Origin of the sequence: uncultured Tenacibaculum sp. (assembly GCF_947494125.1) — a bacterium.
Classification (GTDB): Bacteria; Bacteroidota; Bacteroidia; order Flavobacteriales; family Flavobacteriaceae; genus Polaribacter.
The window spans coordinates 1-57,671 of record NZ_CANLTU010000015.1 but is presented as its reverse complement, the minus strand read 5'-3'; the positions used below and the strand labels follow the sequence as shown (position 1 = coordinate 57,671).

61 protein-coding genes (1 of these 61 running past the window's edge) are annotated in these 57,671 nt (G+C 30.4%); 28 read left to right on the top strand and 33 right to left on the bottom strand.

The features are described 5' to 3' along the window. Window positions 1-894, top strand: the 3' end of a protein-coding gene (locus Q0881_RS16330; RefSeq protein WP_299162621.1) for a helix-turn-helix domain-containing protein. 1,533 nt of this gene lie to the left of the window's left edge; only the last 894 of its 2,427 coding nucleotides appear in the window; its start codon lies off the left edge, out of view; it ends in the stop codon at window positions 892-894. A gap of 89 nt (window positions 895-983) precedes the next feature. Continuing rightward, window positions 984-3,485: a trypsin-like peptidase domain-containing protein gene (locus Q0881_RS16325; protein WP_299162619.1), complete on the top strand. Its 2,502-nt coding sequence runs from the start codon at window positions 984-986 to the stop codon at window positions 3,483-3,485. Between the two features lie 70 nt (window positions 3,486-3,555). Here Q0881_RS16325 and sufD read toward each other — a convergent pair whose 3' ends face one another. The 8 genes from sufD to Q0881_RS16285 all read right to left on the bottom strand — a co-directional run bounded on the left by sufD (window position 3,556) and on the right by Q0881_RS16285 (window position 12,045). After that, entirely contained in the window at window positions 3,556-4,869 is a 1,314-nt protein-coding gene (gene sufD, locus Q0881_RS16320; protein WP_299162617.1) for a Fe-S cluster assembly protein SufD, read from the bottom strand. A 4-nt stretch (window positions 4,870-4,873) separates the two neighbouring features. Further along, a complete protein-coding gene (sufC, locus tag Q0881_RS16315; protein WP_299162615.1) occupies window positions 4,874-5,626 on the bottom strand; it encodes a Fe-S cluster assembly ATPase SufC in 753 nt (250 codons plus the stop codon). A gap of 25 nt (window positions 5,627-5,651) precedes the next feature. Then, complete coding sequence (gene sufB, locus Q0881_RS16310; protein WP_299162612.1) at window positions 5,652-7,100, bottom strand: Fe-S cluster assembly protein SufB; 1,449 nt, start codon at window positions 7,098-7,100, stop codon at window positions 5,652-5,654. Window positions 7,101-7,115: 15 nt separating this feature from the next. Further along, window positions 7,116-7,445: an iron-sulfur cluster assembly accessory protein gene (locus Q0881_RS16305; protein ID WP_299162610.1), complete on the bottom strand. Its 330-nt coding sequence runs from the start codon at window positions 7,443-7,445 to the stop codon at window positions 7,116-7,118. 106 nt (window positions 7,446-7,551) lie between these two features. Next, window positions 7,552-8,568 carry a cytochrome c peroxidase gene (locus tag Q0881_RS16300; protein ID WP_299162608.1) on the bottom strand — a complete coding sequence of 339 codons (1,017 nt, stop codon included), beginning with the start codon at window positions 8,566-8,568 and terminating at the stop codon, window positions 7,552-7,554. Between the two features lie 48 nt (window positions 8,569-8,616). After that, window positions 8,617-9,384 (bottom strand): MbnP family protein, encoded by a 768-nt coding sequence (locus tag Q0881_RS16295; protein ID WP_299162606.1) that lies wholly within the window; start codon window positions 9,382-9,384, stop codon window positions 8,617-8,619. A gap of 3 nt (window positions 9,385-9,387) precedes the next feature. After that, window positions 9,388-10,716 carry a hypothetical protein gene (locus tag Q0881_RS16290; protein WP_299162604.1) on the bottom strand — a complete coding sequence of 443 codons (1,329 nt, stop codon included), beginning with the start codon at window positions 10,714-10,716 and terminating at the stop codon, window positions 9,388-9,390. Further along, a complete protein-coding gene (locus tag Q0881_RS16285; protein WP_299162602.1) occupies window positions 10,717-12,045 on the bottom strand; it encodes a choice-of-anchor B family protein in 1,329 nt (442 codons plus the stop codon). 140 nt (window positions 12,046-12,185) lie between these two features. Here Q0881_RS16285 and thiL point away from each other — a divergent pair, with 140 nt between their 5' ends. From thiL to Q0881_RS16220, 13 genes are all read left to right on the top strand, one after another. Further along, a complete protein-coding gene (gene thiL / locus Q0881_RS16280) occupies window positions 12,186-13,232 on the top strand; it encodes a thiamine-phosphate kinase (RefSeq protein ID WP_299162599.1) in 1,047 nt (348 codons plus the stop codon). Between the two features lie 190 nt (window positions 13,233-13,422). Further along, the gene (lysM, locus tag Q0881_RS16275; RefSeq protein WP_299162597.1) at window positions 13,423-13,893 is read left to right on the top strand and encodes a peptidoglycan-binding protein LysM; all 471 of its coding nucleotides are present in this window, start codon (window positions 13,423-13,425) and stop codon (window positions 13,891-13,893) included. Window positions 13,894-14,107: 214 nt separating this feature from the next. Then, window positions 14,108-14,974 (top strand): YicC/YloC family endoribonuclease, encoded by an 867-nt coding sequence (locus Q0881_RS16270; protein ID WP_299162594.1) that lies wholly within the window; start codon window positions 14,108-14,110, stop codon window positions 14,972-14,974. Window position 14,975: 1 nt separating this feature from the next. Then, entirely contained in the window at window positions 14,976-15,581 is a 606-nt protein-coding gene (gene gmk / locus Q0881_RS16265) for a guanylate kinase (RefSeq protein ID WP_299162592.1), read from the top strand. A 12-nt stretch (window positions 15,582-15,593) separates the two neighbouring features. Continuing rightward, complete coding sequence (gene nadD / locus Q0881_RS16260; RefSeq protein ID WP_299162590.1) at window positions 15,594-16,178, top strand: nicotinate (nicotinamide) nucleotide adenylyltransferase; 585 nt, start codon at window positions 15,594-15,596, stop codon at window positions 16,176-16,178. A 64-nt stretch (window positions 16,179-16,242) separates the two neighbouring features. Then, window positions 16,243-17,088 (top strand): hypothetical protein, encoded by an 846-nt coding sequence (locus Q0881_RS16255; protein ID WP_299162587.1) that lies wholly within the window; start codon window positions 16,243-16,245, stop codon window positions 17,086-17,088. Between the two features lie 141 nt (window positions 17,089-17,229). Further along, the gene (locus Q0881_RS16250) at window positions 17,230-17,793 is read left to right on the top strand and encodes an RNA polymerase sigma factor (RefSeq protein ID WP_299162584.1); all 564 of its coding nucleotides are present in this window, start codon (window positions 17,230-17,232) and stop codon (window positions 17,791-17,793) included. 6 nt (window positions 17,794-17,799) lie between these two features. Further along, window positions 17,800-18,174, top strand: coding sequence for a hypothetical protein (locus Q0881_RS16245; protein WP_299162581.1), 375 nt, complete (start codon window positions 17,800-17,802; stop codon window positions 18,172-18,174). Between the two features lie 58 nt (window positions 18,175-18,232). Further along, window positions 18,233-18,670, top strand: coding sequence for a hypothetical protein (locus Q0881_RS16240; protein WP_299162579.1), 438 nt, complete (start codon window positions 18,233-18,235; stop codon window positions 18,668-18,670). Window positions 18,671-18,740: 70 nt separating this feature from the next. After that, window positions 18,741-19,628, top strand: a complete 888-nt coding sequence (locus tag Q0881_RS16235) for a hypothetical protein (protein WP_299162577.1) — start codon at window positions 18,741-18,743, stop codon at window positions 19,626-19,628. Window positions 19,629-19,718: 90 nt separating this feature from the next. Then, on the top strand, window positions 19,719-20,582 hold the full coding sequence (locus Q0881_RS16230) for a M23 family metallopeptidase (RefSeq protein WP_299162575.1): 864 nt from the start codon (window positions 19,719-19,721) through the stop codon (window positions 20,580-20,582). Next, window positions 20,583-22,079, top strand: a complete 1,497-nt coding sequence (locus tag Q0881_RS16225; RefSeq protein WP_299162572.1) for a GH3 auxin-responsive promoter family protein — start codon at window positions 20,583-20,585, stop codon at window positions 22,077-22,079. It abuts the gene before it with no gap. Window positions 22,080-22,087: 8 nt separating this feature from the next. Further along, on the top strand, window positions 22,088-22,645 hold the full coding sequence (locus Q0881_RS16220) for an MOSC domain-containing protein (RefSeq protein WP_299162570.1): 558 nt from the start codon (window positions 22,088-22,090) through the stop codon (window positions 22,643-22,645). A 4-nt stretch (window positions 22,646-22,649) separates the two neighbouring features. Here the strand turns inward: Q0881_RS16220 and Q0881_RS16215 are convergent, their stop codons facing one another. The 11 genes from Q0881_RS16215 to Q0881_RS16165 form a co-directional block, all read right to left on the bottom strand. Further along, window positions 22,650-22,991, bottom strand: a complete 342-nt coding sequence (locus Q0881_RS16215; RefSeq protein WP_299162568.1) for a VOC family protein — start codon at window positions 22,989-22,991, stop codon at window positions 22,650-22,652. Between the two features lie 47 nt (window positions 22,992-23,038). Then, window positions 23,039-24,277 carry a sigma-70 family RNA polymerase sigma factor gene (locus tag Q0881_RS16210; protein WP_299162566.1) on the bottom strand — a complete coding sequence of 413 codons (1,239 nt, stop codon included), beginning with the start codon at window positions 24,275-24,277 and terminating at the stop codon, window positions 23,039-23,041. Continuing rightward, a complete protein-coding gene (locus Q0881_RS16205) occupies window positions 24,277-24,612 on the bottom strand; it encodes a YciI family protein (RefSeq protein WP_299162564.1) in 336 nt (111 codons plus the stop codon). The genes Q0881_RS16210 and Q0881_RS16205 overlap by 1 nt, the downstream gene beginning before the upstream one ends. A gap of 161 nt (window positions 24,613-24,773) precedes the next feature. Beyond that, on the bottom strand, window positions 24,774-25,508 hold the full coding sequence (locus tag Q0881_RS16200) for a DUF4097 family beta strand repeat-containing protein (protein WP_299162562.1): 735 nt from the start codon (window positions 25,506-25,508) through the stop codon (window positions 24,774-24,776). Between the two features lie 42 nt (window positions 25,509-25,550). Next, on the bottom strand, window positions 25,551-26,402 hold the full coding sequence (locus Q0881_RS16195) for a hypothetical protein (protein WP_299162560.1): 852 nt from the start codon (window positions 26,400-26,402) through the stop codon (window positions 25,551-25,553). A gap of 17 nt (window positions 26,403-26,419) precedes the next feature. Next, the gene (locus Q0881_RS16190; RefSeq protein ID WP_299162558.1) at window positions 26,420-27,190 is read right to left on the bottom strand and encodes a HEAT repeat domain-containing protein; all 771 of its coding nucleotides are present in this window, start codon (window positions 27,188-27,190) and stop codon (window positions 26,420-26,422) included. Next, window positions 27,180-27,725: an RNA polymerase sigma factor gene (locus tag Q0881_RS16185; RefSeq protein ID WP_299162556.1), complete on the bottom strand. Its 546-nt coding sequence runs from the start codon at window positions 27,723-27,725 to the stop codon at window positions 27,180-27,182. Before Q0881_RS16185 ends, Q0881_RS16190 begins: the two co-directional genes overlap by 11 nt. A gap of 113 nt (window positions 27,726-27,838) precedes the next feature. Further along, window positions 27,839-29,401 carry a S41 family peptidase gene (locus Q0881_RS16180; RefSeq protein ID WP_299162554.1) on the bottom strand — a complete coding sequence of 521 codons (1,563 nt, stop codon included), beginning with the start codon at window positions 29,399-29,401 and terminating at the stop codon, window positions 27,839-27,841. After that, window positions 29,388-29,816, bottom strand: coding sequence for a dCMP deaminase family protein (locus Q0881_RS16175; RefSeq protein ID WP_299162552.1), 429 nt, complete (start codon window positions 29,814-29,816; stop codon window positions 29,388-29,390). Before Q0881_RS16175 ends, Q0881_RS16180 begins: the two co-directional genes overlap by 14 nt. A 66-nt stretch (window positions 29,817-29,882) precedes the next feature. Beyond that, complete coding sequence (locus Q0881_RS16170; RefSeq protein WP_299162550.1) at window positions 29,883-30,464, bottom strand: HupE/UreJ family protein; 582 nt, start codon at window positions 30,462-30,464, stop codon at window positions 29,883-29,885. Between the two features lie 9 nt (window positions 30,465-30,473). Continuing rightward, on the bottom strand, window positions 30,474-30,935 hold the full coding sequence (locus Q0881_RS16165) for an Lrp/AsnC ligand binding domain-containing protein (protein ID WP_299162548.1): 462 nt from the start codon (window positions 30,933-30,935) through the stop codon (window positions 30,474-30,476). A gap of 102 nt (window positions 30,936-31,037) precedes the next feature. Between Q0881_RS16165 and Q0881_RS16160 the strand changes: the two genes are divergently transcribed. Genes Q0881_RS16160 through umuD form a run of 5 tightly spaced genes read left to right on the top strand, consistent with a single transcriptional unit; the run spans window position 31,038 to window position 34,050 of the window. Then, window positions 31,038-31,598 carry a DUF2975 domain-containing protein gene (locus Q0881_RS16160; protein WP_299162546.1) on the top strand — a complete coding sequence of 187 codons (561 nt, stop codon included), beginning with the start codon at window positions 31,038-31,040 and terminating at the stop codon, window positions 31,596-31,598. A gap of 2 nt (window positions 31,599-31,600) precedes the next feature. Continuing rightward, entirely contained in the window at window positions 31,601-32,116 is a 516-nt protein-coding gene (locus Q0881_RS16155) for a DUF2975 domain-containing protein (protein WP_299162544.1), read from the top strand. A 2-nt stretch (window positions 32,117-32,118) separates the two neighbouring features. After that, window positions 32,119-32,325: a helix-turn-helix transcriptional regulator gene (locus Q0881_RS16150; RefSeq protein WP_299162541.1), complete on the top strand. Its 207-nt coding sequence runs from the start codon at window positions 32,119-32,121 to the stop codon at window positions 32,323-32,325. Window positions 32,326-32,352: 27 nt separating this feature from the next. Then, the gene (locus Q0881_RS16145; protein WP_299162539.1) at window positions 32,353-33,609 is read left to right on the top strand and encodes a Y-family DNA polymerase; all 1,257 of its coding nucleotides are present in this window, start codon (window positions 32,353-32,355) and stop codon (window positions 33,607-33,609) included. 3 nt (window positions 33,610-33,612) lie between these two features. Next, window positions 33,613-34,050 carry a translesion error-prone DNA polymerase V autoproteolytic subunit gene (gene umuD / locus Q0881_RS16140; protein ID WP_299162536.1) on the top strand — a complete coding sequence of 146 codons (438 nt, stop codon included), beginning with the start codon at window positions 33,613-33,615 and terminating at the stop codon, window positions 34,048-34,050. 52 nt (window positions 34,051-34,102) lie between these two features. On the opposite strand, the gene Q0881_RS16135 is transcribed toward umuD, so the two are convergent. Then, on the bottom strand, window positions 34,103-34,513 hold the full coding sequence (locus Q0881_RS16135) for a BrxA/BrxB family bacilliredoxin (protein WP_299162534.1): 411 nt from the start codon (window positions 34,511-34,513) through the stop codon (window positions 34,103-34,105). Between the two features lie 117 nt (window positions 34,514-34,630). Between Q0881_RS16135 and Q0881_RS16130 the strand changes: the two genes are divergently transcribed. The 7 genes from Q0881_RS16130 (at window position 34,631) to Q0881_RS16100 (ending at window position 43,539) form a co-directional block, all read left to right on the top strand. After that, window positions 34,631-35,389, top strand: a complete 759-nt coding sequence (locus Q0881_RS16130) for a TerB family tellurite resistance protein (RefSeq protein WP_299162532.1) — start codon at window positions 34,631-34,633, stop codon at window positions 35,387-35,389. A 69-nt stretch (window positions 35,390-35,458) separates the two neighbouring features. Beyond that, entirely contained in the window at window positions 35,459-37,663 is a 2,205-nt protein-coding gene (locus tag Q0881_RS16125; RefSeq protein ID WP_299162530.1) for an OmpA family protein, read from the top strand. 117 nt (window positions 37,664-37,780) lie between these two features. Further along, window positions 37,781-41,179 (top strand): isoleucine--tRNA ligase, encoded by a 3,399-nt coding sequence (ileS, locus tag Q0881_RS16120; protein WP_299162527.1) that lies wholly within the window; start codon window positions 37,781-37,783, stop codon window positions 41,177-41,179. 4 nt (window positions 41,180-41,183) lie between these two features. Continuing rightward, entirely contained in the window at window positions 41,184-41,561 is a 378-nt protein-coding gene (locus tag Q0881_RS16115) for a TraR/DksA C4-type zinc finger protein (RefSeq protein WP_299162525.1), read from the top strand. Window positions 41,562-41,676: 115 nt separating this feature from the next. Further along, the gene (locus Q0881_RS16110) at window positions 41,677-42,258 is read left to right on the top strand and encodes a hypothetical protein (protein WP_299162523.1); all 582 of its coding nucleotides are present in this window, start codon (window positions 41,677-41,679) and stop codon (window positions 42,256-42,258) included. Window positions 42,259-42,301: 43 nt separating this feature from the next. Beyond that, complete coding sequence (locus Q0881_RS16105) at window positions 42,302-42,883, top strand: lipoprotein signal peptidase (protein ID WP_299162521.1); 582 nt, start codon at window positions 42,302-42,304, stop codon at window positions 42,881-42,883. Window positions 42,884-42,936: 53 nt separating this feature from the next. Further along, the gene (locus Q0881_RS16100) at window positions 42,937-43,539 is read left to right on the top strand and encodes a DUF4230 domain-containing protein (protein ID WP_299162519.1); all 603 of its coding nucleotides are present in this window, start codon (window positions 42,937-42,939) and stop codon (window positions 43,537-43,539) included. On the opposite strand, the gene Q0881_RS16095 is transcribed toward Q0881_RS16100, so the two are convergent. The 10 genes from Q0881_RS16095 to pdxA form a co-directional block, all read right to left on the bottom strand. Beyond that, window positions 43,536-43,949, bottom strand: coding sequence for a DUF6691 family protein (locus Q0881_RS16095; RefSeq protein ID WP_299162516.1), 414 nt, complete (start codon window positions 43,947-43,949; stop codon window positions 43,536-43,538). The two genes, Q0881_RS16100 and Q0881_RS16095, sit on opposite strands and share 4 nt — an antisense overlap. A 1-nt stretch (window position 43,950) precedes the next feature. Then, window positions 43,951-44,511, bottom strand: a complete 561-nt coding sequence (locus Q0881_RS16090) for a YeeE/YedE thiosulfate transporter family protein (protein ID WP_299162513.1) — start codon at window positions 44,509-44,511, stop codon at window positions 43,951-43,953. Beyond that, the gene (locus tag Q0881_RS16085) at window positions 44,511-45,749 is read right to left on the bottom strand and encodes a glycosyltransferase N-terminal domain-containing protein (RefSeq protein WP_299162510.1); all 1,239 of its coding nucleotides are present in this window, start codon (window positions 45,747-45,749) and stop codon (window positions 44,511-44,513) included. Before Q0881_RS16085 ends, Q0881_RS16090 begins: the two co-directional genes overlap by 1 nt. A gap of 30 nt (window positions 45,750-45,779) precedes the next feature. Continuing rightward, the gene (locus Q0881_RS16080; RefSeq protein ID WP_299162508.1) at window positions 45,780-46,643 is read right to left on the bottom strand and encodes a DUF2911 domain-containing protein; all 864 of its coding nucleotides are present in this window, start codon (window positions 46,641-46,643) and stop codon (window positions 45,780-45,782) included. 111 nt (window positions 46,644-46,754) lie between these two features. Beyond that, a complete protein-coding gene (gene accC / locus Q0881_RS16075; protein WP_299162506.1) occupies window positions 46,755-48,092 on the bottom strand; it encodes an acetyl-CoA carboxylase biotin carboxylase subunit in 1,338 nt (445 codons plus the stop codon). A 65-nt stretch (window positions 48,093-48,157) separates the two neighbouring features. Then, window positions 48,158-48,640 (bottom strand): acetyl-CoA carboxylase biotin carboxyl carrier protein, encoded by a 483-nt coding sequence (gene accB, locus Q0881_RS16070; protein WP_299162504.1) that lies wholly within the window; start codon window positions 48,638-48,640, stop codon window positions 48,158-48,160. Window positions 48,641-48,667: 27 nt separating this feature from the next. Continuing rightward, window positions 48,668-49,663 carry a beta-ketoacyl-ACP synthase III gene (locus Q0881_RS16065; protein ID WP_299162502.1) on the bottom strand — a complete coding sequence of 332 codons (996 nt, stop codon included), beginning with the start codon at window positions 49,661-49,663 and terminating at the stop codon, window positions 48,668-48,670. A 148-nt stretch (window positions 49,664-49,811) separates the two neighbouring features. Further along, a complete protein-coding gene (gene rpmF, locus Q0881_RS16060; protein ID WP_299162500.1) occupies window positions 49,812-50,006 on the bottom strand; it encodes a 50S ribosomal protein L32 in 195 nt (64 codons plus the stop codon). A gap of 8 nt (window positions 50,007-50,014) precedes the next feature. Further along, a complete protein-coding gene (locus Q0881_RS16055; RefSeq protein ID WP_299162498.1) occupies window positions 50,015-50,551 on the bottom strand; it encodes a DUF177 domain-containing protein in 537 nt (178 codons plus the stop codon). A 74-nt stretch (window positions 50,552-50,625) separates the two neighbouring features. Next, entirely contained in the window at window positions 50,626-51,660 is a 1,035-nt protein-coding gene (gene pdxA, locus Q0881_RS16050) for a 4-hydroxythreonine-4-phosphate dehydrogenase PdxA (RefSeq protein ID WP_299162495.1), read from the bottom strand. 61 nt (window positions 51,661-51,721) lie between these two features. Between pdxA and Q0881_RS16045 the strand changes: the two genes are divergently transcribed. Next, on the top strand, window positions 51,722-52,309 hold the full coding sequence (locus Q0881_RS16045) for a riboflavin synthase (protein WP_299162493.1): 588 nt from the start codon (window positions 51,722-51,724) through the stop codon (window positions 52,307-52,309). A 44-nt stretch (window positions 52,310-52,353) separates the two neighbouring features. On the opposite strand, the gene Q0881_RS16040 is transcribed toward Q0881_RS16045, so the two are convergent. The 3 genes from Q0881_RS16040 to Q0881_RS16030 form a co-directional block, all read right to left on the bottom strand. Continuing rightward, entirely contained in the window at window positions 52,354-54,300 is a 1,947-nt protein-coding gene (locus tag Q0881_RS16040; protein WP_299162491.1) for an OmpA family protein, read from the bottom strand. 17 nt (window positions 54,301-54,317) lie between these two features. Next, the gene (locus Q0881_RS16035) at window positions 54,318-55,232 is read right to left on the bottom strand and encodes a type IX secretion system membrane protein PorP/SprF (RefSeq protein ID WP_299162488.1); all 915 of its coding nucleotides are present in this window, start codon (window positions 55,230-55,232) and stop codon (window positions 54,318-54,320) included. Window positions 55,233-55,238: 6 nt separating this feature from the next. After that, on the bottom strand, window positions 55,239-57,671 hold a 2,433-nt coding region (locus Q0881_RS16030), incomplete at its 5' end, for a gliding motility-associated C-terminal domain-containing protein (RefSeq protein WP_299162486.1).

Sequence of the window (57,671 nt, the reverse complement as noted above, 5' to 3'; positions counted from 1 at the left end):
TTATCCATTACAGCAGAAAACAGTAACGATAAAGTAATTCAAGAACGTTATACAAAGGCTTTAGCATATTTTAAGAAAGAAACTGAAGAAAAAGTAATAGAAGTATTCAATACTTTTTCTTATAGCACAGATAATAAAGCATTAGAAAAAGATTTTGAAAAACAATTGTCTTCTTTTGAAGAGTTTTTAAGAATTAAAAAAATATTATTTAACACGTTATCTTCTAGTTTTTCAACAAAAGAGTTTTTAAAAATACGAGCTAAAGCTGTTATTGAAAAACCAGAAAAAAAGAAGAAAATACGAGTAGAAGTTACTGCAACTAAGCACCAAGAATTATTTGAGAATTTACGATTATTTAGAACAAGTGTTTCAAATTCAGATAACATACCACCATTCCAAATTTTCACCCAAAAAACTTTATTTGAGTTATGTGAATTACTTCCTTTAGATAAAGTTCAGCTTAAAAAAGTAAATGGCATGGGTAAAATTAGAATTGAAAAATATGGTGATGAGATATTAGAAATAATTAATAATTATGCGAAAGAAAATAATTTAAAATCGCAAATAGAAATTATAGAGGTTGAAACAGATAAGCGTAATACCAAAAACATTACGTTTGATTTATATAAAGAAGGTTTTTCTAAAGAAGAAATAGCAGAAAAGAGAGGTTTAGTTATTGGAACTATTGAAGGTCATTTGTCCCATTTTATTACTCAAGGAGACATAGAAATTACAACATTGTTTAGTGATAAGAAATTGGAAAAGGCAAAAAGAATCATAAATGCTACAGGCTTTGATAAATTGTCAAAAGTAAAAGAGATTGTAGAAGATGAATACACTTGGGGAGAGTTACGAATGATTGTTTCTTGGATGAAATCTAATTTTAGTGATTAAATAATGTAGGTGAAATTGAAATGTTTTTGTTGTTTATTATATTGATTATTAGTAGTTTAGATTTTAAATTAACTAAAAACCCTTCAAAAATGAAAAATTATCTTTTCAAGATGGTACTTTGTACCATTATGTTACTATGTGTGTCAATTGTAAATGCCCAAAAAGCCTTCAAAATTGGTGATGAATTTGACTCAGACATTAAGATTACAAAAACGTACCAAAAATTTAAAAAGAAAAGTACTAATCAAGAAAAAACGGATTTAGTGTATAAAAAAGAGTTTTATTCTAAAAACTCATCTTACATTAAATTGTATTTCAAAAATTTTGATTTAGCACCAGGAGACTATTTAGAAATAATAGGAGCTAAAAGCAAAGAGTCATTGATTTATGCTGGAAAAGGCAAAATAGTTGATAATAATATGACAACGATAAGTAATTTCTGGTCGAAAGTATTATTTGATGATAAAATAGAAGTTCGCTTATATTCATCTGGAAATGTTGGAAAACACAACGGATTTGAGATTACTAAAGTAGCTTATGGATTTACTCCGGAAAAACTAATTAAAGCAGTAGAACAACAAGAAGGAAAATCTATCTGTTCTAGCGATAATAAAGAGCGTATTGCTTGTTATAGTGGAACGGAAATGTATGAAAAAGCAAAAGCTGTTTGTAGACTAATTATCAATGGTAGTTCTAGTTGTACTGGTTGGCTTTTAGGAAGTGAAGGTCATTTAATGACAAATAATCACTGTATTGGTTCTGCATCTGATGCTCAAAATACAGATTTCATTTTCAATTATCAGTATCAAGGTTGTACAGGGAGTACTAGTGCTACTCAAAACGTAGTAGCATCTTCAGCTACTTTTGTAAAAACAAGTTCAAGTTTAGATTATACTTTGGTAAAATTACCTACCAACCCAACTAGTACTTATGGGTATTTAAGTATTAGTCCAACAGTTTCTGCAGTAGGGGATAGGATTTATATTCCACAACATCCTGGAGGAAGAAGAAAAGAAATATCTGTAAATACTGATACTGGTTTTTCAGAAGTTTCTTGTGTAGGAAGTTGTGGAAATGCTGGAGGAGCAGGAAAAAGAATAAATTACTATGCAGATACAGAAGGAGGAAGTTCTGGGTCACCTGTAATAGATTATAATACAAATTTTGTAGTGGCTATTCATAATACAGGATTTTGTCCTAATGGTTCTTATGGAAGGAGTGACGATTTAATTAGCTCTATAGGTAGTTCTATGCCAATAAATGGAATAGGAAGTGGAGGAGGAAATCCAGGAGGAGGATGTTCCAGTACTGTAAACTCTTTTCCTTATGCTGAAAGTTTTGAAACAGGAGATGTGTGGACACAAGCCACTGGTGATAATGGAAACTGGGTAAGAGATGCTTCAGGAACACCTTCATCTGGAACTGGGCCAAGCTCTGGAGCTGATGGAAATTATTATATGTTTTTAGAAGCTTCTACTAATAGCAGTCCAGGTCAAATAGGTGCAAATGCTACGGCGATTTTAGAAAGCCCATGTTTTAATTTATCAGGAATAAGCTCAGCAACATTTACATTTAGCAATCATATGTATGGTACAAGTGTTGGATCGTTAAAGCTAGAAGCTTCTACAAATGGAACTAGTTGGACTAGTCTTTGGAGTGATTCTGGAAATAAAGGAAATCAATGGAATAATCAATCAGTGAATTTAAGTTCTTATATAGGTCAAAATGAAGTAAGATTAAGATTTGTCGGTACAACAGGTTCTAGTTGGTCTAGTGATATTGCTATTGATAATTTAGCATTAACTTCTGGAGGAGGTAACCCGAATCCTGGATGTTCAGCATTAAATTTCAATGACTATACAGTTACTTCGTTTTCAAATCAAGATAATGCAGGAAATTATTCTATAGGTTCTGGAGGAGCTTCACTAACATTAACGAATAATACTTGGAAGTACATTTCTTTAAACTATACAGTTACGGTTAATACTGTAATTGAGTTTGAATTCAGTAGTACTTCTCAAGGAGAAATACACGGTGTAGGTTTTGAAAACGATAATAGTTTAACATCTAGTAGATATTTTAAAGTTCATGGTACACAAAATTATGGAGTAACTAATTTTGATAACTATGTTAGTGGAACAAAAAAATATGTAATTCCTGTAGGAAGTTCTTATACAGGGGCTATGGTTAGATTGGTGTTTATAAACGATAATGATAGTGGTTCTGGAAATAACTCTACATTTAGTAATGTGAAAATTTATGAAGGATCATGTGAGAATTCGAATGTAATAATCACAGAAATATTTGATACTAGAGTAGATACCTTAGGAGATGAAGATGAAGGAATATTTACATCTGTTAAAATTGCTCCTAACCCTATTAAAAAAGGTACAGTATTACAATTGGTAGGCCCTAAGAGAAATTTATCTGATGCATCTTATAAAGTAATAAATGTATTAGGACAAGTATTGAAAAGAGGAAACTTATCGGAAGAAAAAACAATTAATGTTGATAAACTGAATTTTGGAACATATATTCTAAGATTAGAGAATAAGTTTACTAAAACTAGTAAACGATTTATAATAGAATAAAAAATAATTTATAAAAGAAACAGCCCTCTTAATTTCTAAGAGGGCTGTTTTTATTTTTTTAAGAACCTAATTATAAATCAAAACCAATATTAACGCCTAGCTTGTTGGCAATTAATTTATTAATTCGCTTTTTAACTTCAGGTATTTTTACACTCTCTAAAACTGTGTTTGCAAAAGCATACATTAACAATGCTTTTGCTTCTTTTTTAGGAATACCACGTTGTTGCATATAAAATAACGCTTGTTCATCTAATTGACCAATAGTACAACCATGAGAACATTTTACATCATCTGCAAAAATTTCTAATTGAGGTTTTGCATTAATGGTAGCTTTATCACTTACTAAAACATTATTGTTTTGTTGGTAAGCATTTGTTTTTTGGGCTTCCTTTTCAACAACAACTTTTCCATTGAAAACAGCTGTAGAACGATCGTCATAAATACCTTTATAATCTTGATGAGATTCACAATTTGGCTCAATATGATGTACTAAAGTATGATGATCTACATGTTGCTTTCCTTCAATAATAGTTATTCCTTTTAAAATAGAATCGATATGTTCTCCTCTTTGATAAAAGTTTAGATTATTTCGAGTGATATTTCCTCCAAAAGAAAAAGTATGAACAGAAACAATACTGTTAGATTTTTGCTCTATGTAAGCATTGTCTATTAACGAAGCATTTTCATGATCATTTTGAATTTTATAAATATCTACCGTTGCATCTTTTGCTGCAAAAACTTCCGTTACCGAATTTGTTAAAACAGGATTAGAAGTTAAACTTTGATGACGTTCAATAATTTGAACATGTGCATTTTGTTCTGCAACAATTAAGTTACGAGGTTGCGTCATAATAGCGTCTTCAGAGCCTGTAGTAAAATTGATAATTTGTATAGGCTTTTCTACCTCTACATTTCTTGGAATGTAGATATATGCACCTTCGCTAGCGAATGCTGTATTTAGCGAAGTTAAATTATCTTGTTTAGCTATTTTATTGAAATAATTTTCAATAACAACTTTGTATTTTGGTTTAGTTAATGCAGATGACATTAAACATACATCAATAGTATCGTGTGTAGTTTCAGATAAGAAAGAACTATATTTTCCATCTATAAATACAATTTTATATGTATCAATATCGTGAATAAAATACTTCTTTACATCTGCCAATTCTATAGCGACTTCTGAGTTTGGAAAAATGCTATAATCTTGTTTTAAAACAGAATTTAGAGAAGTGTATTTCCACGCTTCTAATTTCTTAGTAGGGAAACCTAATTCTTCAAAATTTTGTAATGCTTTTGTTCTAATATCGTGCACATCAGAGTTAACATCTACACCATTTTCAAAAGCTACGTACGAGGCTGCAAATTTTTCTTTTAATTCCATTTTCTTAAGAATTAACTTCTTCTTTAATCCAATCGTACCCTTTAGCTTCTAGCTCTAAGGCTAGAGATGCATCTCCAGATTTCACAATCTTACCATCGTGTAAAACGTGAACAAAATCAGGAACGATATAGTCTAATAAACGTTGGTAATGTGTAATTACAATTACCGCATTGTCTTTAGATTTTAACTTATTTACACCGTTAGCGACAATACGTAACGCATCAATATCTAAACCAGAATCTGTTTCATCTAAAATAGCCAATTTAGGCTCTAACATTGCCATTTGAAAAATTTCATTACGTTTCTTCTCTCCTCCAGAAAAACCTTGGTTTAAAGAACGTGATAAAAACTTACGATCTATTTCTAATAATTCTGATTTCTCACGAATCATTTTCAACATATCTTTAGCAGGCATTTCTTCTAAACCTTTTGACTTACGAGATTCGTTAATTGCTGTTTTGATGAAATTTGTAACCGTTACACCAGGAATTTCAACAGGATATTGAAACGATAAAAATACACCGTTATGAGCTCTTTCTTCAGGAGCTAATTCGCTAATATCTTCTCCATTTAATTCAATAGTTCCTTCAGTAACTTCGTATTCTTCTTTTCCTGCAATTATAGAAGCCATGGTACTTTTACCAGCACCATTTGGTCCCATTATAGCATGAACCTCTCCAGCTTTAACTTCTATACTCAATCCTTTTAAGATTGACTTATCTTCTATGTTAGCGTGTAAATTTTCTATTTTTAACATGGTAATATATCTTTGTCGTTTGGTATTAACCAACACTTCCTTCTAAACTGATTTCTAATAATTTTTGTGCTTCAACAGCAAATTCCATTGGTAACTTATTTAATACTTCTTTACTAAATCCATTTACGATTAATGCAATTGCTTTTTCGGTATCAATTCCACGTTGGTTACAATAGAATAATTGGTCTTCACCAATTTTACTTGTAGTTGCTTCGTGTTCTATTTGTGCCGATTTATTTTTTACTTCAATGTAAGGAAATGTATGTGCTCCACATTCATTACCCATTAATAAAGAATCACATTGTGAGAAGTTACGTGCATTTTCCGCTCTTGGGCTTATTTGCACTAAACCTCTATAACTATTTTGTGACTTTCCTGCTGAGATCCCTTTAGAAATAATGGTTGACTTAGTGTTCTTTCCTAAGTGAACCATTTTTGTTCCTGTATCAGCTTGTTGGTAATTATTTGTTACTGCTATAGAGTAAAATTCTCCAACTGAATTGTTTCCTTTTAATATACAACTTGGGTATTTCCAAGTTACAGCCGAACCAGTTTCAACTTGTGTCCAAGAAATTTTTGCATTGGTTTCACACAAACCTCTTTTGGTAACAAAGTTATAAACTCCACCTTTTCCTTCAGCATTTCCAGGATACCAGTTTTGCACTGTAGAATATTTAATTTCAGCATCATCCATAGCAATTAGCTCTACCACAGCAGCGTGTAATTGATTCTCATCTCTACTTGGTGCGGTACAACCTTCTAAATATGAAACATAACTTCCTTTGTCTGCAACAACTAATGTTCTTTCAAACTGACCAGTTCCTCCTTCGTTAATTCTAAAGTATGTTGATAATTCCATTGGGCAACGAACACCTTTTGGGATGTAACAGAAAGATCCATCAGAAAAAACTGCAGAATTTAATGCTGCATAAAAATTATCGGTAGTAGGAACTATAGTTCCTAGATATTTCTTTACCAATTCTGGGTGCTCTTGAATTGCTTCTGAAATAGGCATAAAAATAATACCTTTTTCAGCTAGTGTTTCTTTGAATGTTGTAGCAACAGAAACCGAATCCATTACAATATCAACAGCCACATTAGCTAATTTTTTTTGCTCATCTAAAGAAATACCTAAACGTTTAAATGTATCCAATAATTCTGGATCTACTTCATCCAAACTATTCAATTTTGGTTTCTCTTTTGGAGCTGAATAATAGGCGATTTCTTGAAAATTTGGTTTTTCATATTGAACATTAGCCCATTCAGGCTCTTCCATTTGTTCCCAAACTCTAAAGGCTTCTAAACGCCATTCAGTCATCCATTCAGGTTCGTTTTTCTTTTTTGAAATAGCACGAACCACTTCTTCATTTAAACCTTTTGCAAAGGTTTCACTTTCTATATCAGTATAAAAACCATATTCGTATTCTTTGGTTTTTAACTCTTCTCTTAAATCGTCTTCGGTATACTTGCTCATAATTGAGTTGTAATGTTATAAAGAAAAACTTTCTCCGCAACCACAAGTGCGGTTTGCATTTGGATTATTAAATACAAATCCTTTTCCATTTAATCCTCCAGAATATTCTAGGGTAGTTCCAACTAGGTATAAAAAACTTTTTTTGTCAACAACAATTTTTACATTGTTCTCTTCAAAAACCTTATCATTTTCTTGGGTGCTTTTATCAAAGGTTAAATCGTATGATAACCCTGAACAACCACCACTTTTTACCCCAACACGAACAAAGTCGGTTGTAGCGTTAAATCCGTCGTCTGTCATTAGCTCAATGACTTTCTTTTTAGCTGTGTCTGAAACTTTTATCATTGTTTAAGTGGATTAACTCTAAATAGTTTGCAAATATACAATTTAAGTCTCATTTAATTGCACAACCTTTCATTGTGTTTTTTAATGGAGTTATTAGTTTTCTTGATTATTCTTGAAAATCAGGATTGCTAACAAAATTATTATCGGAAAGAGAAAGTAAAAAAGTTTTTAAATCGGCCTTATCTTTTGATGTAAGATTTACACCTCCTTGATTTACCTTTTTCATTAAAGGATCAACTGTTGGTGAGGGTTTTAAGCCTGTTGAGTAATGGTTTATAACTTCTTCTAGTGTAGTAAATCGACCATCATGCATATAGGGTGCAGTAAATTTTAAATTTCTAAGAGATGGCGTTCTAAATTTCCCATTGTCATTTGGATCACCAGTAACTTTCCCAAAACCTAAATCGGTAAAAGTAGCATCTAAGCCATTATTATGAAATTGATTATCCGTCCATAAAGGATTATTGTTGCTTCCGTGGCAATGAAAACAATCTCCACGAGTTTCATCCATAAATACATCAAAACCATTTTTTTCTTCGGGAGTTAATTGCACTTTGTTTAGTAGAAATTGATCGAATTTAGAATTTCCTGAAATTAAAGTTCTTTCAAATTGGGCTAATGCTTTGGTAATTAATGTGGAATCTATTTTGGTTGTTCCAAATGCTTGTTTAAATAATGTAGGGTATTCTGCATGGTTTTTAACTTTTTGAGCAATATTAGTCCATTTACTATGCATTTCAATAGGATTACGGACGGGTTCTAAAGCTTGTCGTTCAAGACTTAGTTCTTTTCCGTCCCATGCAAAACGTTCATCGAAATTCCATGCTAAATTAAAAAGAGGCATAGAATTACGTGTGCCAAATTTACCATCTACACCATCACTGAATTGAGTTTCATCTGTAAAAGCTCTTTTAGGATCGTGGCAAGTTGCACATGATTGCGTATTGTTTTTTGATAATATTTCATCAAAAAATAGTTTTTTTCCTAGTGCAACTCCTTCTTCTGTTAAAGGATTATTTGAAGGTATAACAGGAGAAATTAATTTTTGCTGAAAAAGCTCTGGAATTTTTAATGTAGTAGGTTTTGGAGTATATACATCTTCTTCTTTTGATGAACAATTCATTAAAAGAAGACAAAATATGAGATATATACTTTTTTTTATCATTAAGTTTTATTGTGATATTGTTCCTAAGCTAAATACGCCAGCTTTTCCGTTTTCAGCCATTAATTTTTGCGCACTAAAATTAGGCATTAACATAGTGTTTAATGTATTTAAATCCCATTCGTTAGGGTTTTTGAACCATTCAGCAACATTCATTTTAACTTCTATTGTAGCATCATTTTTAATTGATACTGTACCTAACTCTATAGTGAAAAAAGTGTCTTCGAATTTTAAATTTGTTGGATCTGTATTGTCTACAGCTCTAATGGCATGATAATTAAAATTAGATTGAACATTACTTTTGTTAAGGTATTTTCCATCCATTTGCATAAAATGATAACCTCCGCCAAGCATTGCTGGTACATTCCATGAAGCTGAGTTTAAATCTTGGTAGGTACCATCTGTATTATCAGTATTATTAAAACCAAAAGTAACTGCTAATTTGTAAGAACCTTCTGATATTTTTTGAGGTAGTGTATGTGTTAATTCATCAGTTTTACTTACATCAATTAATTTATAACCATCAAAAACTGTAACTTTATCTGAACCGTCCGTTAAAGTAATTCTTGAAATTAAATATCTTAATTTTTCTATGGTAAGTTCTGTTCCTAACTTATTAGTAAACTCTGTATTACTTAAATCTGATTTTTCAATGGTAGTTGCATCCCAATTTTGAGAGAAGTTTATTTTAACAGTAACCTCTTTGATTAGTTCGTCACTATCTGAACTACATGAAAAAAGTAATATACTTAAGAATAGAGTTAAATATTGTTTCATTGTTTATTTTAATTTTATAATTAAAAGGTCTGAAAAACCTTTGTTTGTTGTTATGTCTTGATTATTGCTACTGCTTTCTCCAACAGCAATAATACTGCCGTTAGAAAGTTCTATAGCATCGTAGCAAAAATCTATTTCAGTTCCACCAATAGTTTTTTGCCATTGTTGATTTCCGTTTTGATCTATTTTAAGAACCCATGCATCATTTTGTCCTTTGTTTATGATTCCATTATCGGAGCTTCTTGAACTTCCTGAAATAATAAAGCCTCCATCTGATGTTTTTTTGATTGAACGACCAACATCAAAACTAGAGCCTCCATAGTTTTTTTGCCAAATTAAATCTCCTTTAGAATTAATTTTTGTAGCCCAAACATCTGCACCTCCATTATTTTTGATTATGTCTTTATTAGCGCTACGAGTATCTCCAATGATTATAAAATTTCCGTCACTTGTTGCTGTAATTCCTCTAGCTTCATCAATTTGATCTCCTCCCAATGATTTTTCCCAAATAAGATTTCCACTTTTATCAATCTTAATAATCCAAAAATCGTAAGAGCCTTTATTGTTTTTAATGTCAACATCAATGCTGTCAGAAGACCCTACCATTAAATAGCCGTCCGATGTTTCTATTATACCATAGCAAGTATCAGTATTTTTACCTCCAAAGTATTTTCTCCATTCAATATTTCCAGAAGAATTTAATTTTATTCCCCAGTAATCACCACCAGCGTGTCTAGCTGCTGATCGAGAATTACCTTGTCCTCCAGATGCAGTTACATCTAAAATACTCCCAATAAAATAACCGTTATCACTAGTTTGTATAATACTAAAACCTTGGTCTGTTCCTGAAAAACCAGTGGTGGTTTTCCAAGAAATGTTTCCACTGCCATCTAATTTTAAGATCCATACATCTTCAAACCCTTGATTGGTGGTTATATCTCCATCGTTACTTTTGTTATAACCTATAATAGCAAAACCTTTATCTTTTGTTTCTATAATTTGATACGCTTTATCATCTTTAGAACCTCCATATGTTTTTTGCCACTGTAATTTATCGTCTTTATCAAATTTTAAAAGCCAATAATCGTATTGAACAGCTGTTTTAGATGTAGAAATATCACCATCTATACTTTGGGTAAACCCTAAAACAGCATATCCATTATCTGAAGTTTGTATTACACTTCTTCCGCTTTCGTTTTTTGTACCCCCATATGTTTTTATAAAATCAACCTGTGGGACCTTAATTGAATTTGATAAACTAATACCATTATCATTACTACAGCTTATTATTACTGCAGAAGTAAATAAAAATATTGAAAACCTTTTTAGCATTTATTGTTTTTTGATGATAAATAAACCTCTTTTAATGTCACTTATAAGTATTTTTCCACTTTTAAAATATGGGTATACATTCCATACTCCGTTAAAACTAGCTCCATCATTTTCTGGATAGGTATCAAAATATGCAGTTTCTGTTATTGCTTTACTATCTATACTAGAGATATCAATAAAACGTACACCTGCAGTATAGTTTGCTAAATAGAAAGTGTTGTTTTTTACATAACCATTATGATCTATAGCGTCAGTTGGCCCTGTATATATAAAATCTTGTTTAGGGTTGTCTAAATCTGTAAAGTCAAAAACAATGGTTCTCGTCTTATTACCAAATTTCTGTTCATCTAATTCATCTCCTAAGATAAAATGCTTTTGATTTTCAGTAAACCATCCTTGGTGTGTATAACCTACATTAGGATATGATATTTTTGATATGTTTTTAGGGTTTGTTTTGTCGCTAATATCTACAATTACAACTTCATTTTCGTTACTACCTATTAAAATTTCTTTTCCAGTATAATTTGAATCTGGTCCATTGTAGGTAACAACTTGCGCATCATGACTATAATTGTCCATTCCCCATCCGCCTTCACTTTTTGGGTTTTTAGGATCTTGTATGTTAATAAATAAAGGACCTCCTTTATAGGTGCCTGTTTTGCTAGTTCCTACTGGGTAAGCATAGCCAGAATCTTCATTGATTACCATATTGTGAGCACTTCCAAATCCAGTAAAATGCTTGTCAGCAGTAAAAGTAGCAGGAGCGTTAGAAACATTTCGTAATCGTGTTAAATCAAAAACTTGCATCCCATGATTTGATGCTTCACTTACAATAAAAGCATGATCTTTGTATACTTTTACATCTCTCCAAGAACTATTTACAGTTGCTGTTGGTAGTTTTCCAAGGTAAGTTGGATTATCTGTATCTGAAATATCTACAAATGCAGTTCCATTATTTACACATATAATTGCGTATTCTTTATTGGTAGTAGTATCTGTCCAACCCCAAGAATCATTTCCTTCAGTAGCCCCAAAAGTACTTAAGGGAATATTTAAAAGTAAATCATATCCGTTACAAGGATATATTCCTGCTTTACCACTAGCACAATCAACTTTATTTGTGGTAGTATTGTTAGAATCACAAGCATCACCTATTCCATTACCATCGGTATCTTTTTGATCAGGATTACTTGTGGATGGGCAGTTGTCTTTAGAGTCAACAATTCCATCACCATCTTTATCATTAATAGGTTCCGTTTTATCTGAAGTTGAGCAAGATATCAGAAAAGATAAGAAGATAGCAGCAAATAAAATTCTATACTTTGTCATAATGGGAGCTTTTAAAAACACTAAATTAAAGAATTAACTAATTATAAAACATTTAAAAACTGTTAAACCCTATGAAAATTTTAAATTAGAGTACTTATTTTATAATGTTTTGTTTAGATACTAGTTGTTATCTTTGCAGTATGTTAGAAGATAAAAACCAAGAGAGAACTTCATTAGCTAAACTAGGAGAGTTTGGATTAATTAACCATTTAACAGAGCATTTTAAATTATATAATTCATCAACTAAAAAAGGTGTTGGAGATGATGCAGCTGTTATAAGTCCATCAGAAAAAGAAATATTAATTACTACAGATTTACTTGTAGAAGGTGTTCATTTTGATTTAAGTTATATGCCTTTAAAGCATTTAGGTTATAAGGCTGTAATGGTTAACTTATCAGATGTATATGCAATGAATGGAATAGCCGAGCAAATTACGGTATCAATTGCTATTTCAAATAGATTTCCACTAGAGGCAGTAGAAGAATTATATGCAGGGATTCAATTGGCGTGTGATACTTATAAAGTAGATTTAATAGGTGGAGATACAACATCGTCAACTAAAGGAATGTTAATTTCTGTAACAGCAATTGGGTCAGCACAGGAAGAGGAAATTGTTTATAGAAATGGAGCCAAAGCTACAGACTTAATAGTTGTCTCTGGAGATTTAGGTGGAGCGTATCTTGGATTGCAGGTTTTAGAAAGAGAAAAACAGGTGTTTCAAGTAAATCCTCAAAGTCAACCAGATTTAGATAATTATACTTATTTAATAGAACGTCAATTAAAACCAGAAGCACGAAAAGATATTCCAGAGTTATTAAAGGAACTTGAAGTAAAGCCAACTGCAATGATTGATATTTCTGATGGATTATCTTCGGAAATTATGCATATCTGTACTCAAAGTAAACTTGGATGTAAGATTTATGAAGATAAATTACCGTTAGATCCACAAGTGATATCAGCTTCAGAAGAGTTTAATATGGATAGTACAATGATAGCGTTAAGTGGAGGAGAAGATTATGAGTTGTTATTTACGGTACCTATTTCTGAATTTGATAAAATAAAAGGGAACCCAAATTTCTCTATTATTGGTCATATGACAGAAGAAAATCAAGGAATGAATTTGGTAACGAGAGCTAATCAAGAAATGGAATTAAAAGCTCAAGGATGGAATTCTTTTGAAGAGTAAAAATAGTATTAAGATAAAAAAGAGCCACACTTTAAAAAAGTGTGGCTCTTTTATTTGAGTATATTTTAAATTACTTGTAAAAGCAATGTTTTTTTGGTCTGAATTTTAAAAAGAAGGACAAAAGAAAATGGTATAAAAATTGTATATTGGTCAAGCAAAAAATTAATAATTAACAAAAAATCAAAAAAGAATGGGAATTTTTTCATTTATTAAAAATGCCGGAGCGAAAGTATTTGGTATTGGAAAAACAACAGAAGAAGAGGCTGCAGAAAAAGCTTCAAAATTAGTAGATGCTGTAAATAAGTTAGAATTATCAGTAGAGAGCTTATCAGTTGAAGTAGCTGATGATAAAGCTACAGTATCTGGTGAAGCTGTAGATTTAGCGACTAAAGAGAAGGTTGTTTTAGTAGTAGGAAATACTAATGGTATTGCATCTGTAGAAGATAATATGACTGTTGCTGAAGTTGAAGAAATAGAAGAGGCAGCAATGGCTCAGTTTCATACAGTAGTAAGTGGAGATACATTAGGAAAAATAGCAAAAGAATTTTATGGTAATGCAATGAAATACCCAGTTATTTTCGAAGCAAATAAACCAATGTTATCACATCCAGATAAAATTTATCCAGGACAAGTATTAAGAATACCACCTTTAGTGGACTAATCAAGAGTTAATCAACCAAAGAAAAAGTACTGTTTTACAGTACTTTTTTTGTTTACATAATCTAGGTAAGGCGAATTAATAGTTAGACGGGGTAAAATACAAGAGAACTAGTATTTAATTCTTTTTTAATCTATTTAAAGAGTCTTTTTGATTGTTAAACAAATGGTTGCTAAGAATAAATAAATGTATATTTGCAGATTATTAAATTGGAGTTATGATACAATCTATGACGGGTTATGGAAAATCCGTATTACACTTACCATCTAAAAAAGTAACTATAGAGATTAAATCTTTAAATAGTAAAAATTTAGATTTGAATACGAGAATTCCTTCATACTATAAAGAGAAAGAATTATCTGTTCGAAAAAAATTAGCTAGTAATTTAGTAAGAGGTAAAGTAGATTTTTCTATTTATGTAGAAATGACTGCGGATGAAACTTCAACAACAGTGAATAATGCTGTTGTAAGAGAGTATATTCAACAATTAAGAAATGTAACGCAAGCAGGATCTTCAGATGATGTTGAGCTTTTAAAAATGGCAGTAAGAATGCCAGACGCCTTAAAAACTGAACGTGAAGAACTAGATGAAGAGGAGTGGAATCAAATAGATTTACATATTGATGAAGCATTAAAAGAAATTATTGAATATAGAAAAGATGAAGCGAAATCTTTAGAAGAAGATTTTAAAGTTAGAATAGCTAATATTCAATTAGCTTTAGCCGAGGTTAAAAAACTTGACGGAGATAGAATAGAGCATGTTAAAGAACGTTTACAAAAAGCGCTAACAGAATTAAAGGTTGAGATTGATGAAAATCGATTTGAACAAGAGTTAATTTACTATTTAGAAAAACTAGATATAAACGAAGAGAAAGTTCGTTTAGCAAATCATTTAGAGTATTTCCTAGAACAATTAGATACAGCCGATTCTAATGGAAAAAAATTAGGTTTTATTATCCAAGAAATAGGAAGAGAGATAAATACTACAGGTTCTAAGGCTAATTTTGCACCAATGCAAAAATTAGTAATTCAAATGAAAGACGAGTTAGAAAAAATTAAAGAACAAATTTTAAACGTTTTATAAGATGTCTAAAGAATTTAAAGGGAAGTTATTTGTGTTTTCAGCTCCATCAGGATCAGGGAAAACTACAATTGTTCGTCATTTATTAAAGCAAAATAGATTTGGTTTAGAATTTTCTATTTCAGCTACATCAAGAGATCCTAGAAGTAATGAAGTGGATGGTGAAGATTATTATTTTATTTCAGCAAAAGATTTTAAGCAAAAAATAAAAGGCGAAGAATTTTTAGAGTGGGAAGAAGTGTATATGAATAATTTTTATGGTACACTAAAAACTGAGGTAGAACGTATTTGGGCTTTAGGAAAACATGTTATTTTTGATATTGATGTAAGAGGAGGTTTACGTATAAAAGAGAAATTTCCAGAAGAGACATTAGCAGTTTTTGTTAAGCCACCAGATATTAATGAGTTATTAAGACGTTTGAAAAATAGAGGAGAAGAAAGTGAAGAAAAAATAGCATCAAGAATAGCAAAAGCTCCAATCGAATTAGCTACAGCTCCAATGTTCGATAAGATTATTAAAAATTACGATTTAAATGTAGCTTTACAAGAAGCTGAAGATTTAGTTGATGAGTTTTTAGGTTTAAATAAAATTGTTTCTAAAGAAGAGTAGGTTTTTTAGATTATGAAAAATATTGGATTGTATTTTGGAACATTTAACCCTATCCATATAGGTCATTTGATTATTGCAAATCACATGGTTGAAAACTCAGACTTAGATGAAATTTGGATGGTTGTTACGCCACACAATCCATTTAAAAAGAAAAGTACTTTATTAGATAATCATCATCGGTTGGAAATGGTATATCTAGCAACTAAAGAGTACGATAAAATTAAACCATCAGATATTGAGTTTAATTTACCACAACCTAATTATACAATAAACACATTAGCACATATAACAGAGAAGTTTCCTAGCCATAATTTTAGTTTAATTATGGGGGAAGACAATCTGAAGAGTTTTCATAAATGGAGGAATTATGAAGCAATTTTAGAAGATTATAATATCTATGTGTACCCAAGAATTTCTGAAGGTATTGTAGAAAATCAATTTAAAGAACATTCTAAAATTCATAGAGTTGATGCACCAATAGTGCAAGTATCTTCAACAATGATTCGAAAAGGAATTCAAGCTAAAAAAAACATCAAACCTCTATTGTCTACAAAGGTTTGGGGTTATGTTGATGAAATGAATTTCTATAAAAAATAATTTTTTTAAAACTTTTTTAAAATACTTAGGTCAAAGAACTGATTAACTTTTAAAATTAGTAATTATGACTTTAAGTAATGTACAAAAAAAATTAAGCGGACTTTTTATTATTGGATTATTGTTGTTCGCTTCTTGTGAATCAAATGAAGATCTAAATTTAGATAGTGTTACCACAGAAGAAGCTTTAAATGTAGTTTTAGCAGATGATATATCTGCAGAAATAGATGAGGTAGTTGAAGATGACGGTATTGAAAGTGGATTTGAAAGTAAGAGTGCTACAACTCCTTCAAATCATCCAAGTTGTGTTGAAAGAACGTCAGTAGATACAGCAAATGGAAAAATTGTAACATTAGATTTTGGAGATGGATGTGTTGGTAAAAGAGGAAGAGAATTTGCAGGGAAAATAATTATAGAATACGTTAAAACAGATACGAGTTTTTCAAAAACATTAACTTTCGAAAATTTTTCAGTAGAAGGTAATAGTGTTGAAGGGGGAAAATCTATAGTAAAAGTAAAAGAAAATTCAAACGGAAATCCTGAGGCTACATTTAATATTGATATTAAAATTACTTTAGAACCTGGTGTAGAAATTATTAAGAAAGGCACAAAAGTAAAAGAGAAAATTGAAGGGACTAGTACAGATGATAGAGGAGATGATGTGTATTCTATTTCTGGAAATTGGGAATCGATAAGCAAAAACGGTGTTGTAAAAACTGCAACAATTACTACAAATTTAAGAAGAGAATGGGCTTGTAAATATATTGTAAGCGGTGTAATTGAAATATCTAGAGATGGAGCAACAGCTACTTTAGATTTCGGAGATGGTTCATGTGATAATTTAGCAACCTTAACAGATGCGAATGGAGATACTAAAGAAATTACTTTAAAACTGAATAAGAAAAAGAAGTAAGTTTTTATTAATTAAGGGAAAAACCAGCTTAAGGGCTGGTTTTTTTATGCGATTCATTTTTAGTAACTTAAAAAAGTTAAAGAAAATCTAAACTTTTTTAAACTTTAAAGGTCTAATAAAAAATAAGACTATTAAAAACCAATGAACGAAGCTGATTTTATAAATCAATTAACTAATAAGAAATATAAAGAAAGGGCGTTTTCTAAATTATTAGATTTATACCAAGAGCGTTTGTATTGGCATATTAGGAAATTAGTTGGAACTCATGAGAATGCCGATGATGTGTTGCAAAACACCTTTGTAAGAGTGTATAAAAGCTTAGCTAATTTTAAACAACAAAGTTCATTGCATACATGGATGTATAAAATAGCATATAATGAATCAATGCGTTTTTTAGAGAAAGAAAAAAAGAAAACTTTTTCATCACTACAAGATGTAAGTGATAAGTTTTTAGGTGATTTACAAGATGATATTTATTTTGATGGAGATGAAGTACAATTAAAATTACAAGCGGTGTTAAGTAAGTTGCCAGAAAACCAGAAAAAGGTATTCAATATGAAATATTATGATAATTTAAAATTTAGAGAAATAGCAAATATTTTAAATACAAAAGAAGGAACAGTTAAAACACATTATTATGGGGCTGTTAAATACATAGAAAGCAACATAAATAAGGTAACATATATAGAAAAAATTAAAGCATAGTTTGTTATGAGTGTACAAAATGATAACTTTAACATTCGAAATACTTTTGATATGAATACAGAAAGAAAACATAAATCTGACCTTGGATTAGATATACCAGAAGGTTACTTTTCAAAATCAAAACAATCTATTCTACAACAAACAGTTTTAGAGAAAAAAGGGAAAGTAGTTTCTTTGTATAAAAAAATATCTATTTGGTCTGCAGTAGCAGTAGTGGCGTTATTGTTTACTTTAGCAGTTTATAATCCATTAGCAGTTAATAACGATATGGAAAACGATATTTTAATAGCTTCTTTAGTAACCGAAGAGGCAGATGTAGATGAGTTGTTAGAAGATTATGTAAATGAAGAACTGTTAACAGATGAAATATTTTCAGAGTAAAGTCTAAACTTTTTAAGAAAACAAGGGTCTAAAGAATAGTATTAATAAGAATAAAAAAATGAAACCTTTACAAATTATATTAGCAGTTATATTTTCGCTTTTATTAGGGATTTCAAATTTGGTGGCGCAAAGTTCAGTAGAAAAACTGAATCTTACGAAAGAGCAAAAGCAATTGTTAAAAAGTCAAAAAGAACTAATAAAAAAAAATAGGGAAGCATTTAAAGCTACGCTTAGTCCTAGTCAGTTAGCAATATTAAAAAATCAAGCGTTAACAAAATTAGAAAGGCAACAAGCATTAAAAAAATCGCTAACATTACCGCAAAAAAAACTAGTAGCACAAAACAACAAGAGTGTCAAACTAGTAAAATCAAAGTTTAGAGGAACACTTACAAAATCACAAAAATCAGAATTAAGAAAGCGATTTAAAAATAAAGATTCTAAAAAACGGTTAAAAAAGAATATTCGTAAAAGGATACAAAATAATAGAAGGAGATAATATTTCTTTACAATGTATTTGATTATAGTGGTTGAGCTTTTCAACCGCTTTTTGTATTTTTATAACATATATGAAAAAAACGTTAGTACTTTTCTTTTTATTATTGAGTATTATAAACTTCTATGGACAAAATAATTCAGAAGGAACAGAAGATGTTCAACTCTTAGAAGAGAATGAAATAATAGATAGCATTTTAGAGGAAGAAAGTGAAGAAGAGTTTTTAAAATCTGTTACAAAATTCCAGTTTATCCATTTATCAATAGAATATAATAATAAAACATATTTTTCGGGGAGAGATATTGGAACAGACCAGTTTAATATAAGTCCACAAATAACATATTTGCATTCAAATGGTTTGTATTTTGGGTTAGAAGGAGTTTATTACGATGAGTTTGCACCAGAATGGGATTATACATCAGCAACTATAGGGTATGGTAAAAGTTTTGGGAAAAATAAACAATATAGATGGGAAACTTCATATGACAGATATTTTTATACAAATACATCAGGAAATAATCCTTTTAAAAATGCGCTATCTTTTACAATAGAGGTAGATAATAAAAAGAAAACATTTGGAACAGAAGTAGCAACAACATATTTGTTTGGAAGTGATAATTCATTACAAATAGTATCATCTACATACGGAATTCTTAATTTGTTAAAAAAGAAGCATTATCATTTAAAATTACAACCACAATTAAATATTGTTTTAGCTGAACAAACAATTCAATTATCGCAAACCTTTACTATTAGAGGAGTTCAATTTACAAGGTATGTTCAAAACAATGATTTTGGTTTAATAAATACGCAATTACAAATACCCTTACAATATAGTACAGGTAATGTAGATTTTGAATTAGGGTATATATTTAATTTCCCAACAGCGTTGGAAGGGGAAACCAATTTAAAAACAACAGGATTTTTTAATTTTTCCATGTCGTATTTATTTGATTTATAATTAATAAATTTTTAACAGGTGTCTAATTAAAGTAAAAAATAGTTTCGCAGTTTTTTCGTTGTATATTTGAATTCCAAACTAGTATTAAACGTGGCGAAAATTCAAAAAAAGCGAAAGCTTAAACAAAAGCTGATTGATAAATACAGATTAGTAATTTTAAATGAAGATACTTTTCAAGAAAAGTTTTCTTTAAAATTATCAAGGCTTAACGTGTTTGTTTTTGGAGGGGTGTTTTCAATAATTCTTATAATATTAACTTCAATATTAATTGCTTTTACGGGCTTAAGAGAATATATACCTGGATATTCTTCAACAACATTAAAAAAAGAAGCAGCCAGAGCAACTTATAAATCAGATTCTTTACAAAATAAATTAGCAATATTAGAACGTTATACTCAAGGATTGAAACCTGTTTTTACCGGAGAAATATCTCCTGATAAAATAGATTCTATAAAGGTTGCTGCTGAAAATATTGTAATTGATGAAAGTAAATTACAACCAACGAAACAAGATTTATTGTTTAGAGATAAAGTTGAAGGAAAAGATCGTTTTCCGCTGTCAGAAGGAGCAGAAGGAAGAGCTAAAATTGTGTTTTTTTCACCACTAACAGGAAATGTATCTCAAAAATTTAATAGAGACGATAAACATTATGCAATTGATATTGTAGCACAAACTGGTACTCCAGTTAAAGCAATTGCAGATGGTACAGTTATTTTAGCAGAGTGGACAGCAGAAACAGGATATGTAATAACAATTCAACATCCAAATGAATTTATATCAGTATATAAGCACAATGGAGAATTGTTAAAGCAACAAGGAGATATAGTAAAGTCAGGAGAAGTAATAGCAAGTGTAGGATCAACAGGAGAATTAACTACAGGACCACATTTGCATTTTGAATTATGGAGTAATGGGTTTCCAGTGAATCCAACAGATTATATAGATTTTCAGTAAATGAGCATAAAATCAAAGTTAGCAATTCCATTTGCAAGGCAAGTACGAAAAAGAGTGTATAAATGGGCAAACAAGCCATATGAAACACAAGAAAAAGTATTTCAATATTTAGTAACTGAAGGTTGTAAAACGGCTTTTGGACAAGATCATGATTTTATTTCAATCAATAATTACGAAGATTTTAAAAAACGTGTATCTGTAAATGACTATGAAGGTTTACGTACATATGTAGATAGAATGGTTGAGGGAGAAGAAAATGTTTTATGGAAAGGAAAACCTTTATATTTTGCTAAAACCTCAGGTACAACCTCAGGAGCCAAATATATTCCAATAACAAAAGAATCAATGCCAACGCATATAAAAGCTGCGCGTAATGCATTGTTATTTTATATAGCAGAAACAAATGACGCTAGTTTTGTTGATGGGAAAATGATTTTTTTACAAGGTAGTCCAGTTTTAGAAAACATGAATGGTGTAAAACTTGGACGATTAAGTGGTATAGCAGCTCATTATGTCCCTAATTATTTATTAAAAAACCGTTTGCCAAGTTGGGAAACCAATTGCATAGAAGATTGGGACACTAAAGTAGATAAAGTAGTAGAAGAAACATTGCCTGAAAATATGACGGTAATAAGTGGAATTCCGTCTTGGGTACAAATGTATTTTGAAAAGCTAATAGATAAAACAGGAAAGACTATTTCGGAGATTTTTCCAAATTTTAATTTCTTTGTCTATGGAGGCGTAAACTTTGAACCGTACAAAAATAAGTTTGAAGCATTAATAGGAAAGAAGATAGATTATATAGAATTATATCCAGCTTCAGAAGGGTTTATAGCTTATCAAGATTCACAAACAGAAAAAGGAATGTTATTGCAGTTAAACTCAGGTATTTTTTATGAGTTCATTCCTGCGATTGAGTTTTTCGATGAAAATCCTACAAGAATATCATTAAAAGATGTACAGTTAGGAGTGAATTATGTAATAATATTAAACACATCTGCTGGACTTTGGGGATATAATATAGGAGATACGGTTGAGTTTACTTCATTATTACCTTATCGTATTAAAGTAACCGGAAGAATTAAACATTTTATTTCAGCATTTGGAGAACATGTAATAGGGAAAGAAGTAGAGAAAGCTTTAAATGATGCAATTGTAGGAACTACTATAAATATAAGTGAGTTTACAGTAGCACCACAAGTGAATCCAGAAAGTGGTTTACCTTACCATGAATGGTTTATTGAATTTGAAAATGAGCCAGAGAATTTAGAAGAATTGGCATTAAAAATTGATGCTTCTATGCAAACGCAGAATGTGTATTATTTTGATTTGATAGAAGGAAAGGTATTAAGACCGTTAATTATTAGTAAAGTTAAAAAAGGAGGGTTTCATGAGTATATGAAATCAATAGGTAAGTTCGGAGGTCAAAATAAAATTCCACAGTTATCAGATAATAGAAAAATTGCTGATGTTTTGGAAGGTTTTTTAAAAGAATAAAAGAACAAATGAAAATTATATCAACAAATTTAGGGGATCGAAAAGAGGTTGATTGGAAGGGAAAATTAATAACTACTGGTATTTTCAAGTTTTCCGTAGATGAACCTATTTTTTTAGATGTAGAAGATGTAAGAGGAGATGCTGTTTGTGATAGAGAACATCATGGGGGTATAGACCAAGCTGTGTATGGATATTCAGAAAAACACTATAAGTATTGGAAAGAATTATATCCTAATTTAGATTGGCAATATGGAATGTTTGGGGAAAACCTAACTATTGATGACTTGGATGAATCTAAAATTCATATAGGCGATACTTATAAAGTAGGTGAAACTATTTTAGAGGTTACGAAACCACGTCAACCATGTATGAAATTAGGGGTTCGATTTAACAACATGAAAATTGTAAAGCAATTTTGGCAAAAAGATTACCCTGGAGTTTATTTTAAAATACTACAAACCGGTCTTGTAAAATCGGGAGATGAGTTTACACTTATAAAATCTCATTCAGATAATCCTACAATAGCAGAAGTGTATCAAGAAAAGCGCGCTAAAAAAGGGATGTAATTAGTTATTTATCGGACCAAATGGCTAATTCGTTTCCAGAAGGATCTATAAAATGAAATCTTTTTCCGCCAGGAAAAGAAAAAATATCTGTTGAAATAATTCCATCTAATTTAATAATTTGATCTTTTATTTCTTCTAGATTTTCATGGTATAAAACTATTAAGGCACCATTATTAATGTTTTGTTCTGTTTTTTCAAAACCACCTTCAAAACCACTACTAGAAAAAGCAATATAAGTTGGACCATAATCCGTAAAAGTCCATTCAAAAGCTTTAGAGTAAAATTGTTTTATGTCTTCTAAATCTTTCGCTTTAAATTCAACGTAGTTTATATGATTGTTTACCATTTATATTTTTTTGAATACAAACGAATTTATACTTTTTAAAAAGAAAATTAGCTTAATAATGATGTTTTTTTCTTTTCTAAATACTCTTTTTCGAATTTATTAGTTACTTTTTTTATTGCAATTGTTATATTTTTTAGCGCTTCTTTTTTATTCTTTATTTCGTTATAATAATCAGCTTTAGCACTATAAAATAAATAAGAACGTTGCTCTAGTATTTCTGGTTGTAATTGATCAAAATAGTAATTCGCTTTTATGTAGTTCTTGTTTTGTAAGCAAACTACAGCCATGCTAAGTAAATGAGAAGGGTTTGGTTGCAGTTTGTATAAGAATTGATACCATTGTAATATTTTACTCCAATTAGTTTGTTTAAAGCTTGAAGCTTTAATGTGTTCGGCAATTATGGCTGCTTCATAATGATATATTGAAAATTCATTTTCTTCTACAGCTTTATTCATCATTGCATTACCTAATTGAATTAAGGGAAAAGACCATTTATTTCTATCTTGTTTCTTTAAATCTAATAGTTCATTTTCTGTATTTATTTTGGCATCTAAACGTGCAGCATGAAAACACATTAAGCCAAATAAGGCATAACTAGCAGAAATATTGGTATGTTTATTTTTTAATAAGCTCTTACATAAACGCATGGCCTCACCACATAATTCTTTACGTACTAAAATTTCTTTTTTATTTGAGTGAAAGCCTTCGTTAAAGATGAGGTAGAGTACTTCTAAAACACTATCAATACGATTTGGCAACTCATTTCCTTGAGGAATTTTAAACTCTAATTTTGTTTTTTTTATAATTTTCCGAGCCCTTAGTAGACGTTTTTTAATAGTTTCCTCTTTTGTTAGTAAAGCAGATGCAATTTCTTTAGTACTAAACCCAGAAATAGTTTTTAAAGCAAAAGTAATTCTATCTCTTGGAGCTAAATTAGGATGGCAAGCAGTAAAAATCATACGAAGTTGAGCGTCTTCAATTTCAGAGTCTAAGAAAAGCTCATTAATAGTTATAGCTTCTATTCCATTTTTAAATTCGGGAAAATACTTCTGTTCTGCTTTAAGTTTTCTAAAAAGATCTAAAACTCTATTTTTAGCAACTTGAGTTAGCCATGCTTCTGGATTTTCTGGTTGTTTGGTTTGCCAATTAATACTAGCTTTTAAAAAAGTATCTTGAATAGCATCCTCTATAATTTCTAAGTTAGAAAGACCAAAGATTCGAGTTAAAACAGAAACCATCTTTCCGCTGTGATGGCGGAAAAGATGATCTATGTGCGTGTGTTTCATTATTTGTCAAATACCATGATTTCACGAATTTCTACAGTATTCCCAAGATCATAATCTGGAAAATCTTGTGCAATCTCTTGTGCTTCGTCAAAATCTTTAGCAGCTACTAAATAATATCCGCCAACAATTTCCTTAACATCTGCAGATGTTAAATCTGTAACCGTTCTATTTTTTCCAACAACACGTCTTATTTGAGGAGTTAATGCTTCTCCACCACGTAAAACACCGGCTTGTTCCATTTTGTTGCCCCAAGCAAACCACTTCTCCATTCTTGCTTGCACATCTTCTTCTGAAAGTCCTAAATCGATATATTCTTTACCGATAAAAATCATCATAAAATTTTTCATAAATTAAGGTTTTAAGTTATTTACTATTAAGACGTATGTCGAAATTATAAAGAGGACACTTTTTAAAATAAACTTTAAGGACATCAATTTAAAAGAAAAAACAGCTACTCCCAAAAGAATAACTGTTTAATATATAATGAGAGAAAAATTTATATTTTTCGTAAGAAAATATCACCACTAATCGTTTTTAATTTTAAAGAAGCTGTTCCGTTTTTTACAGTCCCATATATTTTTTGACTTCCGTAAGATTTCTTTCTGTTTTTATTAAAGTCAATATCTAAATCGGAATATACAGTACCAGTTAAAGTTTCAGCTTTAAATTCAGCATCAGAAACAACAACATCAATATCACCACTAATCGTTTTTAAATTCATGTTTTTAGAATGTTTTTTCACAGTAATGTTCCCGCTAATTAAATCTAAAGTAAGTTTACCATTATAGGTTAAAGCATCAACACTTCCAGAAATACTTTTTATTTTTAATTTCATGTTTTTGGGAGCATAAATAATATAGCTTATTTTCATTTCGTTATGGTTTGTACAATGATTATAGCCATTGCATCCATTACCGTTATGAGTTATCGTTACTCCCTTTTTATGTTTTTTAAATAGTTCACCATAATTAGATTTTATAGTGTAGGTTGTGCCTATTTTGTCTTCTTTTAAACTAAAATAATTATTATCCTTATTGTCGTTAATATTTACAGTAGCTTGAACAGATACTTCGTTTTTATTCCAATTTTTTACTTCAATTTTATCGGCAAATTTTGCATGAACATAAACTTCATTAATTCCTGATGCTTTTATGTTTTTAGTAATTTTTTTCTGTGCTGCTAGGTTACTAAAAGTCAATAGTAATCCTATGAAGAAGAGTATTCTTTTCATTAGTAATGTTTTAAGTTATGTGTAGATTATTTTTTTGGAGGGTTATTTTTTACGTAAATAAATATTACCCATTGATGATTTTAATTTAATTTTCACCCCTCCATTATTAATTGAACTTTGTATTTTCTTTGTTCCGCTAATATTTTTCATTCCTTTTTTAGTTGGAATTTTAATATCGAAGTTTGTGTATACTGTTCCGTTTGTTTTTATATCTAAATCGGCTTTTGTACTAGCTGGAATTGCAATGTCAATTTCACTTACTGAAGAGCTGATTGTGATTGGTGATGATTGACTCACTTTAGAAAATTCTATGTTTATTGCACCAACGCTAGAATGCGCCGTTATTGGACCCGTAACATCTTTCATGGTAATTTTTCCTACATTAGTATTAGCTTCAACTTCAGAAGTGAAACCTTCAACTTCGACGCTCCCTAAGTTACCTGTATCAACAGAAATATTAATGTTTTTTGGTAATTCTAGTTGAATTCCGTGACGTTGGAAATGAGATTTTAAATCTCTAACAATAAGTACATTTCCTTCTTTTTCCACTGAAAACCCAAACCCATTAGTATTGTCCTTACCACCCGGATAAATAGCAGTTAACCCTTTTCGTTTATCCTCTTTTGTTTTAATTTTTTTGTTATGATTATTAGACCAATGTGTATTCTCATGGTCATTGTCATGATCACCATCATGATCGCAGTTATCACAATCATCATGTGAATGTTTGTAGTTTTTAAGAACTAAAGAGTTGCTAGAACCTACTATGATTTTAGTTTTAGTATTTGTTTCAAAACGAACTTTTTTAATTCCAGATAAAGAGTGTTTGTATTCTTTATTTTGAGCTGTTACAACTCCAGTTATTAATAGTAATAATAAGATAATTTTTTTCATGATTCTGATATGTTTTTTTACAATAAATTTGGTATGTTATATTGTAATTCTTGTTTTACGTAATTAGGTGTTTCTTCATTTTCTAATAATTCTCTCATAGGTTCGAGCGCTCTTTTTTCTTGAATATTCCCTAAGATTTGAATTAACTCAATTTGCATTGAGGGTGTTTTCTCTGTTTCTAGCGATTTTATTAATGCTGCTTTTACTTTTTCTAATGTAGAGAATTTAGATAATGCTTCTGCTGCAGCTAATCGCACATTTACATTCTCGTCATTAAATAATTTATTTATAAGAGCATCAATTATTTTTGTGTCATTTTTTGAAAATTTTTCAGCGTTACTTACAGCTAAAATCCTTTGGCTAGCCGATTGATTTTCTAATAAAGCTAATACTTGGTTTTCTTCTTTAATTTTTTGTTGTTCAGCTAAACTTAATTGGCTAGTACTCGATGAAGATTGATGTTTTCCTATTAAAAAAGCACTAACAACTATTAGTATACTTGCAGCAATACGTATGTGTGATTTCCAACTTGTTTTTGATTGAAGCGGTATAACTTTAGTTTGTTTTTTCTCTTCGTTTAATAATGCTTCAAAATTAAGTTTTAGGTTTTTTGAAGGTGTTTCTTCTAAGTCATTATCAATTACACCTAAAATGAGTTGCATTTCATTAACTTCTTTTTGACAAATTGTACAAACATCTATATGCTTTTTGATTTTTAAAGACTCCTCTTTTGTTAGATTCTCTTCAATATAATCTATAAGTTTATTTTCTATATCGTTACACTTCATTACCTACTGTTTGAAAATAAATGTTTTTTAATTTTTTTAATGCTCTATGCACTTTAACCTTTACTGCATTTTCTGAACTTCCTATTATTTCAGCAATTTGCTCGTATTTTATTTCTTGATAGCGATGCATTACAATTAATTCTCTATCTGAATTACTAAGTTGTAATAATGCTACTTTTAAATGTTCCAATTCCTCTTTGTTATTTCCTGATGATTCTACTTCTTCTGAATTAAGTTTATCATCATCAATAATATTAGTTCTCTCCTTTTTTTGTTTTTGATAATATGTTGAAAATATATTTCTAGCTATAGTATAGATCCAAGAAGCAAAATTTCCATTTTTATAAGAAGTTCTATATTTTAAAATTTTAATAAAAACATCTTGAGTTAAATCTTCACTTACCATTTTATTATGAATCATCTTATTAAAGAAATTATAGATACGAACATGATATCTGTCAAATAAAATTGACATGGTATCCAAATTTCCATTGGCTACTGCTAGCATTAAATCTTCATCAGTTAGATGTTTCAATGTGTTAGTTTTGATTAGTTTCTATATTTAAAACCATCAATTTACAGAAAGGTTACATTTAATATTATTTTTTTTGCAAAAAAAAAGCCTCGTAAATCTACGAGGCCTTATTTTTATTGAAGTTCTAGTTCAAAAACTTTTTGAAGCATTTTATCATTAGGCTGATTTACTTTATATAAACCATCATCACTAAAGAGTTCTCGAGCTATAAGTGTTTTAAGATTTTTCTTTAGCTGTTCTTTTGTTTTTTCTGATAACTTATAATCTTTAAATTTTGATATAAACGTATCAGAAATTGCATTGTCCTTATCAAAGTTTTTAATAAAGTCTTTAACCGTAGTTTTTGAAAGTTTTTTACGATTACCGTCAACGTAGTTAAAGGCAAAGTTATTTAAAGGCCTAAAAAATATTGTTGGAATGTAAGCTGTTGTATCTACAGCAACAAAATGATCTGGGATAATTCCTCCCCCTCCATATACAATTTTACCTTTAGGGGTTGTAAATTTTAAACTGTCAATAGTTTTTATACTGTCTCTATTAAAAAGTTCACCATTTGAGTAACGATTTCTTATATCGCTATCATAGTTAGAAGTTGAATTTTTCTTTTTATATGGTTTTTGAATAGAGCGTCCAGTAGGAGTATAATACCTAGCAGTGGTTAAACGAACAGCAGAACCATCACCTAAATCCATTTCTTGTTGTACCAATCCTTTTCCAAAAGAACGACGTCCAATTATAATACCTTTATCATTGTCTTGTAAAGCACCTGCAACAATTTCTGAAGCAGAGGCAGAGTTTTCATCAATTAAAACATACAAACCACCTTTTTCAAAATCTCCTTTTTCGGTAGCAAAAGATTCAACAACATCACCTTTATTATTTTTGGTAAAAACAATCAGTTTTTCATCTTCTAAGAATTCATCAACAATACTATTAGCAATATCAATAAAACCGCCACCATTTCCTCGAAGATCTAAAACTAAATCGGTCATTCCGTTTTCTAAAAGACTGTCTAAGGAAGTTTTAAATTCTCTATAAGTATTACGAGCAAAACGGTCTAATTTTATATAACCAATACTGTCGTTTAGCATATAAGCAACGTCAACACTTTTAATATTTACCTTTCCTCTATTAATGGTTACATTAAAAATACTATCGTTAGTTTTTCTATAAATTTGTACGTCTACTTTAGTGTCAGGTTTACCTTTTAAGGCTTTCATTATTTGTGCTGTTTGTAGCCTTTTACCATAAAGAGTGTCTTTATTTGCTAACAAAATTCTATCACCTGCTTTAATTCCTTGTTTAATACTAGGCCCACCTTTTATTGGAGAGATAACGGTAATAGTATCACCTATCATTCTAAACTGAACCCCAATACCAACAAAATTACCTTGCATATTTTCGGTAACTAATTGGAGATTTTCTTTTGGGATATAAACAGAATGTGGGTCTAATTTCCCAAGCATCTCAGTTATAGCGCCATCTAATAATTCATCTGTATTAACATTATCAACATAATCATTATCTATATAATCTATAAGACGTTTGATTTTTCGTTCATTAGATGAGTTTTTACCAATGAGATTGTTTGAATTTGAACCACTAAAAAAAGTTCCAATAAGAATACCGAAAACAACAGCGATTGATAAATATATAGGTAAGTTATTTTTGTTCATAAGGTAAATAAGTCAATTCAACACCAGCTTTTTCTAAAAAACCTACACCAGAAGAATCTTTGTATGCTTCAGCATAAACAACTCTCTTTATTCCTGCTTGATGTATTAGTTTACTACATTGTTGGCAAGGAGAAAGTGTAATATATAAGGTAGCCTCTTTACATGATTGTGTAGAAGCAGCAACCTTTAAAATTGCATTTGCTTCAGCATGTAAAACATACCATTTAGTGTATCCTTCATCATCTTCACAATAATTTTCAAAACCAGAAGGTGTTCCGTTATAACCGTCAGAAATAATCATACGGTCTTTTACAATAAGAGCTCCTACTTGTTTTCGCTTACAATGAGATAATTTACCCCATTCTTTAGCCATTTTTAAATAGGCCTTATCGTATTTTAATTGTTTTTTATTCAAGAGTAATTTTGATAATTGTGTGTTATGCTAATATAATTAGAATTAAGATGTTTGGACGTTAATTTTTTACCAAAAAACTCGGTTAATCATCATCTGAAAAGCAAAGCCAATTACAATAGATGATATGATTAAAATCCAATCGCGACGATTTACTCCAAATACTGATTGTACTAACGATCCTACTAATAAAATAGCTAAAACAATAATTATTTGAGCAGCTTCTACACCTAATGCAAATTCTAATAAAGGCACTAGTTTATCAGAAGTTTTTCCAATCATAATTTTGAAATAGTTAGAAAACCCAAGCCCGTGAATTAATCCGAAGAATAATGCAAAAAATAAATTCTGATTTTCTTTTCCTACCGATGCTTTTTTAGCTGTTAGTACATTCATTAACCCAGTAATAAATATGGTTAAAGGTATTAGAAATTCAATTAAATCTGCTCTAACATTTAATATTCCATAAGCAGAAAGCGCTAAGGTTATAGAATGTCCAATAGTAAACAGCGTAATAAGCCATAATACTTTTGTCCATTGTTTAAATTGATAAACAACAGCAAGTACAATTAGAAATAAAATATGATCATAGGCTCTTATGTCTAGTACATGAAATAAGCCCATTTTAAAGTAAAAAATAAAATCGTTCATTCGGGGTTTTTAAATTTTTATTTGTCGGTCTATTTGTTGGTCTAAAGATATAAAAGTTTCTGTTCTTGAAACACCTTTTATGTTTTGAATGTCTTTGTTTAAAAGATGCATTAAATCTTCATTATTTTTACATAATATTTTAATAAAAACAGCATAGTTACCAGTGGTATAATGGCTTTCTACTACTTCTGGAATTTCTTTTAATCTTTTAATTGCTGATGAATATAAACTAGATGAATCTAAAAAAACACCGACAAAAGCGGTAGTTGTATACCCTAAGGCTTTCGGATTTAAGGTCATTTTGTAACCATCTATTAAATCAGAAGATTCTAGTTTTCGTAAACGTTGGTGTATTGCTGCACCTGATATTCCTACTTCTCGAGCAATACTTAGAATAGGAGTACGTGCATCTTTTACAAGTCGTTTGATAATAATTTTATCAATTCCGTCAATCTTTAATTTCTTAAGCATACAGCAAAAATAAGGAAAGTTTAATTATCAATAAAAAATAAAAAATTATTGTTTTTCGATAATTTTTTATATATTTGCACCAGAATTAATTAAAATTTAAAAATGAAAAAAGTATTAAGTGTTTTAAAATGGTTCTGTAGCTTGTTAGTGGTTAGCGCTGGAATAAATTTTTTTGAGAGAATGTATAAGTTAATGCATTATACTATTTATGGAGGAAGTAAAGCAAAGGTGTTTAAATTATCAATTCCAGAAGATTGGAATGATAATTATTATTACAGTTTGTCTTTTATAGTCTTAATATTAATGGGGTATCTAATATATTTAATCGTTGAATTTAGAAGAGTGATTTTTAATTTTTCGAAAGAAAATGTTTTTACAAAAGAGAATAGTGATCGATTACGAAAAGTTGGGAGAGGGTTAATGATTTATGCAGCTGTAGTTTTATGTTTTGCAATAGTGTTAGGTTTGATTATAGAAAGAGAACCAAGTATAAATGCTGATTCAACACTCCCTGGTAAAATTGGATACACATTTGGATATATAATAGGAACAGCAATAAGTAAAGTATTACCAATACTTGTGGTTGCATTATTTGTGCAGTTTATATCCTTCTTAGTAGTGAAAGGAAGTGTATTACAAGAAGAAAATAATTTAACAATATAATTATGAAGACAGAAAGAATATTAAAAATCATGAATTTTTTCTCATGGTTCGCGTTTATTGGATTAATGATTAAATCAGGAGCAATTTTAGTAACTTATTTATTGAGTATTAATAACCCAGAGATTTCAAAAAATTTGTATGAAGGGTTGAATCTTTACGAGTATAGAAATTATAGTTTTATACAATATTCGTTTATTATTGGGTATAGAATTATCCTATTTGCAACCGAAGCTTATATTGCATTTTTGGTAATTAAATTACTTAAAAGGCTGAATATAGCGCACCCTTTTAATATAGAAGTGCAAAAATTAATGCAACAAATAAGTTATGGAATATTTTATTTATGGATTCTAGCAATTGTACACAACACACACATGCAATTAATTGGGAAAAAACACGGTTTTCAAATGGATTTGTTTTCGAGTGATTTTGTTTTTCTATCTGTAGTTATTTTCATTTTTGCACAAATTGTAAAAAGAGGAATCGAAATTCAAACAGAAAACGATTTAACAATATAACTATGCCAATAATTGTAAACTTAGATGTAATGCTTGCTAAACGTAAGATGAAAAGCAAAGACTTGGCAGAAATTGTAGGGATAACAACTGCAAACTTATCGATATTAAAATCGGGGAAAGCTAAAGCAATTCGTTTTTCAACATTAGAAGCTATTTGTAAAGCATTAGATTGTCAACCAGCAGATATTTTAGAATTTATAGAAGCATAACGAAAGAAGATTTTTACCTTTACAAACATGTATGCTCTTGTTGATTGTAATAATTTTTATGCTTCCTGTGAACGGGTTTTTAATCCGAACTTAGAAGGAAAGCCAGTTGCTATTTTAAGTAATAATGATGGCTGTGTAATTTCAATGAGTGATGAAGCAAAAACGATAAATCTTCCATTTGGAGCACCTATTTTTAAATGGGATCAATTTTGTAAGAATAATAAGATTTCAGTATTATCATCTAACTACCCATTGTATGGTGATATGAGCGCACGAGTAATGAAAATACTTGAGCAATTTTCTCCAGATGTAGAGGTGTATTCAATAGATGAAGCTTTTTTACAATTTAAAGGATTTGAAAACTATGATTTTGATTCTTATGGAAAGGAAATTAGAGATACAGTTTTACAATGGACAGGAATACCAACATGTGTTGGAATAGCTCCAACAAAGGCTCTGAGTAAAGTTGCAAACAAAATAGCTCGAAAATTTCCTAAACAAACAGGAGGTGTTTATATAATAGATTCTGAAGAAAAAAGAATAAAAGCATTGCAATGGATAGCTATTGAAGATGTATGGGGAATTGGTAGAGGTTTGGTTAAAAAGTTAAAAGCTAAAGGATGTATAAAAGCATATGATTTTACAAAGTTAGACGACAATTGGGTACGTAAAAGTTTATCTATTACAGTTTGGAAGCTAAAAAAAGACTTAGAAGGAGAATCAAAAATAGTATTAGATGAACCAATAACTAAGAAGGCAATAGCAACAACAAGAAGTTTTGAGTATACATTTTCAGATCTTGATAATATAAAAGAGCGAATAGCTACATTTGCCACAAGTTGCGCCGAAAAACTTAGGAAACAAAATTCTAGCTGTCATATGGTTATTGTAATGTTGAGAAGTGATCGACATAAAAAAGATAGCGAGCAGCACAGTGTTAGTAAAACAGTATTATTTCCATATCCAACAGATTCAACATTAACAATTAGTAAGAGTGCTGTTAAAGCTGTAAGTGGCATATTTAAAAAAGGAATTAAGTACAAAAGAGCTGGTGTTATTGTAACAGGATTGGTACCTTCAGATAACTATCAGTTAGATATGTTTGAAGGAGAGAATCCAAAACATAAGCCTTTAATGAAGGCTATTGATAAGTTAAATAAAACATTTAAGTCAGATAAGGTTAAATTAGCAAATCAAGATTTAAAGCGTACTTGGAAAATGCGACAAGAACGATTGTCTCCGAAGTACACCACAAATATTAATGAAATTATTAAGGTGAAATAAAATATGAAAACATTAGAAAAATTAACTCTTTTCTTACCGAAAGAAACGAGTGAAAATGAAGGGGCTATTTTTATGGATATCGGTATTTCTGCAGGATTTCCATCGCCAGCTGATGATTTTAGAGAAACACGTATTTCATTAGATGAGGAACTGATAAAAAACAAGGAAGCAACCTTCTTTGCAAAAGTAAGTGGTCAGTCAATGATTGGTGCAGGATTGGATGATAATGATTTACTGGTAATTGATAGAAGTATTTCGCCCACAAATAACAAAATAGCAGTTTGTTTTTTAGATGGAGAGTTTACAGTAAAACGTTTACGTGTTGAAGGAGAAGAAGTATGGTTGCAACCAGAAAATCCAGAGTATCCAATTATAAAAATAACCCAAGAAAATAATTTTATTATTTGGGGAATTGTAACGAGTGTTATTAAGAAAGTATAAAAAAAGCCAGCAAAATTTGCTGGCTTTTTTTATTATAAAGTTTATCTAATAATTAGCAAAACTCATCGTAAGCAGCTGCTAAATTTTGAGCAATAGCTTGAGCAGAACGACCTTCAATATGATGACGCTCTAACATATGTACTAAATTACCATCTTTAAATAAAGCAATTGCAGGAGACGAAGGAGGGAAAGGAATCATGTGTTCTCTCGCTTTAGCTGTAGATTCTTTTTCTACACCTGCAAAAACAGTAGTTAAATGTGTAGGGGCTTTGTCAGCTCCTAAAGAAGCTATAGCACCTGGTCTAGCTGTACCAGCAGCACAACCACAAACAGAGTTTACCATTACTAACGTTGTTCCTTCTTTTGCTAAAGCATTATCAACATCTTCAGCAGTATATAAAGCATCAAAACCAGCGTCAATTAATTGATCGCGCATAGGTTTTACCAATTCTTCTGGATACATATTTCTAAATTAAAATTTAAAGCAAAGATACTTCATTTAAAACCAAGAATCAAACCGAAAAAACGGATGCTTTTATATTAAGAGTTAATAGTATCTTTACAGCTTTAAAATATTAGAATGGGGAAATTTGCAAAATGGCTAGGAGCAGGAGCAGGATTTACAATGGGAGGCCCAATAGGGGCAATCATAGGATTCGCAGTAGGTAGTTTTATTGATGGTGTTTCTATGGAGGATTTTACACAAGAGCAACAAGAATACCAGAGACAAGCACAACAAAAACAAAGAGGAAGGGCAACTTCGGGAGATTTTGAAATAAGCTTATTAATCTTAGCATCAATTGTTATAAAAGCTGATGGAAGAGTAGACCAACGAGAATTAGATTATGTACGATCTTATTTTGTTAGGATGTATGGAAAGGAAAGAGCAAACCATGCATTTAAATTATTTAATGGAATTATAAAAAAACAAATTTCAACACGTCAAGTTTGTTTGCAGATTCGTCAGCATATGACGCATTCTACTCGTTTACAATTACTTCACTTTTTATTTGGAATAGCTAAAGCAGATGGACAAGTTACGGGGTCTGAGGAGCAAGAAATAAGAAAAATAGCAGGCTATTTGTATATAAACGAGCGAGATTATTCATCAATAAAAGCTATGTTTTATGATGCTTCTGGAAACATGTATAAAATTTTAGAAATAACTAAAAATGCTACAAACGATGAAGTAAAAAAGGCCTATAGAAAGATGGCTAAAAAATATCATCCAGATAAATTACAAGGTTTAGGGGAAGAACATAAAAAAGGAGGGAAAGAAAAATTCCAACAAATACAAGCGGCTTACGATCAGATAAAAAAAGAGAGAGGACTTAGCTAATTTTTTAAACTGATAAAAAAAAGCTATCTTTATATGGGGTGGCTTAAATACGTAAAACGCATTTTAACTATGAGTAAAAAGATACTATACCTATTTCTTTTTATAAGTATTACTTGTTGGGGGCAAAGAAAATCGACTGCAGATAAGTATTTTAAAGAATACGCTTATAAAAAATCAGCCAAATTATATGAAAGTTTATTTAAGAAGGGAGATGATTCTTATTCTGTTTTAAGTCGTTTAGGAGATTCCTATTACAATAACTCAGATTTTGTTCAAGCAGAAAAATGGTACAAAGAATTAATGAAAAGGTATGAAAGGATTATTTCTCCTGAATATATTTTCAAATATGCGCAAGCATTAAAAAGTAATGGAAAGATTAAAGAATCTGATAAATGGCTTTTAAAATTAAATAAATTAAAAGAACAAGATAGTAGAGCTAAAGCACTAAAACAAAATACCAATTATTTTATTGAATATACCAATCGAGAAAAGTTATATGTAAATATAAATAACCTTTCAATAAATACGAAATATTCTGATTTTGGCGGTTTTATATTTAATAATGATTTTTATTTTGCTTCAACAAAACCAAATGGAGCTAATGATAAAAAGTTATATAGTTGGAACAATCAACCACATCTTAGTATATATAAAGGGCAAGAATCTTTTAATAAAAGAGCAAAAATTTTAGATGTATATGCATCTAATAGGGTTCAGTCTCTAGATTCTGAATATCATGAATCTAATGCTGTAATTACATCCAATGGAAAAACAATGTATTTTACAAGGACAAGTTCTGATGGAAAAAAATTAAAAGGAGGAGAAAATAAAGTTGCTAACCTTAAAATTTATAAAGCTGAAAAAGTAGGTGATGTTTGGGGTAATATTACTGAACTTCCTTTTAATAATAACGATTATTCAATAGGGCACCCAGCTTTAAGCTTAGATGAAAAGACTTTGTACTTTATATCAGATATGCCAAATGGGTTTGGATTGACAGATATTTATAAAGTAAACCTATTAGAAGAAGGAAAGTATAGCGAACCAGAAAATTTAGGGAGGAATATAAACACTGAAGGAAGAGAAATGTTTCCTTTTGTAGGAAATGATAATACCTTGTACTTTGCTTCAGATGGGCATTTAGGTTTGGGGGCTTTAGATGTTTTTGAATCAAAAATTGAAGAAGGTAAATATACCAAGTCTTTAAATTTAGGAGCGCCAATAAATGGACCGTATGACGATTTTGCTTTTGTAATAAATAAAAAACGTAATAATGGTTTTTTCTCTTCAAATAGAGAAGGAGGTAAAGGAGATGATGATATTTATAGTTTTTTAATATATAATTGTAAAGAAGCTATTTCTGGATTGGTTACAGAAACAAAAACAGAAAGACCAATTAAAAATGCAGTTGTAAGGCTAATAAATTCAAAAGGAGAAGTAGTAGCAGAAAGAAAAACAGAAGAAGATGGGACTTATTCTTTTAGAGAAATAGAATGCGAGAAAAAATTCACAGTAGTAGCATCAAAAGATGATTATAAAAGTGAAGAAAAAATAACTCAAACACTTGATGTAAATAAAGAATCAATAACAACGAATTTACAATTAGAATCATTAATAGTAGAAGATCAAATAGTGATAAACCCAATTTATTTTGATTTTGATAAGTATGATATTAGAGAAGATGCAACTTATGAATTAGAACATGTTGTTTCGGTAATGAAGAATCACCCAGAAATGATTATTAAAATAGAATCTCATACGGATAGTCGAGGAGAGTTAAGTTATAATAAATGGTTGTCGGAGAAAAGAGCAAAGGCTACAAAATATTATATTATATCAAGAGGTATTTCATCTGATAGAATACAAAGTGCAAAAGGATTAGGAGAGGAACAATTGTTAAATGATTGTGATACAAAAAAAGGGTTTAAATGTAAAGAGGAAGCGCATCAGATAAACCGCCGATCATATTTTTATATCCTTAATAATAAAGAAACAACAGAAGGAAAAAATAGTGTAGAATTGGTTTATAAGATACAATTAGCTTCAACTAAGCAAAAAGAATATGAAAATGAACCTTTTGCTAATTTAGAAGAGATAGAAATAATACGTGTAGGAACGTCATATAAATTTTATTGTTGTAAAAATTCTTCATTAGAAATAATAGGAGAAAAACTTAAAAACTTAAAAGATGAAGGATATAAGGATGCTTTTATTGTCCCCTTTTTAAATGGAAAGAGAATTAGTATAAAACAAGCTTTAGAAATAAAGAAATAGAGTAAGCCAAAATAGAAATAAAAAAGCACCTTAAAAAAGAGGTGTTTTTTTATTTCGTAATCTTAACAATTACAAGAAAATACGTAATTTCGCACATTCAATTAATATAATAATAAAATGAGTACGAAGTTTACTGAATACAAAGGGCTTAACTTGCCAAATGTTGCTGAAGAAATCCTTAATTATTGGAAGGAGAACAACATTTTTGAAAAAAGTATAACTACCCGTGATGATAACAAACCGTTTATCTTTTTTGAAGGACCACCTTCAGCAAATGGTTTACCAGGAATTCACCACGCAATGGGACGTACCATTAAAGATATTTTTTGCCGTTATAAAACCTTAAAAGGATTTCAAGTTAAGCGTAAAGCAGGTTGGGATACTCATGGGTTACCAGTTGAGTTAGGTGTAGAAAAAGAGTTAGGAATAACTAAAGAGGATATAGGTACTAAGATTACTGTAGAAGAATACAATATTGCTTGTAAAAAAGCGGTAATGAAATATACTGATATCTGGAATAGCTTGACAGAGCAGATGGGTTATTGGGTAGATATGGAAGATCCATATGTAACCTATAAGTCTAAGTACATGGAAACAGTTTGGTGGCTGTTAAAACAAATTTATAATAAAGATTTGATGTACAAAGGGTACACAATTCAACCATATTCACCGAAAGCAGGTACAGGATTAAGTTCGCATGAGGTAAATCAGCCAGGAGCTTATCAAGATGTAACAGATACTACTGTTGTAGCACAATTTAAAGCTGTTTCAGAAACATTACCAGTTTTTTTAGAAAACCGAGGAGATATACACATTTTAGCATGGACAACAACTCCATGGACTTTGCCAAGTAATACAGCTTTAACAGTAGGCCCAAAGATCGATTATGTATTAGTAAAAACATTTAATCAATATACATTTGAACCGATTCAAGTATTACTAGGGAAACCTTTAGTAGGAAAACAATTTGCAGGGAAAAAGTTTAAAGAAGTAGAAAATGAAGCAGATTTAGTTTCATATAACGCAGGAGATAAACAAATACCATACAGTGTCGTTGCAGAATGTAAAGGAGCAGATTTAGTAGGAATAAAATACGAGCAATTATTACCGTATTGTTTGCCATACGAAACTCCAGAGAAAGCATTTAGAGTTATACCAGGAGACTTTGTAACAACAGAAGATGGAACTGGTATTGTACATACAGCACCTACATTTGGAGCAGATGATGCTTTGGTAGCAAAAGATGCAGGAGTACCACCAATGTTGGTAAAAGATGCAAACGATAATTTAGTCCCATTAGTAGATCTACAAGGTAAATTTACTAAAGACATGGGAGAGTTTGCAGGAATGTATGTGAAGAATGAATATTATGCAGAAGGAGAAGCACCAGAAAAATCTGTAGATGTACAAATAGCTATTAAATTAAAAGAAGAAAATAAAGCTTTTAAGGTAGAGAAATATGTGCACAGTTATCCACATTGTTGGAGAACAGATAAACCAATTTTATACTACCCGTTAGATTCTTGGTTTATTAAAGTTACAGATGTAAAAGAGCGTATGCACTCTTTAAACGAAGAAATTAATTGGAAACCAGAAGCAACAGGTACAGGTCGTTTTGGTAACTGGTTAAAAAATGCAAATGATTGGAATTTATCACGTTCACGTTTTTGGGGAATTCCATTGCCAGTTTGGAGAACAGAAGATGGAAAAGAAACCAAAATAGTAGGGTCAGTATCAGAATTAAAAGAAGAGATGCAACGAGCTGTGAAAGCTGGTGTAATGACTGAAGATATTTTTGCTGATTTTGTATCTGGAGACATGTCAGAAGAAAATTATGATAAAGTAGATTTACATAAGAATGTAGTAGATAAGATTACATTAATTTCAGATAGTGGTCAACCGATGCAACGTGAATCGGATTTAATTGATGTTTGGTTCGATTCAGGATCTATGCCATATGCACAATGGCACTATCCATTTGAAAATAAAGAACTAGTAGAAGAAGGTTGGAAAACAGCTGATTTTATAGCAGAAGGAGTAGATCAAACTAGAGGATGGTTTTATACACTTCACGCAATAGCAACCATGGTTTTTGATGATAAAGCATATAAAAATGTGGTGTCGAATGGATTGGTATTAGATAAAAATGGACAAAAAATGTCTAAACGTTTAGGGAATGGAGTAGATCCATTTACTACTTTAGATAAATATGGTCCAGATGCTACTCGTTGGTATATGATATCAAATGCTAACCCTTGGGATAATTTAAAATTTGATTTAGACGGGATTACAGAAGTTAGCAGAAAGTTTTTTGGAACATTATACAACACGTATTCATTTTTCACTTTGTACGCAAATATTGATAATTTTACATATAGCGAAGCTGAAATAGCTATAAATGATAGACCAGAAATTGACCGTTGGATATTGTCAGAATTAAATACACTGGTTCAAAAAGTAGATAAATTCTATGCAGAATATGAACCAACTAAAGCAACAAGAGCAATTTCTGACTTTGTACAAGATTATTTAAGTAACTGGTATGTTCGTTTATGTAGAAGACGTTTCTGGAAAGGAGAATATGCACAAGATAAAATTTCAGCATACCAAACCTTATATACCTGTATGCTTACAGTAGCTAAATTAGGATCTCCAGTAGCACCTTTCTTCATGGATAGGTTGTATAAAGATTTAATTAATGCTACAGAAAAAGAAGGATTTGAAAGTGTGCATTTATCAGAATTTCCAAAATACAATGCAGATTTAGTAGATAAATCATTAGAACGTAAAATGGAAAATGCGCAAATTATTTCTTCATTAGTTTTGTCATTAAGAGCAAAAGAAAAAATAAAAGTACGTCAACCATTACAGAAAATAATGATTCCTGTATTAGGAGCAACTCAAAAAGAAGAGATTTTAGCTGTAGCAGATTTAATTAAATCTGAGGTAAATGTTAAAGAAATAGAGTTGTTAGATGATGCTTCAGGTATTTTAGTAAAACAAATAAAACCAAACTTTAAAGCATTAGGTCCAAAGTTTGGAAAAGATATGAAGTTGATTTCTAGTGAGATACAGAAGTTTGGTCAGAAGGAAATAATTAAAATTGAAAAAGAAGGGAGTATTTCTATTGAAATTAATGATAAAATGATTAATTTAGAAACCGCTGATGTAGAGATTTCATCTAAAGATATCGAAGGTTGGTTGGTAGCAAATGCTGAAGGTTTAACTGTAGCTTTAGATGTTACAATTAATGATGATTTACGTAAAGAAGGAGTTGCAAGAGAATTAATTAATAGAATTCAAAACGCACGTAAAGAAACTGGGTTAGATGTAACTGATAAAATAAAGTTAACAATTTTACAAGCTGCCGATTTAGAAAATTCGGTTATAGCAAATGAAAACTATATAAAAGCTGAAACATTAACAGATACATTAATTTTTGTTGATGATTTAAAGATTGGTACAGAAATAGAATTCGATACCATAAAAAGTAAGATGTTAATAGAAAAAATATAGCATTATGGATGATATTAAAATAAGATACTCTGATAATGATTTGCAAGAATTTAAAGAAATCATTTTAAAGAAAATTGAACACGCTGAAGAAGATTTAAGACTATTACAAGATTCATATAAAAATGGAGCAGATAATGGTACTGAAGATACTTCACCAACATTCAAGTCGTTTGAAGAAGGATCCGATACTATGGCTAAAGAAGCAAATATGCAATTAGCCATAAGACAAGAAAAATTTATTCGTGATTTAAAAAATGGATTAGTTCGTATAGAAAATAAAACATACGGAATTTGTAGAGTTACAGGTAAATTAATTCAAAAAGAACGTTTAAAGTTAGTGCCTCATGCAACATTGAGCATAGAAGCAAAACGTAAACAATAAATAATATTAAGTTAAGTATATCAAGCCTCTGTAAAGAGGCTTTTTTTGTATGAAAATTTATTTTTTAATATTTTTTGCATTCTCAAATTTATTACTTTTTTCACAAGAAAAATTAATGGAAAAGAGAAGTATACAGTCTGAAATAATAGAGATTATAACGAATGGACTAGATGATCTTGTTATTGAAAATTCTATAAATGATGAGTTAGAAATAATTCTATTAGATGAAAACCCTAATACACATGCAATTCTTTTTACAGAAAAAAAAGAAGTTTTAGAAGTTGGATTTAAACTTAATTTTAAATCAATTCATAAAGAGGTTTTTAGAAAATATATAACAAAACGGATAGAAAGAGCCAGAGCTGTTATTAAAGTTCCAAAAAACAAAAAACTTATAGTGCATGGAAAAGCAATAGGGATAACATCTAAAAGTTACAAAGGCGATTTGTCAATTTTTATTGAAAAAGGAAATATTAAACTAAATAAAGTATTAGGGAATACTCAGGTCACTTTATTTTTAGGGAATGTATACGCTCAATTAAATAAAAACACGAGTTTAAATATAGAAACCACAAAGGGCGAAATAGTTTTAAATACTAGAAGAATAGATAATCAATACTATAAAAAGAAAGAGATTTCTAGCTTTAATTTTAAAGTAAAATCTATAAATGCTAATGTTATTCTAATAACAGAGTAAAAACCAATACTTTTCTTATTTTTGTTGCTATTAAATTCTAGAAATGTCTAAAAAAAATATAGCAATACTTACCGTAATTTTGGCAATATTAATTGATCAAATTAGTAAAATATATGTCAAAACTCATTTTCACTTAGGAGAAGAAGTAGTCGTATTTAGCGATTGGTTTAAAATCCATTTTACTGAAAATAACGGTATGGCATGGGGTTTTGAATTTGGAGGGAAAGCAGGTAAGTTATTTTTAACATTGTTTAGAGTGGTTGCAGTATCTGGTATTATATATTGGTTATGGCAAACTATAAAAAGGAAAGCTCATACAGCTGTTGTTGTAGCTATAGCATTAATCTTAGCTGGTGCAGTAGGTAATATTATAGATTCTGTTTTTTACGGAGTAATTTTCGATTCATCATACAATAATGTAGCAACTTTATTTTCTGATAAACCTTATGGAGAATTATTTTATGGGAAAGTTGTAGATATGTTATATTTTCCAATGTATGAAGGAGAGAGTTTTACATTTTTTAATGCAATATTCAATGGAGCAGATTCTTGGATTACCATTGGAGTAATACTATTGTTCTTGTTTAACAAACAAGCGTTTCCGAAAGAAGAAAAAACAGCATAATTTTTAAAAATATACTTCATATAGTTTTTCTATATTTATAGAAAATAAATAGTATGCGTCTTTTAAAATATACAGCCATTTTTTTATTAGGGTTTTTAATTGCCAAATTTTGGTACGAGCGAAAAGAAGAAAAACACCAACAGGAAGAAATTAAAGTAGTTTTAAATGGAATTCAGAATTTAAGTAAACTGGTGGTTTCTGAAGGTAGTTTTTCTGAGATGTATAGTTTTTCCGATACCAAAAAATACTTTTACAATTATTTGTCTTTTGAAAAAAAAGCAATGTTATCAGTTAATGCAAAAGTTGAGGTCGGCTACGATTTATCTAAATTAGATATTCAAATAGATAGTATAGGTAAACAAATAATTATTAATAAAATTCCAGAAGAAGAAGTTGTAATTTCACCAGATATTAAATATTTCGATTTGCAACAAAGTCAATTCAATACGTTTTCTAAGTCAGAATTGAATAAACTTACTGATAAATCAATTGAAAAGATAAAGTCAACAATTACTGTGTCTAACTTACAAAAAGAGGCTAAAACACGCTTATTTGAAGAGTTGTCTAAAATATATCAACTTTCAAAAATTTATAACTGGGAGGTTATAGATAATACAAACTCAAAAATATCAGAAGTAATTTTAATTAAAGATTAATGGGGTAGTTTTTTGCTTAGTATCCCATAAATGAAAGCACCTAACATTGCGCCAATTAAAACGATTATGATTGGTAACATTCCATGACCAATTAATACAAAAAGAGGAGCAGGGCAAGCACCTGCTAAAGCCCATCCAAGACCAAAAACTGTTCCACCAACTAAAGTTCTTATAAAACCTTTTTTCTTTTCTTTTATAGTAATTTGATTACCTAAGTAATCTTTAATCTTTCCGTTTTTAAAGAAATACATTAAAATCATAGAAACTCCAACAGCAGATCCAATGATTCCATACATATGAAATGATTGAAATTTAAACATTTCATAAATTCTATACCATGAAATAGCTTCAGATTTGGTTAGAACAATTCCAAAGAAAACACCTAATAATAAAAATTTTAAATTCTTCATACTATCCAAAAATTAAAGGGAATAAAATCCATGTCATAAATAAACCACCTATAAAAAAACCTATAACAGCAATTAAAGAAGGTAATTGAAGGCTACTTAATCCAGTAATAGCATGACCAGAAGTACATCCTCCAGCATATCGAGTACCAAAACCAATAAAAATACCAGCTACCAGTAATAGAACAAAACCTTTTAGAGATAACATGTTTTCAATATTAAAAATTTCACTAGGTAAAAAAGAACTACCAGCATTAGCAAAACCTAAATCAGCTAAATCTTTTACTGTTTTAGGGTTTAAATTTATAGTAGCTGAAGCCGATAAATAATTTATAGTAATATATCCACCAATAATAAGTCCAATAATAAAAACAAGTGCCCAATCACGTTCTTTCCAATCTTTTTTAAAATAATCAGAGATTTTTCCTGCACCAGCAATGGTACACATAGTTTCTAAATTTGTAGATACACCAAAGTTTTTTCCAAAAAAGAAAAAGAAAAATAGAACTAAAGCTATTAATGGACCAGATACATACCAAGACCAAGGTTGAAATAAAATATCCATTATATAACGGTTTTAATATAATTTAAAATGGCTTTTGTAGCTCCAATATTATCTTTTATATAATTATGATTTGTTTCCCCCATTTGTTCTCTTAAATTTTTATCATTCTTTAAAACGGTAAAAATACTAGAAAATTTTTCATTGTTTGTAACAATTGTAACACTCTTCAAATCAATTAAATCGGTAGCCTCTTTAAATTTCTTATACTTGTTGCCTCCAAAAACAATAGGTATTTTAAAAGTAGCCGGTTCTAAAATATTATGAAGCCCAGTAGCCAAACCACCACCTACGTATGCAACATCTGCATATGAATATATTTTAGTTAGGAGACCAATCGTGTCGATGATAAAAACTTGGTATTCTGATAAGTTTAAACCATCTTTCTTAGAATATAATGCTGTTTTTTTATGAATAGATTTTTGTAATTCTAGTATTTGTTTCTCATTTATATTATGAGGGGCTATGATAAATTTTTCATCATTTGAAGCAACATTATTAATATAATTAACTAATAATTTTTCATCCTCTTTCCATGTGCTTCCAGCAACAATGGTATAAGAGTTGTTTTTAAATTGAGAAATAAAATCAAGAGAGTTGTCTTGCTTTAAAATATCATAAACTCTATCAAAACGAGTATCACCAGCTATTGTAGTGTTTTCAAAATTAATGGATGATAATAATTTTTTAGATATTTCATTTTGAACAAAAAAGTGATCAAATGCTTTTAATTTACTTCTAGTAAATTTACCGTACCATTTAAAGAAAGATTGTTTCTTCCTAAAAATACCAGAAATTAAAATTGTATGTATGTTTTGTTTTTTTAGTTCAGATAAAAGGTTTGGCCAGAATTCATATTTAATAATAATGGCAATATCTGGGTGTATTTTATTAATAAACTTTCTAACGTTTGCTTTGGTGTCAAGAGGTAAGTAACAAATTACATCAGCAAGTTTATAGTTTTTTCTTATTTCATAACCAGAAGGAGAGAAGAAGGTGACAACAATTTTATGATCTATATATTGTTTTTTTAAATCTTCTATAATAGGTCTACCTTGCTCAAATTCGCCTAATGAAGCAGCGTGAAACCAAAGAACTTTATCTGAAGGGGTAATACTGTCAAGTTTACTAAATGTTTCTTTTCTGCCATTAACAAAAAGCCTTATTTTTTTATTAAATAAGGCAATTATAGGAAGTATGATTGATACTTTAAAAAGTAATAAGTTATAGAGCAAATTCATACTGCGAATCTATGAAATAATTAAGAAAAGTTATTTTTCACTAGCATTAATTGCTTTTAATAATAAAGAGCATTTAGAAATGTATCCATAATCTGATGATTTACTCTCTTTAGCGGCTTTTAAACATTTTGTAGCACCTTGTTTAGCAATATCATTTTTCTTTAAAAGAAAAGCCAATTCGGCTTTATAATAAACATACCAAAAAGCACCAGGTCTTAAATCAACAGCTTTACTAAACCATTCAAAGGCGGTATCTAAGTTTTTATTTTTTAAATAATAATACTGAGCAGCATCAAAATAAGTTTGTGCTTTAACTGTAGTTTTCGAATTAATTATTTTTTCATTTATTTGATTTTGAATAATAGCATCAGAATCTACGTCAACAGGTATAATTACTTTTGAATTTTCCCAAGAGATAAACAAATGAGCACCATTAACAGTAAACTTTTCAAAACCTATATTTAATGTTTCTGTAAGACACTGAGTTTTTTCTACAGGAACAGTAAAGCGAACTAAATCATTATTTTTATCATAACCTCCAGCACCCCATAAATTACTTTTTTTATGAATTATAATAGTCCATTCTTTTTTATTAGGAATGGTATATAAACCATAAGTTCCAGCAGGAATTTTATGATTAGCAAAAGAGACTTCTTTGTTTACTGTTATTTTGGTTGAAGCATTTGCTCCAGTTCGCCATAGTTTGTTATAAGGTATTAAAGAACCAAAGATCTCTCGGTCATTTTTACTGGGTTGCCCATATTCTAAAGTGAAATTTGTAAGACCAACTTTTTGTTGTGTAATAATTTTAGGGCTCAAGCTTGGTTTGTCTATTTGAGCAAATAAATTAATCGAAAGGAATAATACTAAAATTATAAAGTTAAATTTTTTCATGAAGTTTGTTTTTAATAAAAAAATAGACGTTAAAAGTGTCTAATTATTACAAGAAAATTCAAGGTATAAAAAAAGGTCAATGAATTTATCATTGACCTTTTTGTTTTTTATCTATTTCATTTCGAAATCTTCCATGAATTTTGTGGTATAATTACCAGCAATATAATCAGGATGATCCATTAATTGTCTATGAAAAGGAATCGTTGTTTTTATACCTTCAATTACATATTCATCTAAAGCACGTTTCATTTTGTTAATTGCTTCTTCACGAGTTTGTGCAGTAACAATTAATTTAGAAATCATTGAATCGTAATTTGGAGGAATCATATAGCCAGCATATACATGCGTATCTATACGAACTCCATGACCGCCTGGTGCATGGTAAGAACTAATTTTACCTGGAGAAGGTCTGAATCCGTTAAAAGGATCTTCTGCATTAATTCTACATTCAATAGAATGCAATTGTGGTAAATAGTTTTTTCCAGAAATTGGCACTCCAGCTGCTACTAAAATCTGTTCACGGATTAAATCATAATCCACAACTTCCTCAGTAATTGGATGTTCTACTTGGATACGAGTATTCATTTCCATAAAGTAGAAATTACGATGCTTATCTACTAAAAATTCAACAGTTCCAGCACCTTCATATTTAATGTATTCAGCAGCTTTTACAGCAGCATCTCCCATTGAAGTACGTAATTCATCAGTCATAAATGGAGACGGAGTCTCTTCAGTTAATTTTTGATGACGACGTTGTACAGAACAATCTCTTTCTGATAAATGACAAGCTTTTCCGTAAGAATCACCTATAATTTGTATTTCGATATGGCGAGGCTCTTCAATTAGCTTCTCCATATACATATCATCATTTCCAAAAGCTGCTTTAGACTCTTGTCTAGCAGAATCCCATGCATCTTTTAAATCTTCAGGTTTCCATACAGCACGCATTCCTTTTCCACCACCACCGGCAGATGCTTTTAACATTACAGGGTAGCCAGTTTCTACTGCAGTTTTTACACAAGCTTCAAAAGTTTCGATAACACCTTCACTTCCTGGTACACATGGTACGCCAGCAGCTAACATAGTAGACTTAGCATTTGCTTTGTCTCCCATACGGTCAATCATTTCAGGTGAAGCTCCAATAAACTTTATATCATGTTCATCACATAATTTTGAAAATTTTGCATTTTCAGATAGAAACCCATATCCTGGATGAATTGCATCAGCATTTGTAATTTCCGCTGCTGCTATAATGTTTGCCATTTTTAAATAAGACTCGCTACTAGGAGCAGGTCCAATACAAACAGCCTCATCTGCAAATTTTACGTGTAAACTTTCTGCATCTGCTTTCGAATATACAGCTACAGTTTTTATTCCCATCTCTTTACAGGTTCTAATTACGCGTAGCGCAATTTCACCTCTATTGGCAATTAATATCTTTTTAAACATACGTTCTAAAAATTTTAAAACTCCAAATAATCAAGTAAGTACTTTTATTTGGAGTTATATGTTAATTAAGATGGATCTACTAAAAATAAAGGTTGATCAAATTCTACCGGAGAAGAATCATCTACTAATATTTTAACGATTTTACCTGAAACTTCAGATTCAATTTCGTTAAATAATTTCATTGCTTCAATAATACAAACAGTATCACCTACTTTTACTTCAGTACCTACTTCAGCAAAATTTGGCTTGTCTGGAGAAGGTTTTCTATAAAATGTTCCAATTATTGGAGACTTAATAGTGATATATTTTGAATCATCTTCAGTACTACTAGCTTCATTAGTAGGAGTCGCAGCAGGTTGTGCTACAGGAGCTTGTGCCATCATTTGCGGAGCCGCTGCCATTTGTGGAGCTGCTTGAATGATTGTAGTTTCAGGGACGTCACTTCCAGTTTTAATGGTGATTTTTATATCTTCCATTTCTAACTTTACTTCGCTTGCACCAGATTTAGCTACAAACTTTATAAGACTTTGAATTTCTTTAATATCCATTTTCCTAATTTTAGTTGTTTGGTTTTTTTATGAATTATATGCCCATTTTAAGTAAATAGCTCCCCAAGTGAAGCCTCCACCAAATGCTGCAAAAATTAAATTATCTCCTTTTTTTAACTCTTTTTCATAATCTGCAAGTAATAACGGCAAAGTAGCAGAAGTTGTATTTCCGTACTTATGAATATTCATCATTACTTTATCACTTTCAACTCCAACTCTATTTGCTGTAGCTTCAATGATTCTTTTATTAGCTTGATGCGGTACCAACCACTGAATATCGTCTTTTGTTAAATTATTTCTAGTTAACATTCTTTCTGATACGTCAGCCATATTAGAAACGGCATATTTAAATACACTTTTTCCTTCTTGATGAACAAAATGTTGTCCATTTTTAATTGTTTCTTCTGAAGCAGGTAAAATAGATCCTCCAGCTTCAATTTTTAAGAATTCACGACCAATACCATCGCTTCTTAAATATTCATCTTGTAAACCTAACCCTTCTTTATTTGGCTCAAATAAAGCTGCACCAGCTCCATCACCAAATATAATACAAGTTGCTCTATCAGTATAATCAATAATTGATGACATTTTATCAGCACCAATTAATAATACTTTTTTATAACGACCACTTTCTATATAACTAGAAGCTGTAGACATACCATATAAAAAACTTGAACAAGCAGCTTGTAAATCGTACGAAAAAGCATTAACGGCTCCAATTTTTGAAGCTGTGTAAGCGGCAGTTGAAGCTACAGGTAAGTCTGGAGTAGCAGTTGCAACTATAACCATATCTATTTCTTCAGGTTTAACGTTTGATTTTTGAAGTAAATCCTCAGCAGCTTTTATAGCCATAAAAGAAGTACCTAGGCCTTCTCCTTTAAGAATTCTTCTCTCCTTTATTCCAGTTCTAGAAGTTATCCACTCATCATTGGTGTCAACCAAAGTCTCTAGCTCTTTGTTTGTAAGAGCATATTCTGGAAGATATTTCCCTACTGCTGTGATAGCTGCAGATATTTTAGTCATAGTTGTTTGTTTTGTAGTAAAACGAGTTTTCAAAGAAATGAAAATTATTTCACTTTTGTATAGAAAAAATTATCAAAAACATTAATTTTTGATGTAAAAACACAAAAAAACCCTCTATTAAGAGGGTTTTTTATTTTTTTAACTAATTTTAAGCCTCAACAGCTGCACTTTCTAATACTACTTGACCTCTGTAGTATAATTTTCCTTCATGCCAGTGAGCTCTGTGATATAAATGAGATTCTCCAGTAGTAGGATCAACAGCTATCTGAGGTACAGAAGCTTTGTAATGAGTTCTTCTTTTATCTCTTCTAGTTTTTGATATTTTTCTCTTTGGATGTGCCATTTTATGTTTTATTTATCTGTTAGTAAATCCTTTAATTTATCCCATCTAGGGTCTGTTGACGTTTCTTCAACAGGTTTTTCTTCGTTTATTCTTAATTCTTCTAATCTTTTTAATGCTTCAGATTGCATAGAACCATCAGTTACATTAGGATGGATTCTTTTTCTTGGAACTGATAAAACGATTAACTCATATATGTATTGAGCTATGTTTATTTGATAAGCTTCATGAGGAAGAATTAAAATTTCATCATGACTATCATCAAACTCAGGGCCAAATTTAACAACCAAATCTAAATTGCCTTCGATTTCTAAATCAAATAGCTCATTTGTGATATCACAAGGGACATTTACTGTTCCTTTAATAGTAAAAGAAATCTCAAAATGAGTGCTTTTTTTTACAAAAATAATATCAGCTTTTAGGTTTGTATTATTAAATTCATCAAACTGAAATGCATTAAAGAACTTGTTGTCAATTTGATATTCAAACAAATGACTTCCTTCTTTTAAACCTACAAAAGGTATATTGAATTCTTTTAAGTCTTTCATTTATAATGATCAATTTGAGCGTGCAAAGATATAAAAAATGTTTTTACTTTTATATTTTACCTAAAAAAAATACACTATTTTACTTTTAATGTGTTTTTTGTAAGTTCTTTGTACTGTTTTCGGTTCTTAAATATTTGTAATGAGGTGAATAAAGCTTCTTTGAAAGATGAAGGATTAGCTTTGTTTTTACCTGCAATGTCAAATCCTGTTCCATGATCTGGCGAAGTTCTAACTTTACTTAATCCTGCTGTGTAATTTACACCATTTCCAAATGATAAAGCTTTAAAAGGAGCTAAGCCTTGATCGTGATACATAGCTAAAACTCCATCAAATTGTTTATATGTTTCCGATCCAAAAAAGCCATCAGCTGCATAAGGTCCAAAAACTAACTTTCCTGATTCTTTGATTTTTGTTATCGTTGGACGTACAATTTCATCATCTTCTTTTCCTATAATACCATTATCACCACAATGAGGATTTAAACTTAAAACTGCAATTCTTGGCTTATTTATGCTAAAATCTTGTTTTAAAGATGTGTGCATAATATCAACTTTAGATTCTATTAAATCTGGTGTAATAGTTTCCGTAACTTTTGAAATAGGAATATGACCAGTAATTAAGCCAATTCGAAGTTCATCAGTCATCAAAATCATTAAACTTTTACCATCTAAGTTCTCTTCTAAATATTCTGTATGCCCAGGGAAATTAAATTCTTCTGATTGAATATTTTCTTTACTTATAGGAGCAGTAAGTAAAATGTCAATGGCATTGTTTTTTAACGCTGTTGTGGCTGCTTCAAGTGATTTGTGGGCAAATTCGCCGCCAATCTTTGTTATTTTACCTAGTTCAATTTTAACTTCTTCTTTCCATGAATTAACTAAATTGACTTTACCATGAGTAATTTTGTCAATAGAATGAATGCCATGAATATTATTGTTTAGTTTAAGATTTTTCTTGTGATAAGAAATTAACTTGTTTGAAGCAAATAAAACAGGTGTACAAAAATCAAGCATACGTTTGTCTTCGAAAGTTTTTAAAATAATTTCGATACCTATTCCATTTATATCTCCTACTGAAATTCCAACAATAATTTTGTTTGTATTATCCATAGTTACTTTCGTGCGTAAAGTTGTATTTTTGATGTTAACAAAAGTAACTAAAATTTAGAGAATGTTTACTGGAATAATTGAAACTCTTGGAACTGTAAAAAGTATAGAAAAAGATAAAGAAAATGTACATATCACAATTCAAAGTGATATTACACACGAATTAAAAATAGATCAAAGCGTAGCTCATAATGGTGTATGTTTAACTGTTGTTAATATTTCAGGAAATGAGTATACTGTTACTGCTATTAAAGAAACAATTGATAAGACTAATCTTGGTAGTTTAAAGATAGGTGAGGAGGTAAATCTTGAAAGAGCAATGAAATTAGGAGCTCGTTTAGATGGACATATTGTTCAAGGACATGTTGATAAAACGGGTGTTTGTAAAAATATTTTAGATCAAGGTGGTAGTACTGTTTTTACTTTTTCTTACGACTTTGAGGGAAATAATGTAACTATTGAAAAAGGTTCCATTACAATAAACGGAGTGAGTTTAACTGTTGTGAATTCTAAAAAAGATGAATTTAGTGTAGCTATTATTCCATATACTTTAGAGCATACTACGTTTAAAAATTTTAAAATAGGGAGTGAAATTAACCTTGAATTTGATGTGATAGGTAAATATGTGGCAAGATTAACAGAATTAAGATAAAAAGAGCCTAATTACTTTAGGCTCTTTTTTTATTTAAACTAATATTATTGATTGCTAACTTTTATGTTGTTTTTCCCTTTAATAATATAAAAATATGATCTCCTATTTTTTTGATGTTCTTCTTCTGTACATTTATTTTTATTAAGGTCATTACAATTGTTAAGTAAATTGTCTTCACCAAAACCAATAGCACTTTCAATTCTATTAGCATTTATTCCTCTTGATATAATATAATCTCTAGTTGCTTTAGCTCTTTTGTCTGATAAATGTCTATTATAATCTCTAGGTCCTCTACTATCGGTATGAGATTCTATTTTGATTACCATTTCTGGATGATTTTTTAAAACAGTAATAATATGTTCTAATTCATATTCTGCATCTTCACGAATATTATATAAATCAAAATCGAAGTGAATTGGATTTATTATTATTTGATCTTCTATAATTAAAGATTCTAAGTTTATGTTTTCAGTAACTATTTGTTTATTTATAGCTAAAGTTTGTGTTCTTTTTTGATTGTTTTTGTAGTCTTTTTTTGAAACAAGTACTACAAAATTCTTTTCACAATCTATTTTTTTGAATAAATATTCTCCAGATTGCCCTGTCTTTTGTTCTGAAATAGGTTTTCCTTTTTCATTTATTAATTGTACGGTTGCATTTTCTATTGGATTTCCAGTTCTAGAATCTGTAACAATTCCTTTAATATTTTCTTTACATTTATAGATGATAAAACTATAAATATCATCATCACCAACACCTCCTTTTCTATTAGAAGAGAAGAAACCATAACTATGTTTATTGTTTATTGCAAAAGCGAAATCATCAAAAGAACCATTTACTGGACTTCCTAAGTTTACAGGTTGTGAAAATTTCTCACCCTTATTTTTAGATTCAAACACATCTAAGGCTCCTAGCCCTAAATGTCCGTCTGAAGCAAAATATAAAACATGGTTATTATCTATAAAAGGAAACATTTCTCTTCCTTCTGTATTAATTGTTTTTCCTAAATTTTGGGGTTTGCTAAATGTGTTTTTTTCTAAGATTGCTACTTTATAAATATCTGTTGCACCAAAACCTTTTGGCATATCGGAAACAAAATATAATATTTTTTCATCGGGGCTTAAGGCGGGATGTCCACATGAATATTCGTCATTGTTAAAAGGTAATTCTTTAATATTCCCCCAAACATTGCCTATTTTTTCTGTGCTATAAATTTTAAGATGGGATACCTGGTTCTTATCACCTTTTAACTCTTTACCATTAAAATTATCTCTTGTGAAATAGGCTTTTTTACCATCTTTAGTAATGATAATGTTGGATTCGTGATATTTTGAACTCAAATCGTCTAATATTGTTGCTTTTTCAACATCTAATATTTTTTGTTTATTAATGTTTTTTTGTTCTGCTTTATAGATGTTTAAATAGGGTTGTTTATTCCATTTATATAATTTTTTATCTCTATCTGTTTTTGGATTGGTTGAAGAAAAGTATAAATTGTTGTTGTAAATAAATCCTCCAAAATCAGAATAAACTGTATTACTTGATAAGTTGTGAATGTTAATGTAGGTTTTATCTCTGTTTGAATATTCTACAAAATAATTTTTATTACTTTCTAAAGCTTTAGCTCTACTATCATTACCGTTTTTGTTTTTCAATTTTAATAACCATTTATCAGACTCTGTAATTTTACCATTAGTTTTTAAAACTTGTGCATATCTAAATAAATGCTCAGATGAAGCTATAGCCTCATTTGAGTTTATTAGTTTTTTGTAATTTTCTTCAGCTTTATCAAATTCAAAATTGAAATAATATGAATCAGCCAATCTACTTAAAACTAAATAAGAGTTGTCTCCTTTATTGTAAATTGATTGATATAATTCTGCTGCTTTCTTATAAGCAAATTCGTTAAAATATTTACCAGCTGCATATTTACGCTGCCCCAAACAAATAGTGGTTATTAATAGAACCATTATGTAAATAATTTTCCTCATATTTTTTTCCTTATTTTTTAAAAGAATCTAGGTGATTTCATAGCTTGTTCTCTAAATATATCATATCGTAGCATTAATTCATAAGTGCCTGAATTATAGTTGCTATAATTTGATGATGTTAAATCGTAAGCGAAGCCTATGTATAAATTTTGATTTGTTTGAAAGCCTAGTAAAGCACTAATAGAATCGCCCCATCTCCAAGCAAGACCAGTTGTAAATTTCTCATTAAACAAAAAATTTGCTGAAACATCTATCGAAAGTGGTGCCCCACTTACAGCTTTAACTAAAGTAGCTGGTTTAAATTTGATACTTTCATTTAAATTAAATACATAGCCACTTATTAAAAATAGATGTAATCGTTCTCTAGCTACATCACCTCCATTAGTTGCATCATCATAATGATCAGTACTTATAAAATTAGGGATTGCAGCTCCTAAATACCATTGTTCTGTGTAGTAATATAATCCAGCTCCAATTGTAGGTAAAAACTTATTTATGTTCCCTTGTAAACTTTTATCATTCCTATCTTGAATAAGACCTTTACTCCAATCTACATTTAAATGGCGACCTCCTAGTTTTAAACCAAAAGCTAAATTACCTTCGTCACTTGTACGTATGGTGTATGAAGCATTGATATCTAAAAATATTTCACTTGCAGGTCCAATTCTATCATTTGTTAGATTCACCCCTAATCCAACTCCGCTATAGCCTAACGGAGTATCATAACTTAAAGTCTGTGTGTCGGGAGCTCCATCTACACCAACCCATTGAGCTCTTCCTAATAAATTTATAATTGTATGGTCGTTTGACCCAGCATATGCTGGATTTACACTCATTGTGTTGTACATATACTGTGTGTACTGAGGATCTTGTTGCGCGTTAATTCTACTGATGATTAATAGAATTAATAATACTGTAAATTTAATTTTCATAATTTTTTATCTATTAATGTATAACCATCCTACTTTAGGATTTGAACCATCTCCTAAATCTATCACGTAATAATAAGTTCCCGGAGGTAGTTTTTCATCAACGTTAATTGTCGATCTACCATTAGAAATCCCTCTAAATACTACATCTATATTATTATATCCTTTAGCTTTATAAACGATGTTTCCCCATCTATTGAAAATCTCAACGGTATTGTTACTGTATTTTGGATTATCTATACAAGAAATAAAGAATGTGTCGTTTTCTCCATCATTATCTGGTGTTAAGATGTTGTATGGTGTACCACAAGGATTTGTATCCGGATCTAGATAATCAGGAATTCCATTGTTGTTGGTATCTAAAGAATCATCTGTAGTTATATCGCTATCTCCAGGGTTTTCATCAATCGTATCTATTCCATCATCATCATCATCAGTATCTTGATAATCTGGAGTACCATCGCCATCTGTGTCTGGGATGTCAACCGGCGTACCTCCATTATCTGGATCAAAAGCATCATCCAAACCATCTCCATCGGTATCGTCTCCACTTGGAATATCATCAGGAATACCATCTCCATTAGCATCATTTCCTTCTATTACATCTAGTACTCCATCATTATCACTATCTGTATCCATGCTATCAGGAATACCATCTCCATCTGTATCAACTGTACCATCTCCTTCTTCAGTGTCTAATATTCCATCGTTATCATCATCTATATCTATACTATCTATGATTCCATCACCATCATTATCCCCTTGAACAGTTATTATTACTGTTGCTGTTTCACATATGTTAGGTGTTACTGTTGTATTACATACTTGATATTCTACAGTTACCGTAGTTCCTTGTTCTCCTGGTAATGGAGTATAACTTAATTCTCCTGTTAAAGGATCGAATACTACTGTTCCACCAGCTGTTCCACCAGTTTGTGTTAGTGTTGTATTTGGTCCAGGTAAGAAATCATCATTTGCTAATACATTAATCACTCCAGTAGTTCCTTCCGTAACGGTTAAAGCATCATCTGCTGCTGTTGGTGTAAGTGGATTTGGATCTGTGGTATCTGGATTTCCATCGTTATCATCGTCTGGATCTGTAATATCAGGATCTCCATCACCATCATTATCCCCTTGAACAGTTATTATTACTGTTGCTGTTTCACATATATTAGGTGTTACCGCAGTATTACATACTTGATACTCTACAGTTACCGTAGTTCCTTGTTCTCCTGGTAATGGAGTATAACTTAATTCTCCTGTTAAAGGATCGAATACTACTGTTCCACCAGCTGTTCCACCAGTTTGTGTTAGTGTTGTATTTGGTCCAGGTAAGAAATCATCATTTGCTAATACGTTAATTACCCCAGTAGTTCCTTCTGTAACAGTTAAAGCATCATCTGCTGCTGTTGGTGTAAGTGGGTTAGGGTCTGTGGTATCTGGATTTCCATCGTTATCATCGTCTGGATCTGTAATATCAGGATCTCCATCACCATCATTATCCCCTTGAACAGTTATTGTTACTGTTGCTGTTTCACATACATTAGGTGTTACCGCAGTATTACATACTTGATACTCTACAGTTACCGTAGTTCCTTGTTCTCCTGGTAATGGAGTATAACTTAATTCTCCTGTTAAAGGATCAAAGATTACAGTTCCTCCAGCTGTTCCACCAGTTTGTGTAAGTGTTGTATTTGGTCCAGGTAAGAAATCATCATTTGCTAATACGTTAATTACCCCAGTAGTTCCTTCTGTAACAGTTAAAGAATCATCTGCTGCTGTTGGTGTAAGTGGGTTAGGGTCTGTGGTATCTGGATTTCCGTCATTATCATCGTCTGGATCTGTAATATCAGGATCTCCATCACCATCATTATCCCCTTGAACAGTTATTGTTACTGTTGCTGTTTCACATACATTAGGTGTTACCGCAGTATTACATACTTGATACTCTACAGTTACTGTAGTTCCTTGTTCTCCTGGTAATGGAGTATAACTTAATTCTCCTGTTAAAGGATCGAATACTACTGTTCCACCAGCTGTTCCACCAGTTTGTATTAATGATGTATTAGGACTAGGCAAGAAGTCATCATTTGCTAATACATTAATCACTCCAGTAGTTCCTTCCGTAACGGTTAAAGCATCATCTGCTGTTGTTGGTGTTAGTGGATTTGGATCTGTGGTATCTGGATTTCCGTCATTATCATCATCTGGATTGCAATCTGAATTTACGGTAAAGCTTACATCTGCCGTTGTTGCTGAACAGCTTCCATTAGCAGGGATGGTATAGCGTATGGTTACGTTAGTATCACTGGTAATATTTGCTGGTGTATAGGTGGTTCCTGAGATACTTCCGCCTCCTGACTCCACGCTCCAAGTTCCTCCTGCTGGACTACCGACTAATGTTTTGGTAGTACTCTCACAAATGGCAGTGGTGGTAGTTGT

Excerpts from the sequence above, each read along its gene's own strand:
- Q0881_RS16245 (WP_299162581.1), top strand. The coding sequence starts at position 17,800 with ATGAGTGTACAAAATGATAACTTTAACATTCGAAATACTTTTGATATG.
- gmk (WP_299162592.1), top strand. The coding sequence starts at position 14,976 with ATGTCTAAAGAATTTAAAGGGAAGTTATTTGTGTTTTCAGCTCCATCA.
- Q0881_RS16210 (WP_299162566.1), bottom strand. The coding sequence starts at position 24,277 with ATGAAACACACGCACATAGATCATCTTTTCCGCCATCACAGCGGAAAG.
- Q0881_RS16180 (WP_299162554.1), bottom strand. The coding sequence starts at position 29,401 with ATGAACAAAAATAACTTACCTATATATTTATCAATCGCTGTTGTTTTC.
- ileS (WP_299162527.1), top strand. The coding sequence starts at position 37,781 with ATGAGTACGAAGTTTACTGAATACAAAGGGCTTAACTTGCCAAATGTT.
- Q0881_RS16290 (WP_299162604.1), bottom strand. The coding sequence starts at position 10,716 with ATGCTAAAAAGGTTTTCAATATTTTTATTTACTTCTGCAGTAATAATA.
- Q0881_RS16270 (WP_299162594.1), top strand. The coding sequence starts at position 14,108 with ATGATACAATCTATGACGGGTTATGGAAAATCCGTATTACACTTACCA.
- Q0881_RS16105 (WP_299162521.1), top strand. The coding sequence starts at position 42,302 with ATGTCTAAAAAAAATATAGCAATACTTACCGTAATTTTGGCAATATTA.
- Q0881_RS16055 (WP_299162498.1), bottom strand. The coding sequence starts at position 50,551 with ATGAAAGACTTAAAAGAATTCAATATACCTTTTGTAGGTTTAAAAGAA.
- thiL (WP_299162599.1), top strand. The coding sequence starts at position 12,186 with ATGTTAGAAGATAAAAACCAAGAGAGAACTTCATTAGCTAAACTAGGA.
- Q0881_RS16195 (WP_299162560.1), bottom strand. The coding sequence starts at position 26,402 with ATGAAAAAAATTATCTTATTATTACTATTAATAACTGGAGTTGTAACA.
- Q0881_RS16080 (WP_299162508.1), bottom strand. The coding sequence starts at position 46,643 with ATGAAAAAATTTAACTTTATAATTTTAGTATTATTCCTTTCGATTAAT.
- Q0881_RS16325 (WP_299162619.1), top strand. The coding sequence starts at position 984 with ATGAAAAATTATCTTTTCAAGATGGTACTTTGTACCATTATGTTACTA.
- accB (WP_299162504.1), bottom strand. The coding sequence starts at position 48,640 with ATGGATATTAAAGAAATTCAAAGTCTTATAAAGTTTGTAGCTAAATCT.
- sufD (WP_299162617.1), bottom strand. The coding sequence starts at position 4,869 with ATGGAATTAAAAGAAAAATTTGCAGCCTCGTACGTAGCTTTTGAAAAT.
- Q0881_RS16285 (WP_299162602.1), bottom strand. The coding sequence starts at position 12,045 with ATGACAAAGTATAGAATTTTATTTGCTGCTATCTTCTTATCTTTTCTG.
- sufB (WP_299162612.1), bottom strand. The coding sequence starts at position 7,100 with ATGAGCAAGTATACCGAAGACGATTTAAGAGAAGAGTTAAAAACCAAA.
- Q0881_RS16305 (WP_299162610.1), bottom strand. The coding sequence starts at position 7,445 with ATGATAAAAGTTTCAGACACAGCTAAAAAGAAAGTCATTGAGCTAATG.
- Q0881_RS16220 (WP_299162570.1), top strand. The coding sequence starts at position 22,088 with ATGAAAATTATATCAACAAATTTAGGGGATCGAAAAGAGGTTGATTGG.
- Q0881_RS16250 (WP_299162584.1), top strand. The coding sequence starts at position 17,230 with ATGAACGAAGCTGATTTTATAAATCAATTAACTAATAAGAAATATAAA.
- Q0881_RS16255 (WP_299162587.1), top strand. The coding sequence starts at position 16,243 with ATGACTTTAAGTAATGTACAAAAAAAATTAAGCGGACTTTTTATTATT.
- Q0881_RS16190 (WP_299162558.1), bottom strand. The coding sequence starts at position 27,190 with ATGAAGTGTAACGATATAGAAAATAAACTTATAGATTATATTGAAGAG.
- Q0881_RS16165 (WP_299162548.1), bottom strand. The coding sequence starts at position 30,935 with ATGCTTAAGAAATTAAAGATTGACGGAATTGATAAAATTATTATCAAA.
- Q0881_RS16090 (WP_299162513.1), bottom strand. The coding sequence starts at position 44,511 with ATGGATATTTTATTTCAACCTTGGTCTTGGTATGTATCTGGTCCATTA.
- accC (WP_299162506.1), bottom strand. The coding sequence starts at position 48,092 with ATGTTTAAAAAGATATTAATTGCCAATAGAGGTGAAATTGCGCTACGC.
- Q0881_RS16065 (WP_299162502.1), bottom strand. The coding sequence starts at position 49,663 with ATGACTAAAATATCTGCAGCTATCACAGCAGTAGGGAAATATCTTCCA.
- Q0881_RS16205 (WP_299162564.1), bottom strand. The coding sequence starts at position 24,612 with ATGATGATTTTTATCGGTAAAGAATATATCGATTTAGGACTTTCAGAA.
- Q0881_RS16125 (WP_299162530.1), top strand. The coding sequence starts at position 35,459 with ATGAGTAAAAAGATACTATACCTATTTCTTTTTATAAGTATTACTTGT.
- umuD (WP_299162536.1), top strand. The coding sequence starts at position 33,613 with ATGAAAACATTAGAAAAATTAACTCTTTTCTTACCGAAAGAAACGAGT.
- rpmF (WP_299162500.1), bottom strand. The coding sequence starts at position 50,006 with ATGGCACATCCAAAGAGAAAAATATCAAAAACTAGAAGAGATAAAAGA.
- Q0881_RS16150 (WP_299162541.1), top strand. The coding sequence starts at position 32,119 with ATGCCAATAATTGTAAACTTAGATGTAATGCTTGCTAAACGTAAGATG.
- Q0881_RS16225 (WP_299162572.1), top strand. The coding sequence starts at position 20,583 with ATGAGCATAAAATCAAAGTTAGCAATTCCATTTGCAAGGCAAGTACGA.
- Q0881_RS16300 (WP_299162608.1), bottom strand. The coding sequence starts at position 8,568 with ATGAATTGTTCATCAAAAGAAGAAGATGTATATACTCCAAAACCTACT.
- Q0881_RS16040 (WP_299162491.1), bottom strand. The coding sequence starts at position 54,300 with ATGAGGAAAATTATTTACATAATGGTTCTATTAATAACCACTATTTGT.
- Q0881_RS16160 (WP_299162546.1), top strand. The coding sequence starts at position 31,038 with ATGAAAAAAGTATTAAGTGTTTTAAAATGGTTCTGTAGCTTGTTAGTG.
- Q0881_RS16095 (WP_299162516.1), bottom strand. The coding sequence starts at position 43,949 with ATGAAGAATTTAAAATTTTTATTATTAGGTGTTTTCTTTGGAATTGTT.
- Q0881_RS16145 (WP_299162539.1), top strand. The coding sequence starts at position 32,353 with ATGTATGCTCTTGTTGATTGTAATAATTTTTATGCTTCCTGTGAACGG.
- Q0881_RS16215 (WP_299162568.1), bottom strand. The coding sequence starts at position 22,991 with ATGGTAAACAATCATATAAACTACGTTGAATTTAAAGCGAAAGATTTA.
- Q0881_RS16035 (WP_299162488.1), bottom strand. The coding sequence starts at position 55,232 with ATGAAAATTAAATTTACAGTATTATTAATTCTATTAATCATCAGTAGA.
- nadD (WP_299162590.1), top strand. The coding sequence starts at position 15,594 with ATGAAAAATATTGGATTGTATTTTGGAACATTTAACCCTATCCATATA.
- Q0881_RS16130 (WP_299162532.1), top strand. The coding sequence starts at position 34,631 with ATGGGGAAATTTGCAAAATGGCTAGGAGCAGGAGCAGGATTTACAATG.
- Q0881_RS16235 (WP_299162577.1), top strand. The coding sequence starts at position 18,741 with ATGAAAAAAACGTTAGTACTTTTCTTTTTATTATTGAGTATTATAAAC.
- Q0881_RS16135 (WP_299162534.1), bottom strand. The coding sequence starts at position 34,513 with ATGTATCCAGAAGAATTGGTAAAACCTATGCGCGATCAATTAATTGAC.
- sufC (WP_299162615.1), bottom strand. The coding sequence starts at position 5,626 with ATGTTAAAAATAGAAAATTTACACGCTAACATAGAAGATAAGTCAATC.
- Q0881_RS16200 (WP_299162562.1), bottom strand. The coding sequence starts at position 25,508 with ATGAAAAGAATACTCTTCTTCATAGGATTACTATTGACTTTTAGTAAC.
- Q0881_RS16240 (WP_299162579.1), top strand. The coding sequence starts at position 18,233 with ATGAAACCTTTACAAATTATATTAGCAGTTATATTTTCGCTTTTATTA.
- Q0881_RS16170 (WP_299162550.1), bottom strand. The coding sequence starts at position 30,464 with ATGAACGATTTTATTTTTTACTTTAAAATGGGCTTATTTCATGTACTA.
- Q0881_RS16085 (WP_299162510.1), bottom strand. The coding sequence starts at position 45,749 with ATGAATTTGCTCTATAACTTATTACTTTTTAAAGTATCAATCATACTT.
- lysM (WP_299162597.1), top strand. The coding sequence starts at position 13,423 with ATGGGAATTTTTTCATTTATTAAAAATGCCGGAGCGAAAGTATTTGGT.
- Q0881_RS16100 (WP_299162519.1), top strand. The coding sequence starts at position 42,937 with ATGCGTCTTTTAAAATATACAGCCATTTTTTTATTAGGGTTTTTAATT.
- Q0881_RS16110 (WP_299162523.1), top strand. The coding sequence starts at position 41,677 with ATGGAAAAGAGAAGTATACAGTCTGAAATAATAGAGATTATAACGAAT.
- Q0881_RS16295 (WP_299162606.1), bottom strand. The coding sequence starts at position 9,384 with ATGAAACAATATTTAACTCTATTCTTAAGTATATTACTTTTTTCATGT.
- Q0881_RS16155 (WP_299162544.1), top strand. The coding sequence starts at position 31,601 with ATGAAGACAGAAAGAATATTAAAAATCATGAATTTTTTCTCATGGTTC.
- Q0881_RS16045 (WP_299162493.1), top strand. The coding sequence starts at position 51,722 with ATGTTTACTGGAATAATTGAAACTCTTGGAACTGTAAAAAGTATAGAA.
- pdxA (WP_299162495.1), bottom strand. The coding sequence starts at position 51,660 with ATGGATAATACAAACAAAATTATTGTTGGAATTTCAGTAGGAGATATA.
- Q0881_RS16115 (WP_299162525.1), top strand. The coding sequence starts at position 41,184 with ATGGATGATATTAAAATAAGATACTCTGATAATGATTTGCAAGAATTT.